The 44,426-nt window shown below is 64.3% G+C and carries 46 protein-coding genes and 1 pseudogene (1 of these 47 running past the window's edge); 19 read left to right on the forward strand and 28 right to left on the reverse strand.

Going from position 1 to position 44,426, the window contains the following annotated elements:
• A protein-coding gene (gene ppk1 / locus N5J71_RS10160) for a polyphosphate kinase 1 (RefSeq protein ID WP_247722961.1) crosses the window boundary here: on the reverse strand, window positions 1–2,143 show its 5' portion. It extends 41 nt beyond the left edge of the window; only the first 2,143 of its 2,184 coding nucleotides appear in the window; the start codon lies at window positions 2,141–2,143; its stop codon lies off the left edge, out of view.
• Between the two features lie 19 nt (window positions 2,144–2,162).
• Window positions 2,163–3,176 carry a porphobilinogen synthase gene (gene hemB / locus N5J71_RS10165; protein ID WP_055984533.1) on the reverse strand — a complete coding sequence of 338 codons (1,014 nt, stop codon included), beginning with the start codon at window positions 3,174–3,176 and terminating at the stop codon, window positions 2,163–2,165.
• Window positions 3,177–3,370: 194 nt separating this feature from the next.
• Between hemB and N5J71_RS10170 the strand changes: the two genes are divergently transcribed.
• Complete coding sequence (locus N5J71_RS10170) at window positions 3,371–3,925, forward strand: DedA family protein (protein WP_003458614.1); 555 nt, start codon at window positions 3,371–3,373, stop codon at window positions 3,923–3,925.
• A gap of 107 nt (window positions 3,926–4,032) precedes the next feature.
• Here the strand turns inward: N5J71_RS10170 and N5J71_RS10175 are convergent, their stop codons facing one another.
• Window positions 4,033–5,307: a sterol desaturase family protein gene (locus tag N5J71_RS10175; protein WP_055984535.1), complete on the reverse strand. Its 1,275-nt coding sequence runs from the start codon at window positions 5,305–5,307 to the stop codon at window positions 4,033–4,035.
• Window positions 5,308–5,482: 175 nt separating this feature from the next.
• On the opposite strand from N5J71_RS10175, the gene elbB reads away from it, so the two are divergent.
• Window positions 5,483–6,142 carry an isoprenoid biosynthesis glyoxalase ElbB gene (gene elbB / locus N5J71_RS10180; RefSeq protein ID WP_003458610.1) on the forward strand — a complete coding sequence of 220 codons (660 nt, stop codon included), beginning with the start codon at window positions 5,483–5,485 and terminating at the stop codon, window positions 6,140–6,142.
• A gap of 310 nt (window positions 6,143–6,452) precedes the next feature.
• Window positions 6,453–6,920 (forward strand): thioesterase family protein, encoded by a 468-nt coding sequence (locus N5J71_RS10185; protein ID WP_003458608.1) that lies wholly within the window; start codon window positions 6,453–6,455, stop codon window positions 6,918–6,920.
• Window positions 6,921–7,057: 137 nt separating this feature from the next.
• Here the strand turns inward: N5J71_RS10185 and N5J71_RS10190 are convergent, their stop codons facing one another.
• From N5J71_RS10190 to N5J71_RS10215, 6 genes are all read right to left on the reverse strand, one after another.
• On the reverse strand, window positions 7,058–7,507 hold the full coding sequence (locus N5J71_RS10190) for a YaiI/YqxD family protein (RefSeq protein ID WP_004373364.1): 450 nt from the start codon (window positions 7,505–7,507) through the stop codon (window positions 7,058–7,060).
• A gap of 52 nt (window positions 7,508–7,559) precedes the next feature.
• Window positions 7,560–7,895, reverse strand: a complete 336-nt coding sequence (locus tag N5J71_RS10195; RefSeq protein WP_055984536.1) for an enhanced serine sensitivity protein SseB C-terminal domain-containing protein — start codon at window positions 7,893–7,895, stop codon at window positions 7,560–7,562.
• A gap of 127 nt (window positions 7,896–8,022) precedes the next feature.
• Window positions 8,023–9,912: a cytochrome c/FTR1 family iron permease gene (locus tag N5J71_RS10200; RefSeq protein ID WP_125874218.1), complete on the reverse strand. Its 1,890-nt coding sequence runs from the start codon at window positions 9,910–9,912 to the stop codon at window positions 8,023–8,025.
• A gap of 250 nt (window positions 9,913–10,162) precedes the next feature.
• Window positions 10,163–10,795 carry a LysE family transporter gene (locus tag N5J71_RS10205; RefSeq protein WP_074857546.1) on the reverse strand — a complete coding sequence of 211 codons (633 nt, stop codon included), beginning with the start codon at window positions 10,793–10,795 and terminating at the stop codon, window positions 10,163–10,165.
• A gap of 63 nt (window positions 10,796–10,858) precedes the next feature.
• Complete coding sequence (locus N5J71_RS10210; protein ID WP_279916809.1) at window positions 10,859–11,398, reverse strand: mechanosensitive ion channel family protein; 540 nt, start codon at window positions 11,396–11,398, stop codon at window positions 10,859–10,861.
• Window positions 11,398–13,311: an ATP-binding cassette domain-containing protein gene (locus N5J71_RS10215; protein ID WP_279916810.1), complete on the reverse strand. Its 1,914-nt coding sequence runs from the start codon at window positions 13,309–13,311 to the stop codon at window positions 11,398–11,400. Before N5J71_RS10215 ends, N5J71_RS10210 begins: the two co-directional genes overlap by 1 nt.
• Before the next feature lie 38 nt (window positions 13,312–13,349).
• On the opposite strand from N5J71_RS10215, the gene N5J71_RS10220 reads away from it, so the two are divergent.
• Window positions 13,350–13,793, forward strand: a complete 444-nt coding sequence (locus tag N5J71_RS10220) for a TIGR02444 family protein (RefSeq protein WP_074857555.1) — start codon at window positions 13,350–13,352, stop codon at window positions 13,791–13,793.
• Here the strand turns inward: N5J71_RS10220 and N5J71_RS10225 are convergent.
• Complete coding sequence (locus N5J71_RS10225) at window positions 13,790–14,662, reverse strand: AlgP family protein (protein ID WP_003458590.1); 873 nt, start codon at window positions 14,660–14,662, stop codon at window positions 13,790–13,792. The two genes, N5J71_RS10220 and N5J71_RS10225, sit on opposite strands and share 4 nt — an antisense overlap.
• Window positions 14,663–14,855: 193 nt before the next feature.
• On the opposite strand from N5J71_RS10225, the gene N5J71_RS10230 reads away from it, so the two are divergent.
• Window positions 14,856–15,503: an FKBP-type peptidyl-prolyl cis-trans isomerase gene (locus N5J71_RS10230; RefSeq protein ID WP_003458589.1), complete on the forward strand. Its 648-nt coding sequence runs from the start codon at window positions 14,856–14,858 to the stop codon at window positions 15,501–15,503.
• A 215-nt stretch (window positions 15,504–15,718) separates the two neighbouring features.
• On the opposite strand, the gene N5J71_RS10235 is transcribed toward N5J71_RS10230, so the two are convergent.
• The 8 genes from N5J71_RS10235 to N5J71_RS10270 all read right to left on the reverse strand — a co-directional run bounded on the left by N5J71_RS10235 (window position 15,719) and on the right by N5J71_RS10270 (window position 23,088).
• Window positions 15,719–16,192, reverse strand: coding sequence for an Rsd/AlgQ family anti-sigma factor (locus N5J71_RS10235; RefSeq protein WP_055984557.1), 474 nt, complete (start codon window positions 16,190–16,192; stop codon window positions 15,719–15,721).
• Between the two features lie 236 nt (window positions 16,193–16,428).
• On the reverse strand, window positions 16,429–16,920 hold the full coding sequence (locus N5J71_RS10240; protein ID WP_084341071.1) for a disulfide bond formation protein B: 492 nt from the start codon (window positions 16,918–16,920) through the stop codon (window positions 16,429–16,431).
• Window positions 16,921–17,071: 151 nt separating this feature from the next.
• Window positions 17,072–18,319: a heme biosynthesis HemY N-terminal domain-containing protein gene (locus tag N5J71_RS10245; protein ID WP_279916811.1), complete on the reverse strand. Its 1,248-nt coding sequence runs from the start codon at window positions 18,317–18,319 to the stop codon at window positions 17,072–17,074.
• Complete coding sequence (locus N5J71_RS10250; protein ID WP_279916812.1) at window positions 18,316–19,449, reverse strand: uroporphyrinogen-III C-methyltransferase; 1,134 nt, start codon at window positions 19,447–19,449, stop codon at window positions 18,316–18,318. The genes N5J71_RS10245 and N5J71_RS10250 overlap by 4 nt, the downstream gene beginning before the upstream one ends.
• A 12-nt stretch (window positions 19,450–19,461) precedes the next feature.
• Window positions 19,462–20,232, reverse strand: coding sequence for a uroporphyrinogen-III synthase (locus tag N5J71_RS10255; protein WP_279916813.1), 771 nt, complete (start codon window positions 20,230–20,232; stop codon window positions 19,462–19,464).
• Window positions 20,229–21,167, reverse strand: coding sequence for a hydroxymethylbilane synthase (gene hemC / locus N5J71_RS10260; protein ID WP_279916814.1), 939 nt, complete (start codon window positions 21,165–21,167; stop codon window positions 20,229–20,231). Before hemC ends, N5J71_RS10255 begins: the two co-directional genes overlap by 4 nt.
• Window positions 21,168–21,262: 95 nt before the next feature.
• Window positions 21,263–22,009, reverse strand: a complete 747-nt coding sequence (locus N5J71_RS10265; RefSeq protein WP_147810169.1) for a LytR/AlgR family response regulator transcription factor — start codon at window positions 22,007–22,009, stop codon at window positions 21,263–21,265.
• Complete coding sequence (locus tag N5J71_RS10270) at window positions 22,006–23,088, reverse strand: sensor histidine kinase (RefSeq protein WP_257597900.1); 1,083 nt, start codon at window positions 23,086–23,088, stop codon at window positions 22,006–22,008. Before N5J71_RS10270 ends, N5J71_RS10265 begins: the two co-directional genes overlap by 4 nt.
• Window positions 23,089–23,320: 232 nt before the next feature.
• Here N5J71_RS10270 and argH point away from each other — a divergent pair, with 232 nt between their 5' ends.
• From argH to N5J71_RS10295, 5 genes are all read left to right on the forward strand, one after another.
• Window positions 23,321–24,715, forward strand: a complete 1,395-nt coding sequence (gene argH / locus N5J71_RS10275) for an argininosuccinate lyase (RefSeq protein WP_257597901.1) — start codon at window positions 23,321–23,323, stop codon at window positions 24,713–24,715.
• Between the two features lie 74 nt (window positions 24,716–24,789).
• Window positions 24,790–25,275, forward strand: coding sequence for a GNAT family N-acetyltransferase (locus N5J71_RS10280; protein ID WP_257597902.1), 486 nt, complete (start codon window positions 24,790–24,792; stop codon window positions 25,273–25,275).
• Between the two features lie 10 nt (window positions 25,276–25,285).
• Window positions 25,286–25,561, forward strand: coding sequence for a hypothetical protein (locus tag N5J71_RS10285; protein WP_230926284.1), 276 nt, complete (start codon window positions 25,286–25,288; stop codon window positions 25,559–25,561).
• An 88-nt stretch (window positions 25,562–25,649) separates the two neighbouring features.
• Window positions 25,650–25,904, forward strand: coding sequence for a TIGR02647 family protein (locus N5J71_RS10290; RefSeq protein WP_257597904.1), 255 nt, complete (start codon window positions 25,650–25,652; stop codon window positions 25,902–25,904).
• A gap of 242 nt (window positions 25,905–26,146) precedes the next feature.
• Entirely contained in the window at window positions 26,147–29,005 is a 2,859-nt protein-coding gene (locus tag N5J71_RS10295; RefSeq protein WP_257597905.1) for a class I adenylate cyclase, read from the forward strand.
• Window positions 29,006–29,089: 84 nt separating this feature from the next.
• Here N5J71_RS10295 and rnk read toward each other — a convergent pair whose 3' ends face one another.
• From rnk to N5J71_RS10315, 4 genes are all read right to left on the reverse strand, one after another.
• Window positions 29,090–29,497 (reverse strand): nucleoside diphosphate kinase regulator, encoded by a 408-nt coding sequence (rnk, locus tag N5J71_RS10300; RefSeq protein ID WP_090335950.1) that lies wholly within the window; start codon window positions 29,495–29,497, stop codon window positions 29,090–29,092.
• 119 nt (window positions 29,498–29,616) lie between these two features.
• On the reverse strand, window positions 29,617–29,814 hold the full coding sequence (locus N5J71_RS10305) for a DUF1289 domain-containing protein (RefSeq protein WP_090335949.1): 198 nt from the start codon (window positions 29,812–29,814) through the stop codon (window positions 29,617–29,619).
• Window positions 29,804–30,136, reverse strand: a complete 333-nt coding sequence (cyaY, locus tag N5J71_RS10310) for an iron donor protein CyaY (protein ID WP_003458550.1) — start codon at window positions 30,134–30,136, stop codon at window positions 29,804–29,806. The genes N5J71_RS10305 and cyaY overlap by 11 nt, the downstream gene beginning before the upstream one ends.
• Before the next feature lie 68 nt (window positions 30,137–30,204).
• Window positions 30,205–31,242 carry an AraC family transcriptional regulator gene (locus N5J71_RS10315; RefSeq protein ID WP_257597907.1) on the reverse strand — a complete coding sequence of 346 codons (1,038 nt, stop codon included), beginning with the start codon at window positions 31,240–31,242 and terminating at the stop codon, window positions 30,205–30,207.
• Window positions 31,243–31,423: 181 nt separating this feature from the next.
• On the opposite strand from N5J71_RS10315, the gene lptM reads away from it, so the two are divergent.
• The 6 genes from lptM to N5J71_RS10345 are packed head-to-tail and all read left to right on the forward strand — an operon-like array spanning window position 31,424 to window position 36,001.
• Window positions 31,424–31,549 carry an LPS translocon maturation chaperone LptM gene (gene lptM, locus N5J71_RS10320; protein ID WP_017361215.1) on the forward strand — a complete coding sequence of 42 codons (126 nt, stop codon included), beginning with the start codon at window positions 31,424–31,426 and terminating at the stop codon, window positions 31,547–31,549.
• A 13-nt stretch (window positions 31,550–31,562) separates the two neighbouring features.
• Window positions 31,563–32,810, forward strand: coding sequence for a diaminopimelate decarboxylase (lysA, locus tag N5J71_RS10325; RefSeq protein ID WP_055984575.1), 1,248 nt, complete (start codon window positions 31,563–31,565; stop codon window positions 32,808–32,810).
• A 10-nt stretch (window positions 32,811–32,820) separates the two neighbouring features.
• Window positions 32,821–33,651: a diaminopimelate epimerase gene (gene dapF, locus N5J71_RS10330; RefSeq protein ID WP_090336080.1), complete on the forward strand. Its 831-nt coding sequence runs from the start codon at window positions 32,821–32,823 to the stop codon at window positions 33,649–33,651.
• Window positions 33,648–34,346: a DUF484 family protein gene (locus tag N5J71_RS10335; protein WP_090335944.1), complete on the forward strand. Its 699-nt coding sequence runs from the start codon at window positions 33,648–33,650 to the stop codon at window positions 34,344–34,346. The genes dapF and N5J71_RS10335 overlap by 4 nt, the downstream gene beginning before the upstream one ends.
• 57 nt (window positions 34,347–34,403) lie before the next feature.
• On the forward strand, window positions 34,404–35,306 hold the full coding sequence (xerC, locus tag N5J71_RS10340) for a tyrosine recombinase XerC (RefSeq protein ID WP_279916816.1): 903 nt from the start codon (window positions 34,404–34,406) through the stop codon (window positions 35,304–35,306).
• Window positions 35,303–36,001, forward strand: a complete 699-nt coding sequence (locus N5J71_RS10345) for an HAD family hydrolase (RefSeq protein ID WP_279916817.1) — start codon at window positions 35,303–35,305, stop codon at window positions 35,999–36,001. The genes xerC and N5J71_RS10345 overlap by 4 nt, the downstream gene beginning before the upstream one ends.
• Before the next feature lie 218 nt (window positions 36,002–36,219).
• Here the strand turns inward: N5J71_RS10345 and sutA are convergent, their stop codons facing one another.
• The 4 genes from sutA to glnK form a co-directional block, all read right to left on the reverse strand.
• The gene (gene sutA / locus N5J71_RS10350) at window positions 36,220–36,543 is read right to left on the reverse strand and encodes a dormancy-specific transcriptional regulator SutA (protein WP_279531548.1); all 324 of its coding nucleotides are present in this window, start codon (window positions 36,541–36,543) and stop codon (window positions 36,220–36,222) included.
• Window positions 36,544–36,619: 76 nt separating this feature from the next.
• On the reverse strand, window positions 36,620–37,045 hold the full coding sequence (locus N5J71_RS10355) for a secondary thiamine-phosphate synthase enzyme YjbQ (protein ID WP_230926275.1): 426 nt from the start codon (window positions 37,043–37,045) through the stop codon (window positions 36,620–36,622).
• Between the two features lie 98 nt (window positions 37,046–37,143).
• The gene (locus N5J71_RS10360) at window positions 37,144–38,397 is read right to left on the reverse strand and encodes an ammonium transporter (protein WP_279531549.1); all 1,254 of its coding nucleotides are present in this window, start codon (window positions 38,395–38,397) and stop codon (window positions 37,144–37,146) included.
• Between the two features lie 334 nt (window positions 38,398–38,731).
• Window positions 38,732–39,070: a P-II family nitrogen regulator gene (gene glnK, locus N5J71_RS10365; protein ID WP_003096476.1), complete on the reverse strand. Its 339-nt coding sequence runs from the start codon at window positions 39,068–39,070 to the stop codon at window positions 38,732–38,734.
• A 409-nt stretch (window positions 39,071–39,479) separates the two neighbouring features.
• Between glnK and N5J71_RS10370 the strand changes: the two genes are divergently transcribed.
• Both N5J71_RS10370 and N5J71_RS10375 read left to right on the forward strand, forming a co-directional pair.
• On the forward strand, window positions 39,480–39,740 hold the full coding sequence (locus N5J71_RS10370) for an accessory factor UbiK family protein (RefSeq protein WP_230926273.1): 261 nt from the start codon (window positions 39,480–39,482) through the stop codon (window positions 39,738–39,740).
• Window positions 39,741–39,774: 34 nt separating this feature from the next.
• Window positions 39,775–41,268: a YifB family Mg chelatase-like AAA ATPase gene (locus tag N5J71_RS10375; protein ID WP_279916819.1), complete on the forward strand. Its 1,494-nt coding sequence runs from the start codon at window positions 39,775–39,777 to the stop codon at window positions 41,266–41,268.
• A gap of 1 nt (window position 41,269) precedes the next feature.
• Here the strand turns inward: N5J71_RS10375 and N5J71_RS10380 are convergent.
• Together N5J71_RS10380 and N5J71_RS10385 are read right to left on the reverse strand one after the other, a co-directional pair.
• A pseudogene (locus tag N5J71_RS10380) lies at window positions 41,270–41,989 on the reverse strand (methyl-accepting chemotaxis protein); the annotation flags it as partial.
• Window positions 41,986–42,906 (reverse strand): LysR substrate-binding domain-containing protein, encoded by a 921-nt coding sequence (locus N5J71_RS10385; protein WP_279916820.1) that lies wholly within the window; start codon window positions 42,904–42,906, stop codon window positions 41,986–41,988. The gene N5J71_RS10385 and the pseudogene N5J71_RS10380, both read right to left, overlap by 4 nt.
• Window positions 42,907–43,045: 139 nt before the next feature.
• Between N5J71_RS10385 and N5J71_RS10390 the strand changes: the two genes are divergently transcribed.
• Window positions 43,046–44,426 (forward strand): NorM family multidrug efflux MATE transporter (locus N5J71_RS10390; RefSeq protein WP_279916821.1); only part of this gene is annotated, 1,381 nt, incomplete at its 3' end.

The following is a 44,426-nucleotide window of genomic DNA, read 5'->3' on the forward strand; positions in this document are numbered from 1 at the left end:
AGCCTGACTGCGCGCTACGCGGGTTCTGGTTACCGGTTGGCTGCAGCCGTACATAGCGGCCGTCGGGTTGCAACACCCAGGCCTGGGTGTTGTCGGTCAGGTAGCTTTCCAACTCCTTCTTTACGCGCATGATGAGCTTCTTGCCCTCCACCGGGAAGCAGGTCTCGACACGCTTGTCGAGGTTGCGCTCCATCCAGTCGGCGCTGGACAGGTAGATCTTCTCGTCACCGCCATTGAGGAAGTAGAACACCCGCGTATGCTCGAGGAAGCGACCGATGATCGAGCGCACCTGGATGTTGTGCGACACCCCGGCGATACCCGGGCGCAGGCAGCACATGCCACGCACCACCAGGTCAATCTTCACCCCGGTCTGGCTGGCCTTGTACAGCGCGCGGATCACCTTGGGGTCGGTCAGCGAGTTGAACTTGGCGATGATGTGCGCCGGCTTGCCTTCGGCTGCAGCTGCGGTTTCCTTGGCGATCAGGTCGAGCAGGGTCTTCTTCAGGGTGAAGGGCGCGTGCAGCAGTTTCTTCATGCGCAGGGTCTTGCCCATGCCAATCAGCTGGCTGAACAGCTTCGACACGTCCTCGCCCAGAGCCACGTCGGCGGTGAGCAGGCTGTAGTCGGTGTACAGCTTGGCGTTGCCGGCGTGGTAGTTGCCGGTGCCCAAGTGTGCATAGCGGACGATCTCGCCGTTCTCGCGGCGCAGGATGAGCATCATCTTGGCGTGAGTCTTGAAGCCGACCACGCCATAAATCACCACCGCACCGGCAGCCTGCAGACGGCTGGCCAGGGCCAGGTTGGACTCTTCGTCGAAGCGCGCACGCAGCTCGATCACCGCGGTGACTTCCTTGCCGTTACGCGCGGCTTCCACCAGCGCGTCGACGATCTCCGAGTTGGCACCGGAGCGATACAGGGTCTGCTTGATCGCCAGCACGTGCGGGTCTTTCGCCGCCTGGCGCAACAGGTCGACCACCGGGGTGAAGGACTCGAAGGGGTGCAGCAGGAGGATGTCCTGCTTACTGACCACGCTGAAGATGTTCTCGGCGTTCTGCAGCAGCTTGGGGATCACCGGAGTGAACGGCGCGTACTGCAGCTCCGGGTGGTTATCCAGGCCGGTGATGCTGAACAGCCGGGTCAGGTTGACCGGGCCGTTGACCTGGTACAACTCGCTCTCGGTCAGGCCGAATTGCTTGAGCAGGTGATCGCGTAGGTGTTTCGGGCAGGTGTCGACTACCTCCAGACGCACCGCATCACCATAGCGACGGCTGAACAGCTCGCCGCGCAGGGCACGCGCCAGGTCTTCGACGTCCTCGGTATCCACCGACAGGTCGGCGTTACGGGTCAGGCGGAACTGGTAGCAGCCCTTGACCTTCATGCCCTGGAACAGGTCATCGGCATGAGCGTGGATCATTGACGAAAGGAATACGTAGTTGTCGCCGGGCCCGCCGACGTCTTCCGGGACCTTGATGATACGCGGCAGCAGACGCGGCGCCGGGATGATGGCCAGACCGGAGTCGCGACCGAAGGCATCGACACCCTCCAGCTCGACGATGAAGTTCAGGCTCTTGTTCACCAGCAGCGGGAAGGGGTGCGTCGGATCAAGGCCGATAGGCGTGATGATCGGCGCGATCTCGTCGCGGAAGTAGCGGCGCACCCAGGCCTTGAGCTTGGTCGTCCAGTAACGGCGGCGGATGAAGTTAATGTTGTGCTTGGCCAGCGCCGGGAACAGCGTGTCGTTGAGAATGGCGTACTGGCGCTCGACCTGCTCGTGCACCAGCTCGCTGATCCGCGCCAGCGCCTGGTGCGGCTGCAGGCCATCGGCGCCGGCCTGTTCACGGGCGAAGTTGATCTGCTTCTTCAGGCCGGCGACGCGAATCTCGAAGAACTCGTCGAGGTTGCTGGAGAAGATCAGCAGGAACTTCAGGCGTTCGAGCAACGGATAGGACTCGTCCAGCGCCTGTTCCAGCACGCGGATGTTGAACTGCAACTGCGACAGTTCACGGTGGATGTACAGGCTGCTGTCATCCAGGCTGGGGATCGGGGCCGGCGGCGGAGTTTCCACCACTGGCGTCTCGGCGACCACCTCGGCCTGAGGCGGGTTGTTGTCGAGCACTTCGCTGTTGAGTCCTTCGCTGTTCATCGCTGGGTTCCTGAGAGCGTCATCGCCCTTGTTTTAGCAGTTCTGCCGCCCGTACGGCGAAATAGGTGAGGATGCCATCGGCACCGGCACGTTTGAAGGCGGTGAGTGACTCCAGTATGACCGCCTCACTCAGCCAGCCGTTCTGGATCGCCGCCATGTGCATGGCGTACTCGCCACTGACCTGATAGACGAAGGTCGGCACCTTGTAGGCATCCTTGACCCGCCAGAGGATGTCCAGATAGGGCATGCCGGGCTTGACCATGACCATGTCGGCGCCTTCGGCCAGGTCGGCCGCCACTTCATGCAGCGCCTCGTTGCCGTTGGCCGGGTCCATCTGGTAGCCGAGCTTGTTGCCCTTGCCGAGGTTGGCCGCCGAACCCACCGCGTCGCGGAACGGGCCGTAGTAGGCGCTGGCGTACTTGGCCGAGTAGGCCATGATGCGCACATTGACGTGATCGGCCAGCTCCAGCGCCTCGCGGATCGCCTGCACACGGCCATCCATCATGTCCGACGGCGCCACCACCTGGGCACCAGCCTCGGCATGCGACAGCGCCTGCTTGACCAGCGCATCGACGGTGATGTCGTTCTGCACATAACCGGAGTCGTCGAGAATGCCGTCCTGGCCGTGGGTGGTGAACGGGTCGAGAGCGACGTCACTGATCACACCGAGCTCGGGGAATTTTTCACGCAGGGCGCGGATCGCGCGCTGGGCGATACCGTCCGGGTTCCAGGCTTCCGCCCCATCCAGGGACTTCTTCTCCAGCGGGGTAACCGGGAACAGCGCCAGCGCCGGAATGCCCAGCGCCACCCAATGTTCGGCTTCCTTCAGCAGCAGGTCGATGGACAGGCGTTCGACGCCCGGCATCGATGGCACGGCTTCACGGCGGTTTTCGCCGTCGAGGACGAACACCGGCAGAATCAGATCATCGACGCTCAGGCGATTCTCGCGCACCAGGCGACGGGAGAAATCGTCGCGGCGATTGCGACGCAGGCGGGTGGCGGGGAACAGACGATTGGCGGGGGTAACGCTCACGGCAGACTCCAGAGCCCGCACGAGCGGGCCAGTGTGACGGTTATAAGCGACCATTATGACCAAATGATGACGGCCAAATGACCGCGTGCGACGGCGAGTCGCACAGCCAGTCGCGCATTGTGGCATGACGCGCCACCTTCCGGCCTCCTCGTGGTCAGAGTAGTCTTCAGCACCTGCATCGATGAGCTCACGGCATGCTCCAAGACCTGATCCGCCAGTTTGGCTACCCGGCACTGGTACTCGGCACCTTCCTCGAAGGTGAGGTATCCCTGCTGCTGGCCGCCTACATGGCCGTGCGCAACGTACTGGAGATCGAATGGGTGGCGCTGTGCGCCTTCCTCGGCACCTTCGCCAGCGATCAGCTGTGGTACTACCTTGGCCGCCGTCACGGCCGCGCGCTGCTAGAACGCAAACCGCGCTGGCAACCGCTGGGCGAACGTGCCAGCGCGCTTATCAAGCGTTACCCGGATCTGTGGGTGCTGTGCTTTCGCTTTCTCTACGGCCTGCGCACGGTGATGCCGCTCACCATCGGCCTGTCCGGCTATTCCTGGCGCCGCTACCTGCTGCTCGACGCCATCGGCGCCGGTGTCTGGGCCGGCGGCATCAGCCTGCTGGCCTACAGCCTGGGCAATGCCATGGGCGGCCTGCTTGAAGAACTGCGCAACTACCAGGTCATCCTGCTCGCGGCCGTGGTGCTGCTGCTTTCCCTCGCCTGGCTATACCGGTGGCGTCAGCGCCGGCGCGGCTGAGCCGCGCGCCAGCCAGATACCCATCAGCGCGTAGGGCGTACCGGGCGGCGATCCGCTCGCCGCAGGCAGTACGCCGCTGCAGCTTCACGACTCATGTGGATATCAGGTCATGCGCCAATGTGCGGACTGTTCGCTTCGCTACGAGCGGCCGGCGTTCCGGTCCGCCCTACGCGCGGCACCAGCCACAATCCAAGCATGCTGACTAGGCTGTAGCCGATCAGCCAGGCCCAGGCGGTGGCATCCAACGTCAGCATGCCGAGTTCGCCGGCCAGCCAGAATGCCGGCAGGTTGATCGCCAGACGCAGGCACTCCAGACGCCAGGCATGGCTGCGGTTCTCCAGCCACATGCCGATGCTGTACAGGCCCAGGGCCATCCACAGACAGGCCAGCAGCACGGCGCCGGTGGCCAGCGCATCGCCCTGCGCCAGCAGCCACACGACGGCCAGCAGGTAGCAGACGAACTGCAGCAGCGCGTAGACCTGCGCGCCGCGCCCCAGCGGTACCTCGAACTTGCGGAAATGGCTCAGGTCCGCCTTGGCCTGCGGGTAACGCGCCGCGACGTCGGCCGGGCGCCAACCGGTAGGCATGAACCAGATGCGCAGCTTGTCCCACCAGGAACTGGCGCGCCTGGCATCACTCCATAGCCCGGCGTAGACCTGCAGGTTGGCCCACAGCGGGTTCCAGCTGGCCAGCGGCACGGTCACGCCGAAGACCACCGGTTCTTCGTCGAGCTCCTCCTGGAAGGTGCCAAAAATTCGATCCCAGACAATGAACACACCGCCGTAATTGCGATCCATGTAGATAGGATTCTGTGCATGATGCACGCGGTGGTTGGACGGGGTGATGAACAGCCACTCGAACCAGCCCAGTTTGGGGATATGCCGGGTATGCACCCAGAACTGATACAGCAGGTTCAGGGCGGCAACGCTGAGGAAGACCAGCGGCGGTACACCGACCACGGCCATCGGCAGATAGAAGATCCAGCCGAAGATGAAACCGGTGCTGGTTTGCCGTAACGCGGTGGAGAGGTTGTAGTCCTCGCTCTGGTGGTGCACCGCATGGGCGGCCCAGAGCACATTGCGCTCATGGCCCAGGCGGTGGTTCCAGTAGTAGCAGAAATCGTAGAAGACGAAGGCGAAGAGCCATACCCAGAGACTGCTTTCGGACAACTCGAACAGCGCCAGCTGCTCCCAGGCGAAGGCGTAGGTCAGCAGGACGACCACCTTGGTGAGAATCCCGATGGCCTGGGACAGTACGCCGGCACTGATGCTGCTAAGGGCATCGGCCAGGCGATAGGTGCGCATGCCGCGCCAGCGGTCAGCGAGCAATTCCAGGCCGATCAGCAGGAAGAAGAAGGGCATTGCGTAAAGAACGTAATTCATGACTGCACCATATCGTTGTACTTGTGTCGGGAATGAGCTGTTATTCATCCTATGCGCAGCTTCGTCAGGCTTCGCGGCGGCAAATGACAGTCCGAGTGGCATTTGGCGACAACCCCAGCATTGGTAATACCCGCGCCCGTTTCAAGGTCGCGTCTTTCCTCACCAGGAGTCGAGCATGAGCAAGAAAGTGGCAGTGATTCTGTCCGGCTGTGGCGTCTACGATGGCGCCGAGATCCATGAAAGCGTGATCACCCTGCTGCGCCTCGACCAGCGTGGTGCCGAAGTCCAGTGTTTCGCCCCTAACGTGCCGCAGCTGCACGTGGTCGATCACTACAGCGGCGACGAGATGAACGAAACACGCAACGTGCTGGTGGAATCGGCGCGCATCGCCCGCGGCCAGATCAAGGACGTCAAGCTGCTGCACATGGCAGAGTTCGACGCGCTGATCCTGCCCGGCGGCTTCGGCGTAGCGAAGAACCTCTCCGACTTCGCCACCAGCGGCGCCGGCTGCACCGTGCAGCCTGACGTGCTGGCGGCTTGCAAGGCGTTCGTCGATGCCGGCAAGCCGGTCGGCCTGATGTGCATCGCCCCGGTACTGGCGGCGAAGATCTTCGGTGCCGGCGTGGTCTGCACCATCGGCAGCGATCATGACACCGCCGCCGCCCTGACCCAGATGGGCGCCGAGCACCATGAGTGCGAGGTCAGCGACATCATCGAAGACAGCCAGCGCAAGCTGGTGACCACGCCGGCCTACATGCTCGCCCAGTCCATCGCCGAGGCAGCGTCGGGCATCAACAAACTGGTCGACCGTGTGCTGGAGCTGGCGCACCACTGACTTACGCTATGTAGGGGCTTTGTAGGGTGGGCGGGAAGCGTTCCGCTTAAGCTTCAGTATCGATCCGCGCGGGCTGAAGCGGAGCGCCGCCCGGCCCACCCTACAAAGTTCAGGGTTCCTGTCTGTAGGGTGGGCTTTAGCCCACCAATGGCGATCAATGTGGGATAAAGCGCAACGCCGCCCGCCCCACCCTACCAACCAGCACCACTACAGGGCGCTTCGGTCATTGGCCAGGGCAGTCTGGCCGCGCCGCTGGTCAAACCGCTTGGGCTGCGGCAGCGTGGCGACAGGATTTCCCGGAGCCCCTGCCATGTCCCAGCCCTTCGTCCTCAGCCCCGACCTGCAACAGGCGGTGGCCAGTTTCTTCCAGCGCATTCCCTTCAATCAGGTGCTCGGCATCGAGCTCGATGAGCTGAGCTCCGAGCGGGTGACCATGCACCTGCCGATGAAGCCCGAACTGATCGGCAACTTCGTCCACGGCATCCTGCACGGCGGGGTGATTTCCTCGCTGCTCGACGTCTGCGGCGGCGCCATGGCGCTGATCGGCGCCTTCGCCAACCACCAGCACCTGCCGCCAGCCGAACGCATGAGCAAACTGTCCAAGCTCGGCACCATCGATCTGCGCATCGACTACCTGCGCCCCGGTCGCGGTCAGCGTTTCACTGCCACGGCCACGCCACTGCGCGCCGGCAACAAGGTGGCGGTGATTCGTATGGAGCTGCATAACGACGAGGGCGTGCTGGTGGCGGTTGGCACCGGCACCTATCTGTGTGGCTGACGGAGTCCGCCCAGGCTACAACTGTGCGTCTGAACGGATGCCTTTGTAGGAGCGAGCTCTGCTCGCGAAGCGCCCTGCCCCAGGAAATTCGCGAGCAGAGCTCGCTCCTACGGTCATTGCCTCGGTAGCCGAGGCAGCTAGCGACTCAGCCGTGTGAGAATTCGATCCAGCGCATTGGCGAAGGCCTGCCGGTCCTTTTCCGAATACGGCGCCTGGCCACCACCCACCTGCCCCTGCTCGCGCAGGTCGGTGAACAGATTACGTACCGCCAGACGCTCGCCCATGTTGCGCTCGTCGAACTCGCGACCACGCGGGTCGAGTGCGGCGACGCCCTTCTTCACCAGGCGGTCGGCCAGCGGCACATCGCTGCAGATCACCAGCTCGCCAGGCACCGCGTGCTCCACCAGATGATCATCGGCCGCATCCGGCCCGCTGGGCACCACAATCAGTTTCACGCAGGCGAAGTTGGGCCGCGCCACGGCCTGCCCGGCCACCAGCACCACTTCGAAACCCCGCTTGAGGGCAAACTTGACCACTTGATCCCGCGCCGCCCGAGGGCAGGCGTCGGCGTCGATCCATACACGCATGCAGCTACTTCCGCAGAGAAACCAGCGCCCAGTATGCCAGCAGGCGCGAGGCTCAGGCCTGGTAGAACGGTTCGCAGCGCTCACGCACGGCGCGCGACAGGTTGTCCTCGGCCAGTTCGATCAGATCCAGCTCCACCTCGTCCGGCAGCAGCTCCGCTACCAGCGCAGCCAGGCGACGCTGGCCACTCATGTCGGCGCCGGAAATTGCCAACAGCAGCCGCGGCTGCAGACCGATGGCTGGATCACGCAACGCAGCGAGAAAGGCCTCACGTATGGCAAGTTGGGTACAGGCCGCTGAGAGTGCCTGCTCCAGGGTGGGGTGACGCAATACAGCCAACGCCAGATCGGGGCTGTCGGCGTAGTGAGTGGAATGGATCGAGGAAGACATGCGCGCACTCGGCAGAGGAATTGGAAGCAGCCTAGGTGCACTGAGACCAGGTGTCGTAGCGGCGGTTCACGCTATGACACAACGAGGGCGGGCAAAGCTCGCCCTCGTTCCAACCTGAGTAGACTGTCTAGGCCTGCTCGACCATGCGTCGACGCTCCCCTAGCAGGCTGCGCCCGTACAGCAGCGCGATATCGGCCAGCGCCAGGCCCTGCGCCGACAGGCTCCAGGCATCGGCATGAATGCCCAACCAGTCGAACTCGAAGAAGGCTACCGGACGAGTGCCGAGCACACCGGCCTCCTGCAACGCGGCCACACCATGGCCGGCGAAGACCACGGACAGCACGCACAGCAGCACCGCGTTGACGCCGAAGAAGGTCGCCAGCGGCAGTTTGCGCGAACCACGCAGGATCACCCAGGCCAGGCCGATCAGCAGCACCAACGCCGCACCGGCGCCGGCCAGCACCGCACCGTGCCCGGCAGGGCCGGCCTGCAGCCAGAGGGTTTCGTAGAACAGAATCACTTCGAACAGCTCGCGATACACCGAGAAGAACGCCAGCATGGCGAAGCCGAAACGGCCACCGCCACCGACCAGGCTGCTCTTGATGTAGTCCTGCCAGGCCGCAGCATGGCGACGATCATGCATCCACACGCCAACCCACAGCAGCACCACGCTGGCGAACAGCGCCGTGGCGCCTTCCAGCAGCTCACGCTGAGCGCCGCTTATGTCGATCAGGTAGGCCGCCACCGCCCAGGTCGCGACACCGGCCAGTAATGCCAGACCCCAGCCGATGTGCACGCTGCGTACCGCCTGCTGCTGCCCGGTATTGCGCAGAAAAGCGAGGATCGCCGCCAGCACCAGAATCGCCTCGAGCCCCTCGCGCAGCAGAATCAACAGGCTGGCGAAGAAGCTCAGGCTGTCATCCATTGCGCCATCGGCCAGCAGCGCCGCAGACTTGTCCAGCTCGACCTTGGCCTGTTCCAGCGCCTGTGCCGCCTGCGCGACGCCAGCGCCATCCTGCAGCGCTTGTCGATAGGCCATCAAGGCGCGCTCAGTGGTCTTGCGCTGCACTGCATCGAGGTTGTCGAGAGCACCTTCGACCAGTTCGAAGCCTTCCAGGTAGGCGCCGACGGAGAGGTCATAGGCCTGCTCACGATCACCCTCGCGGTAGGCCTGCAGACTGCGCTCCAAGGTCGAGCGGGTGTAGCCGATCAATTGTTGCGGGCCGCGCTGCTCCAGCACCGGATGCGCGCGCTGGGCGCGAAACGCGGCGACATCGCCGCCAGCTGCGGCGATCTCGGCAGGGGTGCGCCCTGCCAGCTCACTCATGGCGAAGCGCGTCTGCCCCAGTGCCGTCGCGGAGGTGAAGCCGGCGATGTAGGCGGCCAGGTCCCAACGTTGGCGTTCGTCGAGCTGATCGGCGAAGGCCGGCATATCGGTGCCTTCGATGCCCAGACCGAGGGTGTTGTAGAGATCGTAAAGGCTCAGCCGATCCAGACGCGCGGCATCACGCAGATTGGCCGGTGCTGGCTCCAGACCGATACCGGCAGGTCCATCGCCCAGGCCGGTGTCGCCGTGGCACACCGAGCAGTGCTGAGCGTAGAGCGGCGCGCCGCGCTCCGGGTCCGGCGTCAGCACTGGGCTCTGCACCACCTGATAGACCTCGGCCAGACGTGCGCCCAGTTTGCGGGCGGCGCCAGCAACCTCCTCGCCCGGCAGGCGCTGAGCAATTGCCTGACGCAGATTGCTGACGCCCTGCTCCAGCTCGGCGCGGCCGGCCTGAGCGGGCAAGGCGACGATCAGGCCCTGCAGTACATCGAGAAACTCCAGTTGCTCCTGATATTCACCGGCATCGATAACCTGACCGCCCGCAACGGTGGCCGGGTAATCAGCGCCGATGTAACCGATCAGGTGCAACGCCTGTGCGGCACCGTCGAGGGGCTCGCCAATGGCGAGAAAGCTCAGGCTGGCCAGCAAAGGCAGCATCAGCCAGGAAAGAGAGAAGCGAAAGCGGGTCATTAATGCATCCCAAACGAGAATGGATGGCATTAAATTGTTGCTGGCTTAACGATTGAGCACAAGAAGGATATGAAATATTCAGTAACAAACTGCCAAGCGGAACCTGAAGAACCGCCTGGCCCGCACAGGCGGGCATGCAGAACTTGCGAATCACCTGGGCTCCAGCCTTCGCGGGAGTGACGATGAATGGCTTTTTCAGAACATCCCTGGCAAACGCCATCGGCCAGCGTTGAACGATAGCGACCGAAACTCAGACTGCCGCGCGCTTGACCGTCGCCAACAGGCCGGCCGCAGCTGCGAACAAGGCGGCGAAACTGCGATTCATCACCCGCTGCTGGCGCGGCGTGCGCAGCAGGCGCAGTACACGCGAGGCAAGACCGGTATAGCCGGCCATGACGATCAGATCGACGCTGATCATGGTCACGCCCATGACCAGATACTGCGCCACCAGCGGCGCGTGCGGATCGATGAACTGCGGCAGTACCGCAAGCATGAAGACGATGGCCTTGGGATTGCTGAAGTTGACCAGAAACCCACGCAGCACCAGGCTCAGTGGCCGGCCGATAGGACGCTCAGCCGCGCCGGCATCCAGATCGCTGGGCAGCGCGACCCACTGTTTGTAGGCGAGAAACATCAGATAGGCCACGCCGAACCACTTGATCAGGCTGAAGGCCAGTGCCGAAGTCGCGAGGATGGCGCCCACACCGGCGGCGACGATGGCGATCTGCAGCGCCAGACCGAGCTGCAAACCGAGCGCGTTCCAGTAACCGCGCCAGAAGCCGTACTGCATACCGGCAGACATCGAGGCCACGGCACCGGCGCCCGGCGACAGGCTGATCACCCAGCAGGCGACGAAGAAAGCGAGCCAGGTTTCCAATGCCATGATGCGTACCTCGGGTAGCTGAAATCAGGAAAATAGCGCTACAGCCTACTCCTGGCGCCATGCTCAGCGCCAGCGGCGCACCGACTTCTGGAAGAACAGACTGTTGGGCACCTGCAGCACGGCGCCAACGGCCTCTTCACTGAGATCCTGCAGGGTGGTGTAGAACAGGTTGATGGCGATGACCCGGCCTTTGACGCCTGGCTTGTCGGCACTGTCGATCACCTCGACCGTATCGCCGATACGAAACGGCCCCATGGTGAAGATCAGCAGCGCGCAGAACATGTTCGACAGCACGCTCCAGATGGCGAAGAACGCCACCGCCGCCACAGCGGTGAAGCCGGTCAGCGCTGTCCACAGCACGGTCGCGGAAACACCCAGGCGCTCAAGCACCATGAGCAGCGCGCTGCCCATGATCAGCCAGCGCACCAGGCCGCGCAGCGGCTGCAACACTTCAGGTGGCAGCAGGCTGTAGCGGTCGCCAAGGCGGCTGATGGCACGGGTGAGGATGCGCTGGGCAAACCATGCCAAAAAGATGATCAACAACACCTGGCCGGTGCGAATCAGCGGATCGCGCCAGGCCGTCAACAGTTCAAGCTGCTCCATCACTCGGCATCCTCCAGTTGCTGCTGCAACGCCTCCAGGGTTTCCAGTGCCAGCAGCCAGGTTTCTTCCAGTTCGGCCTCACGCGCCTTGAGCTGCGCCTGTTCGGCCAGACGCTGGCGCAGTTCGTCCTTGCGCGCGGCCTCGTACAGACCGCTGTCGCCCAGCTGGGTTTCAACCACGGCGAGCTTTTCCTGCACCTTGCCCAGCTCCTGTTCGAGCTTCTCGGCCTGTTTCTTGTGCGGCGCCAGTTGCTGGCGCAGCGCCGCCGCAGCCTGGCGCTGGGCACGCTTGTCGGTTTTCTCCGCCGCGCTGTCAGGCACTGCGCCGGGCGGTGCCTGGCGCTGGCGGTAGTCGATCAACCAACGCGCGTAGTCGTCCAGATCACCGTCGAACGGCACCACGCGGCCATCGGCGACCAGCAAAAACTCGTCGGTGGTGCTCTTGAGCAGGTGACGGTCGTGGGAGACCACCACCACGGCACCGGCGAACTCCTGCAAAGCCATGGTCAGTGCCAGGCGCATTTCCAGGTCGAGGTGGTTGGTCGGCTCATCGAGCAGCAGCAGATTGGGCTTGCCCCAGGCGATCAGCGCCAAGGCCAGACGTGCCTTCTCGCCACCGGAGAAGTTCACCACCGGCTCGTCGCAACGCGCGCCACGGAAGTCGAAGCCGCCGAGAAAATCGCGCAAGGTCTGCTCGCGCTCGCTGGGCGCCAGACGCTGCAGGTGCAGCAGCGGGCTGGCCTTGTCGTCCAGTGAATCGAGCTGATGCTGAGCGAAGTAGCCGATCACCAGGTTTTCGCCGCGGGTCAGGCTGCCACCGAGCGGCTGCAGTTCGGCCGACAGGTTCTTGATCAGCGTCGACTTGCCCGCACCATTGGGGCCGAGCAGGCCAATGCGCGCGCCGGGCACCAGGCTCAGCTTGACCTGCTGCAGCACGGTCTTGTCGCCATAACCGAGGCGACCTTCGCTGAGGCTGAGCAGTGGTGTGGAAATCTTGTCGGCCTCGCGGAAGACGAAGTCGAAGGGCGAGTCGACATGCGCCGCGCTCAGCTCTTCCATGCGCTCCAGGGCCTTGATCCGGCTCTGCGCCTGACGGGCCTTGGTGGCCTGGGCCTTGAAGCGGGCGATGTACTTTTCCATGTGCGCGCGCTGCGCCTGCTGCTTCTCGTAGGCCTGTTGCTGCTGGGCCAGACGCTCGGCACGGGTGCGCTCGAAGGCCGTGTAGCCGCCACGATAGAGGTTCAGCTTGCGCTGTTCGACATGGGCGACGTGGTCGACCACTGCATCGAGAAAATCGCGGTCATGGGAAATCAGCAGCAAGGTGCCGGGGTAGTTTTGCAGCCAGCCTTCCAGCCAGAGAATCGCGTCCAGATCCAGGTGGTTGGTCGGCTCGTCGAGCAGCAGCAGGTCGGACGGGCACATCAGCGCCTGGGCCAGGTTCAGGCGCATGCGCCAGCCACCGGAGAAGTCGCCGACGCGACGATCCATCTGCGCGTTCTCGAACCCCAGGCCGGCCAGCAGCTTGCGCGCACGGGCATCAGCGGTATAGCCGTCGGCGCTGTCCAGCTCGCTGTGCAGGCGAGCGATGGCCGCACCATCATGCGCCTGCTCGGCGGCAGCCAGTTCGGCCTGCACGCGGCGCAAGTTGTGATCGCCGTCGAGCACGTAATCCACCGCCAGCCGATCGAGGTTGTCGACCTCCTGACGCATATGGGCGATGCGCCAATCACCGGGCAGCAGGCAATCGCCGGCATCAGGCGTCAGCTCGCCACGCAACAGGGCGAACAGGCTGGATTTACCGGCGCCATTGGCACCGATCAGGCCGGCCTTGTGACCGGCGTGCAGGGTCAGCTCGGCGCCTTCGAGAAGACGCTGCGGGCCACGCTGTAGAGTGAGGTTCTGGAGTCGGATCATAATGGCGGCGGAGTCTACCAAATCGCCCCGGAGGCCGCGTGCAGGATCTGTGGAATTTCGCCCTCGAACTCTACGCCAGAGCAGGCGTGGAACAGGCCTGTCTGGAGTTGCAGGAAACAGGCAGTGACGTTTGCCTGCTGCTGACCGGTGCCTGGTTGCAGCGGCGCGGTGTGCGCTGCCTAGATGAGCGCCTGCAGGCACTGCAGCAAGCGGCTGCCCCTTGGCAACGCGAGGTGATCGCACCCTTGCGTCAGGTACGCCAAGACTGGCGCGCGAATGCAAGCCAGGATGCGGAACTGGCAGCCTTACGTGAGCAGGTCAAGAAACTGGAACTGCAGGCCGAGCGGGTATTGCTCGATCGTTTGCAGGCACTGGCCGAGAACTGGCCAAACGAGGCAGGCGGAGACGATTGGCTGATTCGCCTGGCCGGAGGGAACAGCGCCGCGCTGCAGGTGCTACGCGGCGCCGTTGATCGCCCTTAGGACGCGCTCGGAGTATCCGGGGCGGTGGCCCCATTGGTGGTCGCAGGAGCAGCAGGGGCGGCCGGAGCAACCGCTGCGGCGACTGGCTTGGCAACTGCTGGCTTGGCCGGAGCCTTCTTCGCCGGAGACTTGGCAGCGGCTGGTTTCTTCACCGCAGCCGGCTTGCTGACCGGTTTGCTCGCGGGTTTTGCAGGCGTGGCCTTGGCAGCCGGCTTAGCAGCAGCTTTGGCGACCGGTTTACTGGCTGCTGCGGGCTTGGCCGGTGCTTTTGCGGCAGCGGGTTTTGCCGCAACGGCCTTGCTGGCCGCAGGCTTGCTGGCTGCTGCCGGTTTCGCTACTGGCTTGGCGACGGGTTTACTCGCCGGTGTGGCAGCAACCGGTTTGGCCGGGGCCTTCTTCACGGGTGCTTTCGCCGCAGCAGGCTTTTTCGCCGCGCTCGGCTTGGCGGCCGGAGCAGCGGCCTTGGCCTCACGCACATCCAACGCCTTGCCGGCAGCTTCCTTCACCTTGCCTACGCCCTGGGCCAGCTTCAGGCTTTCCTGAGCATCACGCTTGAGCTGGGCGATGTAGGTGCGGGTTTCGCTCTGGCTGGCCTTGAGCGAGTCGAGCAGTTCCTCCAACTCGGCGACTGCGTCCTTGGCTTTGGCTTGCGCCTTGGCCTTGCCGGCAACAGCAGCCTCCTGCAGCTTGCTGCGAGCCTTGTGCAGTTTTTCCTGCGCCTTGCCGCGCTGCTTCTCCAGCTTGGCGAGCAGTTTCTCGGCGTCAATCAGCGCTTGCGAGCAGGCATTTTCCAGGTGTTCGAGCAGGCTGGCAGACAGTTGGTGCAGCAGGTGCAACGGGGTAGTGATGGACTTCTTCTTGGCCGACATGGCGCGCCTCCTGGCGGATGTGAACGCGCCCATACTAGACGCAGCCGCGAGGGCTCGCCATAGGCCTTTTGGCGAGCCGAGCAGATGCCGAACCGCGCTGGCATAATCGCCGAGACCTTTTGCCGTTTCAGCGCACGCTGCGGCGCCGCGTAACCTCAACAGCCCCTAAGCATCTCGATCGGGAGACACCGTAATGAGCCGCGCCGTAATCGCCGCCCTCGCTATCTGCTGCAGCCTGGGCGTGCAGGCCGACCAGCACCAGCAGGATCTGGCCTACAGCTTGGGCGTACGCCTTGGCGAGCGCCTGCACGAAGAGGTGCCTGACCTGCCACTGAGCGAGCTGCTCGAAGGCTTGCGCCAGGCCTACGAGGGCAAGCCCTTGCGACTCGACGCAGGTCGAATCGAGCAGCTGCTGGATGAACACGAAGCGCGTATCGAAGCCTCGCCACAGCGCCAGAGCAAAGCTATCGAGGCCGAGCAGCGTTTTCTCGCCGAGCAACGTCGCCGCCCTGACGTACGGGCGCTGGCCAACGGCGTACTGGTGACCGAACTCAGCCCTGGCAGCGGTCCCATGCCCACCGCTCGCAGCCGAGTACAGGTGAGCTACCGCGGCGAACTGGCGGACGGCAGCGTCTTCGACGAGAGCAGCACACCGCAGTGGTTTCGCCTGGATAGCCTGATCGGCGGCTGGCGCAGCGCACTGCTGCAAATGCCGAAAGGCGCTCACTGGCGCCTGGTGATTCCATCGGATCAGGCTTACGGGGAAGAAGGTGCGGGCGACCTGATACCGCCCTATGCGCCACTGGTGTTCGATCTACGCCTGCTCGACGTGGCCGACTGAAGGCCAGCCTGCCGGCCTGATGCCGATCCGATCAGGTTGCTGACGCGGCCTTGCGTAGGAGCCCCGCCCCGGGGCGAAGCTTTTCAAGTGCGCTCAAGTGCGCACCGTCCGGATTCGCGGCGAGGCGCCGCTCCTACAAATTTGATGCGGCGACGCTTGACTGACTGGCGTCAGCCTGACGGCCCGGAGTGCTCCGGACCATTGCCAGCACGGGCTCAGAGCGCTTCGGCGGCCTGTTCCTGATGAGCGTTGTGCAGCACTTCAATCAGGCAGTCTTCCAACTCGAAGCGCTCGTGCAGTAACTGCCCCAGATGATTGAGCTCCGCCACCAGTGATGTACTGTCGCGGCAGTCGCCATTGTCGCAGTGGTCGTTGAACGCCAGCGCGACCGCCGTAATGGCTTCGATACGCGGGTAGATCTGCTTGGCCAACTCCAGACCACGTTGGTCGTTGAAGGCCTTGGCCTCGTTGGTCAGCTGCTCGTAGACCTCGAAGTGACCGGCAGACACGTAATCCACCAGCAACTCGCAGAAGCCCTGCAGAGACTCACAGTTGATTGCTGGCGCCTGCGGCGCCTTGGTAAGGGCGGTGTAAGCCAGCACAAGTTCGCGGCGCTCACCCAACCAGCGATCGATCAACTGGTGAACCCCACCCCAACGTTCCTGTGCGTTCCGGCAACTCTCAAGCATGATGAACCTCGCTTCCCTTATCGATAATGCCTGTTATACGTCCGCTCCCGAGACGTTTTTCTGTCAATCGGTGCTTGACCTTGGGAAGGCAACCGCAAATTGGCATTTTTCCGGCGGTGCGTGCGAGCCAGATTATGCTCGTGGACACCCACCATCAAGGCATCGCCGTGAGAAAGTTTCATACGACCGTTTAATCCCGAAGCCACGACCCGCGTGGCTTCGTACAATTCGCATTCTCAATCGCGACGCAGCAGCTGGAACAGGCAGAAACCGAGCATGCCGATGAAACCCAGCAGGCTCCACTCGGGGATGCTCATGCCAAACAGCGTCCACTTCACCTCGGCACAGTCAGCGCTCCCCTGGAACACCAGGCGCACGATGTCCTGCATCGGCAGGGCTTCCATCATGAACTCGAAGCTGGGCAGGCAGGCTTCGAGCTGATCGGCCGGCACGCTCTGCAGCCAGATCTGCCGGCCAGCGGTAGCGGCGCCAGCGCCGGCGAACAGCAGTGCCAGCACCGCATAGATGCGACGACCGAGACTCCCCGGCCCATGGAGCGCAGCGATCAGGCAGACCACGCCGAACAGAATCACGCAGATTCGCTGCAGCACGCACATCGGGCAGGGTTCCAGGCCGACGACATGTTCCAGGTACAACGCAGCCGCCATCAGCAGTACGCAGCCGATGAATGCCAGGAAAAACAGGGGACGCGGGCTGGCCAAGTGCATGGTGGCTCCGGGAGGGAAATCGAGGGCAGTACGGTAGAGGAAAGCGAGGGCGCCTTTCAAGGCGCCCCATGACTCAGAGCAGGCTGCTCATCATGCCCGAACGCCCCTCCGTCCGTACGGCGAGTGCGCTGCGGCAATCAGCCGCATCCATTCAGGCCGTCACGCCCTGCGGTTGTGGCAGCGGTGGCAAGCCCTGATGCAACAGGCCGAGGCTCTCCAGCAACAGCTGATTGCTGCGTTCCAACTCGCCCAATTGCGCCAGCAGACGCGCCAGCTCGGCGCAGGTTTCCGGGTGGCGCTCGAGCTTCAGACTGGTCTCGAAATAGTCTCGCGCCTTGCCCCACAACTGGTTCTGCAGGCTCAGACGGCCCAGGGTCAACAGCAGGGCAGGATCCTGCGGATGCTGCTTGAGCCAGAGTTCGGCCGTTTGCAGCTGACGCGCCGGGTCGGCACCACGCAGCACACCGTAGAAGCGCGCCAGACGGCTGTCGTAACCACGCTTGAGCGCACTGCGCAGCACTTCCTCGGCTTCTTCCTGCGCGCCCAGTCGACGCAGTTGCTCGACATAGGTGGCGATCAGCTCAGGCTCCTGACGCAGTGACGCGGACAGCTGCTGCCAGGCTTGCGTCAGCGGCTGAAGTGCAGTTTCGCCATGGCCCTGGCCAGCCAGGCCGGCATCGGCCAGGCGACCACGCCAGGTTTCGCGCTCCAGTTCGTCGAGTTCTGCGGCGGGCAGCGCCTTTTCCTTGCGCAACTCGGGCAGCAAGCCAAGTAGTGCCGACCAGTCCTGGCGCTGCAGATACAGACGCTGCAATTGTCGCAGCACCAGGTGATGGCCTGGGTGGCGCTCACGCATGGCCTGCAGGGTTTCCAGTGCCGCATCGCTGTCGCCGCGGTTACGCTGCAGTTCGGCGTGGGTTAGGGCAATCGCCAGCTCGGCCTGGGGTTGCTTGTTCAGTGCGCGTTCGAGCAATGCGTCGCTCTGCTCGTGATCGCCAAGCTTGCTGGCGGCACGAGCAGCGCCGAGGTAATACATCAATGGTTGACTGTCGGCTTCGGCGGCACGGGTCAGTTGACGCTGGGCACGCGCCCAGCGACCTTCGGCCAGGTCGAGCATGCCCTGCTCGGAAGCCAGGCGCACACGGCGGTTACGATGCAGACGCGACCAGGGGTTGGCCAGCCGTGTCGAGCTGAGCAACAAACGCAGTGTCCACTTGATCAGGTAGTACAGCACCACCACGACCACCAGCAGGCCAAGGAATGCCCACAGGCCGGACTGGTATCGGAAGCCCTGGTAGGCGAACAGCACATAACCGCGGTCGGCCTCGATGGCCAGACTGAGCAGATACAGCCCGGCGGCGATGGCCAGCAGTAACAGGAGCCAGAGCAGGCGTCTCATTGCGCCTCCTCGGCCGCGGCGGCCCCCTGCCGGCGTTGCGCCTGTTTGCGTTGCAGGTAGGCCTGCAGCGCATCGAGCGAGTCGCTCAGGTCCGGCACCTTGACCTCGATGCTGGCGTCAGCCAGCTCGCCGAAGCGCTGACGCAGGGCGCGGCTGTCCGGGTTGTCCAGATTGAAGTGGGCATCGAGGATTTCCTCGGCCTGTTTCAGCGACTGCTGGTAAACACCGGTCTGACCATGCAGTGCGGCCCACTGCGCCTGTTCCAGCGCCAGCGACAGGCTCAGGCGAACCTGCGACAGGCTCTGTCCGGACAGCAGTGGACGTACGTTGCGATCGGCGTCGAACTCGATACGGAAGTAGTCGGAAAGCTTTTTCGCCCATTCGCTCCACCAGGCACTGCCATCGCCTTCGGCGGCCAGTTCCGAGAGCACATCGCCCTGCCCTTCGAAGGTCGGCGCCAATGGATTGAGGGTAGCGGCCTGCTCACGCAAGGCGCCCAGCTGCAGGAACAGGCCGACGCGGTCCGGGCGTTCGGTGGTGCGCAGGGCTTCGAGACTACGGCTGAGCTGCTCACGGGCGGCGAATGCGGCAGGGTCGTCCTGCTCGCGGAGGATTTCATCGGCGGCCAGTACCAGCGCTTCGGCGCTGGCCACATCCTGCAATGCCGACAACCGCAGGGTTGCCAGACGCAGCAAGTGCTCGGCTTCATCAAGACGCCAATCCTGGCGGCTACCATCGAGCACGCTTTCCAGGCGCTGGCTCATGCGCTGCTGATCGTTCTGCAGGTTGGCCAGCAGGCGACGGCGCTCGTCCAGCTCGGCCGCACTGGGCAGGGCGGACAGACGCGAATCGAGGCGTTGGGCCAGCTCATCCACTTTCTTCGCACTGTCATCACGGGTGCGCTGCAGGTCTTCGGCCTGCTGCAGGTCCCTGCTCTGCATTGCATGCAGTTGCCACAGGCTCCAGCCGCCAGCACCGGCGCCAGCCAAGCCAATCAGCAGGGCGAATGCGGCAAGGCCGCTGCCACCGCCACTGCGTGGTATGCTCGCTGGCGCAGCAGCAGGCGTGGGTTTCACGGCGTCGCTGGCCGGTTGTTCTTCTGGCGTGTTCGGGGTGGATGCTTCGCTCACGTATCCGTCCTTTTAGAGGGCGGCAGCCGGAAACTGCTCCAGCGCTGCCTGCAAGGCCGCGGCACTGGCGCCGCGACAGTCCACAACGATCTGCGCACCCGCCGCGCGGGCCTGTTCGGCAACGCGCGGGCTGGGTACGAACAAGGGTAGCCGAGCCAAGGCCGACCAGTCATCGCCAGCGAGCTGCAACAGATGCTGGAAACCCTGTCCACTGCTGACAACCAGGCCGTTCAGGCGTTCCGCTCGCACCTGTCGGCTCAGTTCGCCCGGCGCATACTGCGGCAGCACACGGCGATACAGTGGCAGATAGTCGACGGTCACGCCCCGGCTGCGCAAACGCTCGGCGAGCAACTCCCGGCCACCTTCGCCGCGCAGGATCAGCACGCGCGGCAGAGTTGCACCAGCAATCGCCCGGTGCAGCGCAGGTAGCGCGAGCAGCGCCTCGCTGTCATCGCCCGCGTCGGGAAAATACACGCGCAGCCCCTGCTCGGCGAGCACCGCAGCAGTGGCGGCACCGACACTGAACCAGGGCAGATCGGGCTGTGGCGCAGCATGCCGAGCCAAGAGCTGCAGGCCGATGCGGGCGGCGGGCTTGCTCACCACGATCACCGCGCAGTAGCGCTGCAGATCGGCGAAGACGCCGAGCTGCTCGGGCGTTTCATCCAGCGCCTCGATGGCCAGCAGCGGCATGCAGTGACTGGCGATACCCTGCGCGGCCAGGGTCTGCGCCAGCGCCGCACAGTCCTCGGCAGGACGGGTCAGCAACAGGCGCCAGGCGCTCAAGGGTGGCCGGCCTCGCCGTAAACGGCCTGGAGAATGGCATCGGCCCCTTGCGCCAGCAGCGCCTCGGCGACACGCACGCCCAGAGCCTCGGCGTCGCTGCTGGCGGCACGGGCTTCAGCACGCAGCAGCAGGCCGCCATCCGGTTGACCAACCAGACCACGCAGCCAAAGCTGGTCGTCTTCGAGCAGGGCGTAGCAGGCGATGGGCACCTGGCAACCTCCATTGAGATGTTTGTTCAGCGCACGCTCGGCAGTGACGCGCAGCGCGGTTTCACGGTGATGCAGCGGCGCCAGCAAGGCATGCACGTCAACGTCGGCACTGCGGCATTCGATACCCACCGCCCCCTGGCCGCCGGCCGGCAAGCTGTCTTCGGCGCTGATCGAACTGCGGATGCGGTCCTCGAAACCCAGACGAATCAGGCCTGCTGCAGCGAGGATGATCGCGTCGTACTCGCCGGCATCAAGCTTGGCCAGGCGGGTATTGACGTTGCCGCGCAGGAACTGGATTTTCAGATCAGGCCGGCGCGCCAGCAATTGCGCCTGACGGCGCAGGCTGGAGGTGCCGACCACGCTGCCGGCCGGCAGTGCATCGAGGCTCTCGTAGGTAGTGGAAACGAAGGCGTCACGCGGATCTTCGCGCTCACAGATGCAGAAAAGACCCAGGCCTTCAGGGAAGTCCATCGGCACATCCTTCATCGAGTGCACGGCGATGTCGGCCTCATTTTCCAGCAGGGCGGTCTCCAGCTCCTTGACGAACAGACCCTTGCCGCCGATTTTCGCCAGTGGCGCGTCGAGCAACTTGTCGCCACGACTGACCATCGGCACCAGGCTGACCTTCAGGCCGGGATGCGCCTGCTCCAGACGGGCTTTGACATACTCGGCCTGCCACAGGGCCAGGGCGCTCTTACGGGTGGCAATGCGAATTTCGCGGGACATGGGGCAATTCCAGAAAACCGATTGCCGCGAATCATAACAGGCTCGCTCCGCGCCGGCAGACGGTGGCGGCCATAGGCCGCAGCCGACGCCCCCCTTTAGAGAGACTGCATCAGCTTGCGTACACCGGCGACATGACGGCGGCTGACCACCAGCGAGTCGCCATCCAACCCCTTGAGGAACAGCTGGAAATGCCCAAGCGGCGTGCGCTGCAGGCGCTCGATACGCTCGCGCGCCACCAGCGCATTACGGTGAATCCGTACGAAGCGATCACCGAATTCGTCTTCCAGCGCCTTGAGCGGTTCGTCCAGCAGGACTTCGCCGCCCTCATGACGCAGGGTCACGTATTTGTGATCAGCGATGAAATAGACCACGTGCTCCAGCGGAATCAGCTCGATGCCCTTGCGGGTACGGGCGCTGATGTGGGTTCGCGGGCCACCGCCCGTCTCGGCCGCAGGACGGGTCAGCGCCGCCAGTTGCACGCGATTGGGCCGCTCGGCCTTTTTCAGGGCATCGCTGAGGCTTTCAGGGCGTACCGGTTTGACCAGATAGCCAACGGCACTGACCTGGAAGGCTTCCAGGGCAAATTCATCGTGAGCCGTGCAAAAGATCACCGCCGGCGGCGCCTCGCGCTCGCACAGCTTGGCCGCGACCTGCAGGCCGTCGAGGCCGGGCATGCGGATATCCAGCAGGACCACATCCGGCTTGAGGCTATCGATCAGGGTCAGGGCCTGCTCGCCATTGCTGGCGGCGGGCTCCAGGACCCGGTAACCCTCGAGCTCACCGACCATGCGGCTGAGGCGCTCGCGGGCAAGGGGTTCGTCATCGACGATCAGGACATTCATATTGCTCTGGCTTCCTGCGTGAGTCTCGCACAAGGATAGCGTAGACAGCTGTAATGACGGCCGTCACGACGCTCCACGCTGAGACTCGCGCGCGGCCCAAAAAGTGCCGCCAGACGCGCGTCGATATTACCCAGCGCTTGTTGCGTTCCCCGTGACGGGTGCTGTTCGCCCCGGTCTTCATACGGATTGCTGACACACAAGCTGAACACACCATCCTGGTAATCCGCTTCGACCCGCACCAGGCCACCTTCGATACGTGGCGCGATGCCATAGATCAGCGCATTTTCCAAAAGAGGCTGCAGGGTCAACTGGGGAATCGGCAGATCCTCCGGCACACCTTCGACCTCCCACTGCAACTGTAGTCGCTCGCCGAGCCGATAGTGCTCGATCGACAGATATCGTTTCGCCAGTTCCAGTTCCTCTTTCCACGACACCAGCGTGCCAGGCTTGGCCAGGCTGGCACGAAACAGATCGGACAGATCCAGCACCGCCTGCTCGGCCTTGGCCGGGTCGACCACCACCAGGCTGGCGATACTGTTGAGGCTGTTGAACAGGAAGTGCGGGCGAATCCGCGCCTGCAACGACTCGATGCGCGCACGCAACTCGGCCTGCTCCTGCCGACGCCATTGGCTCTGCAGATAGAAATAGCGTAGCAGCAGTGCAGACATGATCAGGCTGATCAGCGCGTGGCGCAGATAAAGATTTACCTCACCACTACGCGGCAGCGGTCCACCCAGCTCGTAATAGTCGGCCACCGCGGTGCAGCTCAAGGTCAGCACCACCACCAGCGCGCAGCACAGCACCCCAGCCAACGCCGGGCGCAGGCGCGCCAGCAGCGGGCGCAGACGGCATAGCACAGCGGCCGAAAGCAGCACGATCCACTGCACGAACAAGGACGTTAGGGCCAGGCGTACCCAGTCGAAACCCGGCGTCATCGGTTCGGCGAGCACCAGTACCAGCACCAGCAATTCGGCCAGCAGCACCATGCTCAGCAGCGCTTCGGGCTGGCACAGTTCGGGGACGAAGAAGTCGTCGATAGCGGCGTTGTATTTGTTCTTGGTAGAAGATTGTCTGTGCATCGACGCAGTTTCCTTGTCGCCCTGCGAGCCGGCAAGCCAGACGGCCCCAGCCGGACAAAATAAAGCACCGAAATGCCGCCTTCAGGGCAATATTGTGAAGCAGCCGACAACGCCATCGAACGCCCAACGGCGAACGCGCCCCGGCGAAACGCCTGCCGACCCTGTTATTATCGACCCACTTTGTCCGCCATGCTGGCCGCCAACGTGGCCTGCCCGATCCAGAGCACTAATCATGAGCAGCGAAAAAACCAACCAATCCTGGGGCGGCCGCTTCAGTGAACCTGTCGACGCCTTCGTCGCCCGCTTCACCGCCTCGGTGGAATTCGACAAGCGCCTGTACCGCCACGACATCATGGGCTCCATCGCCCACGCGACCATGCTGGCCAAGGTCGGCGTGCTCAGCGACGCCGAGCGTGACGCCATCATCGATGGCCTCAAGCAGATCCAGAGCGAGATCGAGGCCGGCCAGTTCGACTGGCGCGTCGACCTGGAAGACGTGCACATGAACATCGAGGCGCGTCTGACCGAGCGCATCGGCGTGACCGGCAAGAAGCTGCATACCGGCCGTTCGCGTAACGACCAGGTGGCCACCGACATTCGCCTGTGGCTGCGTGACGAGATCGACCTGATCCTGGCCGAGATCACCCGCCTGCAGCAGGGCCTGCTGGGCCTGGCCGAAGCCGAGGCAGACACCATCATGCCCGGCTTCACCCACCTGCAGACCGCCCAGCCGGTGACCTTCGGTCATCATCTGCTGGCCTGGTTCGAGATGCTCTCGCGCGACTACGAACGCCTGGTCGACTGCCGCAAGCGCACCAATCGCATGCCGCTGGGCTCGGCGGCACTGGCCGGCACCACCTATCCAATCCAGCGTGAAATCACCGCCGAACTGCTGGGCTTCGATGCCGTGGGCGGCAACTCCCTGGACGGCGTGTCGGATCGTGACTTCGCCATCGAATTCTGCGCCGCTGCCTCCCTGGCGATGATGCACCTGTCGCGCTTCTCCGAAGAGCTGGTGCTGTGGACCAGCGCCCAGTTCCAGTTCATCGACCTGCCGGATCGTTTCTGCACCGGCTCCTCGATCATGCCGCAGAAAAAGAACCCGGACGTGCCCGAGCTGGTGCGCGGCAAGACCGGCCGCGTGTTCGGCGCCCTGACCGGCCTGTTGACCCTGATGAAAGGCCAGCCGCTGGCCTACAACAAGGACAACCAGGAAGACAAGGAACCGCTGTTCGACGCCGCCGACACCCTGCGCGACAGCCTGCGCGCCTTTGCCGACATGGTGCCGGCGATCAAACCCAAGCGCGAGATCATGCGCGAGGCGGCGCTGCGCGGCTTCTCCACCGCCACCGACCTGGCCGATTACCTGGTACGCAAGGGCCTGCCGTTTCGCGACTGCCACGAGATCGTCGGCCATGCGGTGAAGTACGGCGTGCAGACCGGCAAGGATCTGGCCGAGATGAGCCTGGACGAACTGCGCCAGTTCAGCGACCAGATCGAAGACGACGTGTTCGCCGTACTGACCCTGGAAGGCTCGGTCGGCGCCCGCGACCATATCGGCGGCACCGCCCCGAGGCAGGTGCGCGCCGCCGTGGTGCGTGGCCGCGAACTGCTGGCGAGCCGCTAAGCAGCGTTCGTGGGAGGCGCTTCAGCGGCGACAGTCGCGGCTGAAGCCCCTCCCACCACGCCAAGGAGAAACCCATGCCCCTCACCATCCGCCCCGCCACCCCTGACGACGCCGAGCTGATCCTGCGTTTCATCACCGAACTGGCCATCTATGAAAAAGCCGAGCATGAGGTCAAGACCGATGCTGCCGGCATCCGTGACAGCCTGTTCGCCGAAGGCAGCACCGCCCACGGTCTGATCTGCGAAAACGACGGCCAGCCCATCGGCTACGCGGTATATTTCTTCAACTACTCCACCTGGCTGGGCAAACACGGTCTTTATCTGGAAGACCTCTACGTCAGCCCAGACGCTCGGGGCCTGGGCGCTGGCAAAGCGCTGCTGCGCCACCTGGCACAACTGGCAGTCGCACGCGGCTGCGGCCGCTTCGAATGGTCAGTGCTGGACTGGAATACCCCCGCCATCGACTTCTACGAATCCTTCGGCGCCCGCCCGCAGAGCGAATGGACCACCTATCGCCTGACCGGCCAGGCCTTGCTGGATTTCGCTGCCGACACTCCATGAGGAATAACAGATGAGCGAACACGACGACCACGCAGACGAAGACTTCGCCGAAGCCACCTTGATCCAGGCCATCGAGAATCAGCTGGAAAGTGGTGAGCCGGCCGCCGCCACGGCGGTGTACAACAAGCTGACACTGGTCGGTTATGCGCGTGAGGAAATCCTCGAACTGATGGCCCTGGTGCTGGCCCACGAAGTCGACGCCATGCTGCGCGAGGATCGCCCCTTTGATGGTACCTGGTACGAGCAGGCGCTACGCGCCCTGCCGGAACTGCCGGCGGAAAGCTGATTCTCACCCACCCGCAACGCGGCGATGGTCAGAGCCCGGCACATGGATCTACACTGCAGGAGCGCCACAACAACAAGACGGAGTCACCATGAAGGTATTCACCGCTGACCTGATCGACGAGCTGGAAATCCTCGCCCTGTATAACCTGGACAACCACCAGGAGGGGCTCAAGGTGCATAACAACGCTTCATTCAAAGCGCAGGGCGCCATCACCCGTCTTTATGAAAAAGGCCTGGTGAGCCAGGCCGATGGCGGCTACCTGACCAGCCTGGGCATCGATGCTGCCGAACACGCACAATGCCTGCTGACCATCCTGTCGAACCGCCAGGCCACCTCCGCCTGATCCAAACCGCCGCCACTCTACCCGCGAATGGGATAGGCATAACGCCCCACCGCGAATCAGAGCGTCGCACAGCAGATGTGCCGCGCTCTGGGCGGTGCATCTGCGCAAGACTGCTCAGCCATGACTGTTCGGCATCGCCGGTCGCTCTTCAGCGAGCGACATAACGGGCGATATAACAATCAGGCACTGCACTGACGGGCACGCCGCTGATAGGCTTGCCACACCCGCAGCAGAGTTCGAGCATGACGCGCACGCAGGAAATACGCCCCGATATCGATGACGGCATCGACCGCAAGGTGCTGGCACAGCTGCGTGCGCGCTTTCTGCGGATCAACCAGGGTCGCCTGCAGCGCGCCATGGAGGCGTTGTCGACGCGCCAGCAACTGGTGCTCAAGCTCTTGCCGCTGCTGCTGCACGTCAATCATCCGCTGCTACCCGGCTACGTCTCGGCCAGCACACCAGCGGGCCTCAGCGGTTTCGAGCCGGATGACGACAGCCTGGCCGAAGTGCAGCGCCTGACCCGCTCCTTCGTCTACAAACCGCGCCGCGGCCAGGGCGCCGCGCCGCTGCATGGGCTGTTCCTGATGGGCAGCCTGGGCACCGTGGCACAGGCCGAACAAAGCGACATGGACCTGTGGCTGTGCCACTCGCCCAGCCTCAGCGCGCAGGAACTGCACGAGCTGCGCAAAAAGTGCGATCAGCTGGAAAGCTGGGCCGCCACGCAGGGCGCCGAGGTGCATGCCTTTCTGGTTGACCCGCAACGCTTCACCCAGGGCGCGCGTGAAGCACAACTGACCTCCGACGACTGCGGCACCACCCAGCACTATCTACTCCTCGACGAGTTCTACCGCACCGCCATCTGGCTCGGCGGACGCACACCGCTCTGGTGGCTGGTGCCGGTGTATGAAGAAGGGCGCTATGAGGACTACTGCCGCACCCTGCTGAGCAAACGCTTCGTGCGCGACGAAGATGTGCTCGACCTCGGTCATCTGGCGCGCATTCCACCGGAAGAGTTCATCGGCGCCGGCATGTGGCAGTTGTACAAGGGCATCGAATCGCCCTACAAATCCGCCCTCAAGCTGCTGCTCACCGAGGTCTACGCCAGCGAGCACCCACAGGTCGAGTGCCTGGCCCTGCGCTTCAAGCAGGCCGTGTTCGAAGGTCGTCTGGACCTCGACGAACTCGACCCCTACATCGTCATCTACCGCCGCCTGGAAGAATACCTCAGCGCCCGTGGTGACCAGGAACGACTCGAACTGATCCGTCGCTGCCTGTACCTGAAGGTCAACAAGAAGATCAGCCGGCCGCCGCCCCGGGGCCGCACCAAGAGCTGGCAGCGCCTGCTGCTCGAACGTCTGACCCGGGAATGGGGCTGGCAGGCCCGCCAGCTCAACGTGCTCGACAGCCGCAGCCAGTGGAAGGTGCGCCAGGTTGCCGCCGAGCGCCGCGTACTGGTCAACGAGCTGACCTACAGCTACCGCTTCCTCTCACAGTTTGTCCGCAGCACCGAGGCCGGCAGCTCGCTCAACAACCGCGACCTCAACGTGCTGGGCAGGCGCCTGTATGCAGCCTTCGAGCGCAAGGCCGGCAAGGTCGAATTCATCAACCCCGGCATCGCCCCGGATCTGGCCGAAGACACCCTGACCCTGGTTCAGTACAGCAGCCCCGAAGCGCCGAACGAACCCCTCTGGGCGCTGTTCAACGGCAGCCTGGGCGCGCAGGAATGGGCCGACTTCGCGCCGCTGAAGCGCTCGCGTGAACTGATCGAACTGCTCGCCTGGTGCCATCGCAACGGCGTGATCGACAGCAGCACCCGCCTGTCGCTGCACCCCGGCGCCAGCGACCTCACCGAATACGAGCTGTCCAACCTGATCGGCAGCCTGCAACAGAGCTTCCCGCTACCCCAGCAGCCCGTGGAAGAAGCCGCCCTGCTGCGCGCCAGCGCTCCCAGCCAGGTGTTGTTGCTGGTCAATGTCGGCGTCGACCCGCTCAAGCAGCACAGCCAGATGAACGTGCACATGACCACCGACCGCACCGACGCGCTGGGCTATTCCGGGGTACGCGAGAACCTGGTGCTGACCCTCGACCAGGTGGTGCTCAACAGCTGGAACGAACTGCAGGTCAGCCGTTACGACGGTGCCGACGCCCTGCTCGACTGCCTGCGCGACCTGCTCAACAGCCTGCCGCCCGGCAGCGCGCTCCCCAGGGTGCAGGTACGCTGCTACTGCCGCAACCGTGCACAACCCATCGCCGAACGGGTCGAAGAACTGCTGCGCGACCTGCTCGACAGCTACGCCGAAGGGTACCCGTCACGCTACCTGGTGCAGGTGCGCCAGCATTATCACGTTCTGCAACTGGCCCCCGGCCAGGTCAGCCACACCGCTCTGGGTGACGTGCCGGCCCTGCTCGACCACCTGGGCGCCGAACAGGAGCACTACAGCCCGCTGCGCCTGGATCGCCATGCACTCGAGGGCGACGACCTGGCGCTGATCCTGCCCATGGGCCGCCCACAGTGCCTGCAGGTGTTCTACCGCGTCCACGAGAGCAGCGGTGAGGCCGAGCTGACCCTGCTCGACGAGCACAACGCCCTGTGGCGCAGACGCCTGCCATTTCGCGACGAGCAAAGCCTGCTGACGCCGCTGCAGCGCTTTCTGCAGTCGCTGCTGTATCGGCGCAACGCCATGTGGCCGCTCGATGGCAGCGACAACCAGCCCGCGCTGGAAATTCTCTACTATCAGCTGCTACCGGCTGCACCGCTGCGCGCCCAACGCCTCGAACGCAGGCCGGCCCCCGAGTCGCAGGTCAGCCATCCGTTCTATGACGTGCAGGCCATCGTCGAACCGGGCGACGGCCGCCAGCGCCACGTCACGCTGTACTGCAACCACCGCGAGTTTTCCGAACTGGAGTACGGCCGCGAACTGTATCGCGCCGTGGCACAGCACATCATCGTTCAGCGTGCCGGTGGCGAACGCTACCCCTGCTACATCACCGACCTCGACCTGTCTGCCGTACTGGCCGGACAGCGGGCGCAGACCGTGCACTTCCTGCGCTACAAAAGCGAGCTGGAGAATGCTCTGAATGCGGCACTGCAGCAGGCCTGACACAGCGCTATCGGCAATCCGCCGCCAGCAGTGAAGCCCTGAGGGTTGCACTCGCCCGGGACGAGGTTCCTGCGTAAAAACCGGTCAGCGGTCGTATTCGCCCGCTGCTTCCGGCTGGTATTCGACTTCCAGCAGGGTCAATTTGAGCTGCTTGCCGCCCGGCGCCGGCCAGTCGATGTGCTGGCCGACGGACAGACCGAGCAAGGCGCTGCCGACTGGCGCAAGGATGCTGACCTTGCCTTCGCCACCGGCATCCTGCGGGTAGACCAGGGTCAGGTGATAGTCCTTGCCGCTGCTCTCCTCGCGGCAGTGCACGCGCGAGTTCATGGTCACCACACCGGCCGGCACCTCGTCGTGCCCCACCACTTCGGCACGATCCAGCTCGGCCTGTAGCGCTTCTGCGCCAGGGCCGAACTCGTCCAGGCTGTCGAGCAGGCGCTCCAGACGCTGCAGATCGAGGCGAGTAATGGTGATGGTCGGTGAGCTGTTCATGATGCCGGGCGGACTCCTTGCGTAAACCGTAAAAAAGCAAAACCCCGCCCGAAGGCGGGGTTAAGCTGAATGTTCTGTCGAACCCTAACACAGCCGGACAAATAAACAAGACTGCTGGGTCAACGGCCCTGCTGGCGCTGTTGCAAACGCTGCTGCGCCGCCTGGCAGATCAAGCGGCGGCGGGCATTATCGGCCGCGCTCCAGTCAAGAATCTCCTGCAAGGTGCGGCCACAGCCCAGGCACTCATCGCGCTCGTCGAGGCAGCACTGGCGCCGACAGGGTGATGCCAGCGGCGCTTCGCTCGGCTCAGAGCTCATCGAACTCCAGCTCGGTGCCGCATTGCTCAAGGGTGATGCGCACCAGCATCTCGCCCAGTTGCTCGTCACTGGTATCGCAGATCCAGCGCCCTTCGGCCTCGTCATAGTCGAAATGGAAACCACCGGAGCGCGCGGCCAGCCACAGCTGACGAATCGGCTCCTGACGGCTGAAGATCAGCTGGCTGCCGTTATCGAAGCGCACCGTCAGCACACCGGCGCTGTTTTCCAGATCGACGTCCAGGCCGCTGTCGTCGAAGATGTCCTCCACCGCCTGCTGGGTGGCATCGACCAGGTCGTGAAAGCGGGCTTCGCTCAGGCTCATTGGGGTGTCCTCACTAGATGCAGCGACTGCAGAAAAATTAGGCGAAAACGCAAGACCAGGCTAGCGGCCTAGGCGCAAAGGTGGCGACGGTACTCGCCCGGACTCGTTCCCGTCCAGCGACGAAATGCGCGCGCCAGCGAACCCGGCTCGCTGAAACCGACCAGAAAGGCGATTTCCGCCAGTTCCAGTGTGGGGTCGCGCAGGTAGTGCAGCACCAGTTGCTGGCGGGTTTCGTCGACCAATTGGCTGAACGACAGCCCGCCCTCACGCAAGCGCCGCTGCAAGGTCCTTGGGCTTAGCGCCAGAGCAGCGGCGATGGTCTCCAGATCAGGCCCTTGCTCCGGCAACTGGCGCGCCAGCTCCAGACGCGCGCGATCGAGCACGCTGTAGCCCTGATTGAGTCCAGCCAGCAGGCGATCGGCGTAGGCATCGAGCATGCCACGCACCTGAGCATCGGCCTGGTTCAGCGGCGCCGCGAGCAAACGTTTGGGAAAGATCAGGGCATTGTCGGGTTGATCGAACAGCACCGGGCAGCGAAAGATGCGCGCGTGCTCAGAGGTATCCGCCGGCGCCGGATGCTGGAAGCGCACCTCGGTCGGCGCAATATCCAGGCCGCTGATCCAGCGTCCAAAACTGACCCAGCCGGCCAGGGTTCCTTCACTCAGCTGGCGCTGCTGCTGCGCCAGCAACGGCTGCCAGCTGTGGGCGACCAGCGGCTCGCTGTCGGGCCGAGCGGGCTCGTCGTCGAGCACGACCAGCCCCAGGTTGCCAACCAGCGAGGCATAGCGCGCCTGGCGATGCAGCGCGTCAGCCAGGGTTGCGCAGCTCATGATCAGGTAACCGAGCACGCCGTAATAACCCGGCCGTACCGATTCCCCCAGATGCAGGCCCAGATCCGGGTCGCCAGTCAGGCGCACGCCTTCGCCCAGCAGCGTCAGGTAAGCACTGGCCGCGATGCGCTGATCGCGCTGGCTCAGGGCTTCAGGACTGAGCTGGGCATGGGCGAGCAGCGCGTCGGCCGCCACCCCCTGGCGCTGCAGGTGTTCGATAAGGCCTTGCAGGTAGGCTACCGAGACCGAGCCGGCCAGAATCGCGGGATTGTCCATCAAGGCTCCTCGTTACTCGCCGCATGCTAACCCAAGCCGGCACGAATGCCTTCGGCACACACGCCAGATGCAGACGCAAATCGAGCCAGCGCCCCGCCAGGCGGGCGCCGGGCGCATAGGCAAGGTGGCAGGGGGTCGGTATACTCCGGCGCAATTCACGCTTATTTTCAAGGACTGTCCCATGAAGCGACTGACCCTCGCGCTCCTCGCCGCCGTTTGCCTGCTGGCTGGCTGCGGTCAGAAAGGCCCGCTGTACCTGCCGGGCGACGACAACGCCGGCAACAGCCGAGACCGTTTCGAACTCTGACAGGAGCTGCCCCATGGAAGCCTTCAACTACCGCGACGGTGAGCTGTTCGCGGAAGGCGTTGCCTTGTCCGCGCTGGCCCAGCGCTTCGGCACGCCCACCTACGTCTATTCCCGCGCACATATCGAAGTGCAGTACCGCGCCTATGCCGATGCCCTGGCCGGCATGCCGCACCTGGTCTGCTTCGCGGTCAAGGCCAACTCCAACATCGGCGTGCTGAACGTGCTGGCACGCCTCGGCGCCGGCTTCGACATCGTTTCCAGCGGTGAGCTGGAGCGCGTCCTGGCCGCCGGTGGCGAGCCGAGCCGCATCGTCTTCTCCGGCGTTGGCAAGAGCCGCGACGACATGCGCCGCGCGCTGGAAGTCGGTGTGCACTGCTTCAACGTCGAGTCCAGCGTCGAGCTGGAGCGCCTGCAGAAGGTAGCTGCCGAGCTGGGCGTCAAGGCGCCCGTCTCGCTACGGGTCAACCCGGACGTGGACGCCGGCACCCACCCGTACATTTCCACCGGCCTCAAGGAAAACAAGTTCGGCATCGACATCGAGCAGGCCGAGGCGGTCTACGCCCGCGCTGCCGAGCTGCCGAACCTGGAAGTGATCGGCGTCGACTGCCACATCGGTTCGCAGTTGACCACCCTTGAACCCTTCCTCGATGCCCTGGATCGCCTGTTGCTGCTGGTCGACAAGCTGGCCGCGCGCGGTATCACCATCAAGCATCTGGATCTCGGTGGTGGCCTTGGCGTGCAGTACCGCGACGAGCAGCCGCCGCTGGCCGGCGACTACATCACCGCCGTGCGCAAACGCCTGCAAGGTCGCGACCTGGGCCTGGTGTTCGAACCGGGCCGCTTCATCGTCGCCAACGCCGGCGTGCTGCTGACTCAGGTGGAATACCTCAAGCACACCGAGCACAAGGACTTCGCCATCGTCGATGCGGCGATGAACGATCTGATCCGCCCCGCCCTGTATCAGGCGTGGATGGACGTGTCGCCGGTGCAGCCGCGTGAAGGCGAGTCGCGTAACTACGACCTGGTCGGACCGATCTGCGAGACCGGCGACTTCCTGGCCAAGGATCGTCAGTTGGTGCTGGCCGAGGGTGACCTGCTGGCCGTGCGCTCGGCAGGCGCCTATGGCTTCGTCATGAGCTCCAACTACAACACCCGCGGCCGCGCCGCCGAGGTGCTGGTGGATGGCGAACAGGCTTATGAAGTGCGTCGTCGCGAGACAGTCCAAGAGCTCTATGCCGGCGAAAGCCTGCTGCCGGCCTGAGGGCGACGTCATGCTATTGCGCTTTACCAAGATGCACGGCCTGGGTAATGACTTCATGGTCCTCGACCTGATCAGTCAGCACGCCCACGTGCAACCCAAGCATGCCAAACAATGGGGCGACCGCCACGTCGGCGTCGGTTTCGACCAACTGCTGATCGTCGAGCCGCCGAGTCACCCGGATGTCGACTTCCGTTACCGCATCTTCAACTCCGACGGCTCGGAAGTTGAGCAGTGCGGCAACGGCGCGCGCTGCTTCGCCCGCTTCGTGCTGGACAAGCGCCTGACCACCAAGAAGGTCATTCGCGTCGAGACCAAGAGCGGCATCATCGAGCTGCGCGTGCAGAACGATGGCCAGGTCTGCGTCAACATGGGCGCACCGCGCCTGCAGCCGGAACAGGTGCCGTTCCAGGCCGACCAGGCCGCGCTGACCTATCGCGTCGACGTCGAGGGCCAGAGCGTCGAGCTGGCCGTGCTGTCGATGGGCAATCCGCATGCGGTGCTGCGCGTCGACAACGTTGATGACGCACCGGTGCATACGCTCGGGCCGAAGCTGGAACACCACCCGCGCTTCCCGCAGCGGGTCAATGTCGGCTTCCTCCAGGTGCTTGACCGCAAGCATGCGCGCCTGCGCGTGTGGGAGCGTGGTGCCGGCGAAACCCTGGCCTGCGGCACCGGCGCCTGCGCGGCGGCCGTTGCGGCCATTCGCCAGGGCTGGATGGATTCGCCCGTGCAACTGGAACTGCCAGGCGGCAAACTGTCCATCGAATGGGCAGGCGAGGGTCAGCCGGTTATGATGACCGGGCCCGCTGCCCGCGTATACGAAGGACAGGTTCGCCTATGACCGACCAGCAGGATTCGCCCAAACCGCTCGATTCGGAAACGGTCGCGGCCTATCTGCGCCTGCACCCGGAGTTCTTCATCGACCATGAAGAACTGATCCCCGAGCTGCGTATTCCGCACCAGTCCGGCAACGCCGTGTCGCTGGTAGAACGCCAGGTCAAGCTGCTGCGCGAGCGCAACATCGAGATGCGCCACCGCCTTGGCCAGTTGATGGACGTGGCGCGCGACAACGACCGCCTGTTCGACAAGACCCGCCGCCTGGTGCTGGACCTGCTCGATGCCGGCAGCCTCGAGGAAGTGGTCGGCGTGGTCGAAGACAGCCTGCGCCATGAATTCCAGGTGCCCTTCGTTGGCCTGATCCTGTTCAGCGACAACAAGCTGCCGGTCGGTCGCTCGGTCAGCTCGGCCGAGGCACATCAACAGGTCGGCGGCCTGCTCAGCGGCGGCAAGACCATCTGCGGCGTATTGCGCCCGCATGAGCTGGAGTTTCTCTTCGGCAAGGAAGACGCGCCGCAAGTCGGCTCCGCCGCCGTGGTCAGCCTCAACCATCAGGGCCTGCATGGCATTCTCGCCATCGGCAGCGCCGACCCGCAGCACTACAAGAGTTCGCTCGGCACCTTGTTCCTCAGTTATATCGCCGAAGTACTGGCCCGCGTACTGCCGAGTTTCGCCACGCCGCTGCGCTCGGTACGCTAGGTCGTGTAGGGTGGATGACGAGGCTCATCCACCTTCGGCCCGCTCGGAGCCCGGCACGTGACACTTGAAACCCATCTCGACGCCTACCTCGAACACCTGCGCCGCGAGCGCCAGGTGTCGGTGCATACCCTCGACGGTTATCGCCGTGATCTGGCCAAGCTGCAGGCCTTTTGCGAAGCCGAAGGCCTGAACGACTGGAGCGAGCTGGACACCCGTAATCTGCGCCGTCTGGTCGCCCGCCTGCATCAGCAGGGCCTGGCAAGCCGCAGCCTGGCGCGCCTGCTCTCGGCCACCCGCGGCCTCTATCAATATCTGTTGCGTGAAGGCCTGTGCCGTCACGATCCGGCGACCGGCCTGAGCCCGCCAAAACGCGAGCGCCGCCTTCCCCGCACCTTGGACGCCGACCGCAGCGCGCAACTGCTCGACGGCGCGGTGGAGGACGACTTCATCGCCCGCCGCGATCAGGCCATGCTCGAGCTGTTCTATTCCTCGGGCCTGCGCCTGTCCGAACTGGTCGGACTCGATCTAGACGGCCTGGACCTGCCCGCCGGTCTGGTACGCGTGCGCGGCAAGGGCAACAAGGTGCGCGAACTGCCAGTCGGCAGCATGGCGCGACAGGCACTGGAACACTGGCTGCCACTGCGCAAGCTGGCCAACCCCAACGATGGTGCCGTGTTCATCAGCCAGCAGGGCCGACGCCTGGGACCACGCGCTGTGCAACTGCGCGTGCGCCAGGCCGGCGTGCGCGAGCTGGGCCAGCACCTGCATCCACACATGCTGCGCCACAGCTTCGCCAGTCATATGCTGGAATCCTCACAGGATCTACGCGCGGTACAGGAGCTGCTCGGTCATGCCGATATCGCCACCACGCAGATCTACACCCACCTGGACTTCCAACACCTGGCCAGTGTCTACGACCAGACCCATCCACGTGCCAAGCGCAAAGGCGGCTCCGAATGAGCATTAAACTGATCACCTTCGACCTCGACGACACCCTGTGGGACGTCACTCCGGTGATGCAGGATGCCGAAGCCGCCCTGCGCAATTGGCTGGCCCTGCATGCGCCGCGCCTGGGCGCGGTGCCGGTCGAGCATCTGTGGGCGGTCCGCAGCCGTCTGCTCGACGCCGAGCCGATGCTCAAGCATCGTTTGAGCGAGCTGCGTCGACGCATTCTGTTTCACGCCCTGGAAGATGCCGGCTACCCAAACGGCGAGGCGCAGACGCTGGCCGAAGCCGGGTTTCAGGTGTTTCTCAGCGCGCGCCATCAGGTCGAGCTGTTCACCGAGGTGCACCCGACGCTGGAAGCCCTGGCCGAGCGTTTCATGCTCGGCGTGATCACCAACGGCAATGCCGATGTACGCCGCCTGGGCCTATCGGAATACTTCCGCTTTGCCCTGTGCGCCGAGGAGTTGGGCATCGGCAAACCCGACCCGAAACCCTTCCGTGAAGCACTCAGCCGCGCCGGCGGCGTAGCCGCCGAGCGTGCCGTGCATATCGGCGACCATCCCAGCGACGACATTGCCGGCGCCCAGGCGGCCGGCATGCGGGCGGTCTGGTTCAACCCGCAAGGACGCAGCTGGGAAGGCGAGACGGCCCCGGATGCGCAGATCGCCAGCCTGGCCGAGCTGCCAGTGCTGCTCGACAGCTGGTCGTAGAAGCCTCGGGGCACAAACAGCATTTCTCTGTCGCCCGGAATCTTCCACCATTCAGCGCAGCAGATGCCCCGGATTTCATCTGATGGGCTACGGCCTGGATAGCAGGCTCCACAAAATTGCCGACGTGCCGGTTGAGCTGCTCCGCTCAGGATTGCCGCCAGGGATGGGCGCACCAAAAAACCCGCCACGAAGGGCGGGTTCCTTGCAGCGAGCTGTCCTCAGATGGGGCGGCTGCCGTATTTGCTGTCGGGCTTCTTGGGCGGGTCGGCGACCACGTTGGGCTCCACCTCCTGCACCTTGCCGCCACGGGCGAGGAACTCTTCCATGGCGCGGGCCAGGGCGTCGCGCTCCTTCTGCTTGGCTTCGATGCTCGGCAGCTCGTCGACCTCGACAGACTTGGCCTTGCTCTTCTTGCTGCTGGCTACGACCTCGCCGTCGCCTTCATCGTCGCCACTGTCGCCGTCATCGGCTGCAGCCAGTTCCTCACCGTCGTCCTCATCGGCCGCTTCCAGATCGTCTTGTTCCAGGTCTTCGTCGCTCATGTTCAACCTCATGACTTGCGAAAAGCAGGTTAGTTATAGCCCAGTCGCGCAGTGAACACCGCACCACCGGAAAAATTCAAATAGCCTCGCCCTGCAGGGTCGCCACCACTCGCCGAGCACCGCCATGATCGCGATGCTCGCCCAGGTAAATACCCTGCCAGGTGCCCAGCGCCAGCCGTCCCTGCTGTATCGGCAGCTGCAGCTGAACGCCCAGCAGACTGCCCTTGAAGTGCGCCGGCAAATCGTCCGGCCCTTCGTCATCGTGCTCGTAGCCTGCCTCACCCTGCGGCACCAGACGGTTGAAGAAGCGCTCGAAATCCCGGCGCACTGCAGGGTCGGCGTTCTCGTTGACCGTCAGCGATGCCGAGGTGTGCTGCAGCCACAGGTGCAGCAGACCGACACGCACCTGCGCCAGTTCCGGCAATGCGCCCAGCACCTCTTCGGTCACCAGATGAAAACCGCGCTCACGCGGACGCAGACTGATGATGCGTTGCTGCCACATGCCGCTCTCACTCTCGATGGCTCCAGCGCGCGCATTCTAGCGTGCTGCCAGAAAAAACAAAGGGCGCCTAAAGGCGCCCTTGTCATTCCCGGCGAAACTCACTTCTTGCCGGTGAACTCCGGGTAGGCTTCCATGCCGCATTCGGCGATGTCCACACCCTCGTATTCCTCTTCTTCGCTGACGCGCAGGCCGATCACCGCCTTGATGATGCTCCACACGATCAGGCTGGCGATGAACACCCAGGCGAAGATGCTGACGATACCCAGCAGCTGGGCCCCCAGGCTGGCGTCCGGGTTGGTCAGGCAGACAGCCAGCAGACCCCAGATACCTACGACGCCGTGCACCGAGATGGCACCGACCGGATCGTCGATCTTGATCTTGTCCAGGCCCAGGATAGAGAACACGACCAGTACGCCACCGACGCCACCGATCAGAGTCGCTTGCAGCGCACTCGGGGTCAGCGGCTCAGCGGTAATGGCAACCAGGCCAGCCAGAGCACCGTTCAGCGCCATGGTCAGGTCGGCCTTGCCGAACAGGATGCGCGCCACGACCAGTGCAGCCAGCAAGCCACCGGCTGCGGCCATGTTGGTGTTGACGAACACCTGGGCCACGGCGTTGGCGTCTTCGATGGTGCTCATCTTCAGCTGCGAGCCACCGTTGAAGCCGAACCAGCCCATCCACAGGATGAAGGTACCCAGGGTCGCCATCGGCAGGTTGGCACCCGGAATGGCGTTGACCTGACCATTGGCACCGTACTTGCCTTTACGCGCACCGAGCAGGATCACGCCAGCCAGCGCTGCGGTGGCACCTGCCATGTGGACGATGCCGGAACCGGCGAAATCGAGGAAGCCTGCTTCGTTGAGGAAGCCCGAACCCCATTTCCAGAAGCCCTGTACCGGGTAGATGAAACCGGTCATGACCACGGCGAAGGCCAGGAAGGCCCACAGCTTCATGCGCTCGGCAACGGCACCGGAGACCACCGACATGCAGGTGGCAGCGAACACGATCTGGAAGAAGAAATCGGAGCGAGCCGCGTAGTATGGCGCATCGTCGCCACCAGCCAGCACGGCATCGACGGCGTTCTCGTCACCAATCAGGAAGCCCAGACTGGGGAAGATGCCGCCTTCCGGGCTGGAGTACATGATGTGATAACCAATCACCAGATACATCACGCTCGCCAAGGCGTACAGAGCGATGTTCTTGGTCAGGATCTCGGTGGTGTTCTTGGCGCGCACCAGGCCGGATTCGAGCATGGCAAAACCCGCTGCCATCCACATCACCAGGGCACCACAGATCAGAAAGTAGAAGGTATCGAAGCCGTACTGCAATGCAGTCAATGCTGTGTTATCCATTTTTCACCTCTTGCCGGCGCTTTCGTTGCGCGCTGTTCGGTTGAAACGTCCAGGTTGGCGCCGGACGCGTTCCGCATGCTTTACAGGTCGTTGCCACGCTCGTTCTGGATCACCGGAACCCCTGCGCCGTATGGCGACCAGGCATTCCCATCACTAGGCGAGCGCGAGACCCGAAGAGGATCTGGCACAGCAGAGCGGCGAGGGCATCGCCAGCTCCGGCATTCGCCTTCGAGTACGGCGCACGGGCAGAACTCGAGGGCAAAAGGGCTCCTAGCCCTGCGAAAGATCGCAGAGTCATGGGTTTACTCCTGGGGCGTGGGGTTCGGAGGCTTGCTTAGATCGCGTCGGTATCGGTTTCGCCGGTACGAATACGGATCGCCTGTTCCAGGTTGACTACGAAAATCTTGCCGTCACCGATCTTGCCGGTGTTGGCAGCCTTGGTGATGGCCTCAATCACACGATCGAGCTGATCGTCAGCGATGGCCACGTCGATCTTCACCTTGGGCAGAAAATCGACCACATACTCGGCACCGCGATACAGCTCGGTATGGCCTTTCTGACGGCCGAAGCCCTTGACCTCGGTGACGGTAATGCCCTGCACGCCGATCTCCGACAGTGACTCGCGCACGTCGTCCAGCTTGAACGGCTTGATGATGGCAGTGACTAGTTTCATGAAACGTTCTCCCGTGAAAGGTGGACATGCCCCAGGAATTGCGAACCCGGGCCAAGTCTAAGCGCAGTGTCTGGCTTTTGTAATGCACCGACCGCTCCAACCTGGCGTGATCGATACCCACCAACCGCTCCCGACGAAACACTCCCCGCTTCGCCTGCCGCACCGGAACTGCATCGGTGCATGCGTCGCAGGGGTCTAAGCAGAAAGCTTGCCAGCTCACGCAAAAGCGCCATCTATCAAGCCTTTACCTGTTTCGGGCGGCATTGTCCGGCCCTTCACACCGGACGCGCCGCACACATTTGGTGCATCGACATATCACGCAATGCTCAAAAATCGTGCAGACCACGCCTGAACATCCCGCTGACAGCTGCGTGCTACACTGCCGACCGTTTGTTTACGGAACCTGATCATGCTGCCGCCAAAAGCCCTGCTCGACACCCTCAGCACTCACGCCTCGCGCCTGTTCAGTGGCGACAGCCCGCTGCCGCGTGCCGAACTGGAGGCACAGTTCAAAGCCCTGCTACAGAGCGGTTTCAGCAAGCTCGATCTGGTCAGCCGTGACGAATTCGACAGCCAGATGGTGGTCCTGGCCCGCACCCGTGCCCGCCTCGAGGCACTGGAGGCCAAGGTCGTCGAGCTGGAAAACAAGCTGAACCCGCCCGCCGATTGAGTCCGGCGGGACAGTTGCAGATCAAGGAGCGATCATGTCCCTGGCCATCGTCCACAGCCGCGCCCAGGTCGGCGTCGAAGCCCCGGCCGTCACCGTCGAAGCGCACCTGGCCAACGGCCTGCCATCCCTGACCCTGGTGGGCCTGCCGGAAACGGCGGTCAAGGAGAGCAAGGATCGTGTACGCAGTGCGATCCTCAATGCCGCGTTCGAATTTCCGAGCAAGCGCATCACCCTGAATCTGGCACCTGCCGATCTGCCGAAAGACGGCGGACGCTTCGATCTGGCCATCGCCCTGGGTATTCTCGCCGCCAGCGGCCAGGTGCCGGCGCAGTCACTGGATGAATACGAATGCCTGGGCGAATTGGCGCTGTCCGGCGCGGTACGCCCGGTACAGGGCGTATTACCGGCCGCCTTGGCAGCGCGCGAAGCCGGACGCACCCTGATGGTGCCGCACGCCAATGCCGAAGAAGCCAGCCTCGCTTCGGGGCTGAAGGTCATCGCCGTCGAGCATCTGTTGCAGATCGCCGCGCACCTCAACGGCAGCGCACCGCTCGACGCTTATCTCGCACAGGGGCTGCTCAGGCAGAGCCGCCCCTACCCGGATCTGGCCGAAGTCCAGGGCCAGTTGGCCGCCAAACACGCCTTGCTGGTGGCGGCTGCCGGCTCGCATAACCTGCTGCTCAGCGGCCCGCCCGGTACCGGCAAGACGCTGCTGGCCAGCCGCCTGCCAGGGCTGCTGCCGCCGTTGGACGAAAGCGAGGCGCTGCAGGTTGCGGCGATTCATTCGGTGGCCAGCCACGCGCCCCTGCAGCACTGGCCGCAACGCCCCTTTCGCACCCCGCACCATAGCGCCTCGGGGCCGGCACTGGTCGGCGGCGGCAGCCGCCCGCAACCGGGTGAAATTACCCTGGCCCATATGGGCGTGCTGTTTCTCGACGAGTTGCCGGAATTCGACCGCAAGGTGCTGGAAGTGCTGCGCGAACCGCTGGAAAGCGGTCATATCGTGATTGCCCGGGCACGCGACAAGGTGCGTTTCCCGGCGCGTTTTCAGTTGGTGGCGGCGATGAATCCCTGCCCGTGTGGCTACCTGGGTGACCCAAGCAACCGCTGTCGCTGCACGCCGGAGCAGATTCAGCGCTACCGCGCCAAGCTGTCGGGGCCACTGCTCGACCGCATCGATCTGCACCTGACGGTAGCCCGCGAAACAACGGCCCTCAATGCTGCACCGCAGGATGGCGAAAGCACCGCTGAGGCCGCCGCCAAGGTCGCGCAGGCCCGCGCCCGGCAACTGCAGCGCCAGGGCGTGGCCAACGCCTTTCTCGACTTGCCCGGTCTGCGCCAGCATTGCGCCCTGGGCGATGCCGACCGGCAGTGGCTGGAGGGCGCTTGCGAACGCCTGGGTCTGTCCCTGCGCGCGGCCCATCGCGTGCTCAAGGTCGCGCGAACCCTGGCCGACCTGGCAGAGGAACAGCACATCAGCCGTGCCCACCTGGCCGAAGCGCTGCAGTATCGCCCCGCAGCAGGGTGACTCAACGGAAGCGCTCGACCTCCTGACGCAGTTGCGAAGCCAGATGATCCAGCTCGCGCGCAGTGTCGGCCAGGTTGGCCACCACTTGCCGCTGCTCACCATTGGCCTGGGCAATGCTCTGCAGGTTGGCGCTGAGCACGGTCGCGGTACTGTTCTGCTCGCTGGTGGCGGTGGTGATGGCGGCGAACTGCTCACCGGCGGCATCGCTCTGCTCGCTGATCTGCGCCAGCGCTGACGCCACCTTGGCGTTGCGCTCCAGACCGTCCTGCATGAGCTGCCGGCCCTGCTCCATGGTGGCGATGGCGCTGCCGGTTTCACTCTGGATGCTGCCGATCATCGCCGAGATCTCGTTGGTTGCCTCACGGGTGCGTCCGGCCAGGTTGCGCACCTCGTCGGCGACCACCTCGATCACCGCCAGCAACAGGGTAATCGCGCTGCCCATGGCCAACTGAGTACCGACACGCCAGGTCACCGCCTGGATTTCCTCGCGCGGCATGCTTGCCAGCACCGTCCAGGGGCCACCGGCGAACGGCATGGCGACGCTGTAGAAAGTCTGCCCGGCATCCGTCCAGAAGCCGCCCTCAGCGGGACGGACAATCCGCTCACTCAGGGCTGCCGGCAGTGTCTCCAGAGCGCCCGTGCCCGCGGGCTTGACCAGCCACTTGCCGTGCTCGTCGAGCACCGCCAGTGAACCTGTGTTGCCAATGCGGAATGCGCTCAGCACAAGCGCTCAACCTCGGGCAGCGCCAGCGCGGCGACCTCTGCCAGCAGGTAGTCACGCAAACGCCGCAGGCGTCCCTGCGCCCGATGCGCACGCGGCCATACCAGGTAATAGCGCTCGCCACTCAGTACGGCTGTTGGCCAGGGCAGCCCGAGCCGTCCGAGCGCCACATCCTCGGCCACCATCAACAGGTCGCCGATGGACACACCATAACCACGCGCCGCTGCGACGATGCCCAGTTCGAGCATGTCGAACATCTGTCCGCTTTTCAGTGGCACCTGATCGCTGAGCCCGATGGCCTGCAGCCAGCGCCGCCAGTCGCGGCGATCCGGCGTCGGGTGCAGCTGTTGCGCCGCACGCAGGCGCTCGAGCGTCCAAGGTGCATCCGCAGCATCGGCGGCGCTGCACACCGGGATCAACCACTCGGCAAACAGCTCGGTGCTTTCCCATTCATCGGGGAAATGGCCATCAGACAGCAGCACCGCACAATCGAAGGGCTCCTGCCGGAAATCCACCTTGTCCACATCCATCCAGGTACTGGTCAGCTGCACCTCGGCATCGGCATGCACCTGGCGATAGTGCGACAAACGCGCCAATAGCCAGCGCACGGTCAGCGTGGTCGGCGCCTTCAGGCGCAACACGCCGTCATCGGCCTGCAGCACCGAACAGGCCCGCGCCAGGCTGTCGAAGCCGTCACTCACGCCCGGTAACAGGGCACGCCCCTGCTCGCTCAACTGCAGGCTGCGCCCGCAACGCTCGAACAGGCGACAGTCGAAGTGCTCCTCCAGCGTGCGGATATGCCGGCTGACCGCACTCTGGGTAATGGCCAGTTCCTCGGCGGCACGGGTGAACGAGGCATGTCGCGCGGCGGCCTCGAAGGCGCGCAGCGCATAGAGCGGCGGCAGACGGCGGTTCATGCCTTGCTTCCATGAGTTTTAATCATGCAATGCATGGCTATTTTCCTTTTGTGAGCACTCGAAAAGAGCCACAGAATAGCGGCGATTACCTATCCCCCGACAGCCTGGGGATGCTTACCCTGCCGAAGTTTTACTCATCATGAAAAATCCTCTTGGCCATGAGCTGGCGGCATTGCTGCGCCTGGCCGGCCCGCTGATCTCCGCACAGTTGGCCCATGCGCTGATGATCTTCACCGACACGCTGATGATGGCCATGCTCGGCCCGCAGCAACTGGCCGGTGGCGCACTGGGCGCCACCTGCTATTTCATCTTCTCGATCTTCTGCACCGGGGTGATCGCCGCCGTTGGCAGCCTGGTCGCCATTCGTCATGGTGCGGGTGACCCCGGCGGCGTCACCCGCCTGCTGCAGAGCGGCCTGTGGCTGGCACTGCTGCTGGGCATCGGCAGCGCACTGTGCCTCAATTTCCTGGGGCCATTACTGCCTTATCTGGGTCAGCATCCCGATGCGGCGAGTCAGGCCATGGCATTCCTCCATCCACTGTCGCTGGCGCTGCCTGGCTACCTGTGCTTCATGGCCTTGCGCGGCTTTACCAGTGCCATCGGCCATCCGGGGCCGGTCATGGCCATCAGCATCGTCGGCACCCTCGCCAACTTCATCATCAACTATGCGCTGATCAAGGGCTGGTTCGGCCTGCCCGATCTGGGTCTGAGCGGCATCGGCATGACCACCGCGCTGGTCAGCACGGCCATGGCTCTGGCCCTGGCGCTGTACATCCTGATCGCCGCGCCTTACCGCCAGTACGGGCTGCGCCTTGGCCTGGGCCGCCCACAGCGCACGGAGATGCGTGCCCTGCTGCGCCTCGGCCTGCCCATCGGCGGCACCTACGCCGCCGAGCAGGGGCTGTTCACCTTCGCCACCCTGTGCATGGGCGCATTGGGCAACGTGCAACTGGCGGCGCACCAGATCGCCATGCAGACGGTGGCGCTGGCGTTCATCGTGCCGCAGGGGCTGTCCTATGCCGTGACCTTCCGCGTCGGCCTGCACTACGGCGCCGAGCGCCTGCACCTGTCGCGCCAGGCCGGGCACCTGGGCATGGCAATGGGCGCTGCCCTGATGCTGCTGTTCGCCCTGCTGTTCTGGCTGCTGCCGGAGTGGATCATCGGCCTGTTCCTCGACCGCCACGATCCGGCCTTCGCCGATATCGTCACCCTGGCGGTCAGCCTGCTGGCAATCGCCGCCTGGTTCGAGCTGTTCGACGGCCTGCAGAGCATCGCCATGGGTGCGATTCGCGGACTCAATGACGGGCGTACCACCCTGCTGATCGGCCTGACCGGTTACTGGTGCGCCGGCGCGCCACTGGCCTGGCTGCTGGCCTTCCCGCTGGGCTGGGGGGCACAGGGTGTGTGGTGGGGGCTGGCGGCTGGGCTGGCGGTCACGGCCACCGGCCTGGTACTCGGCTTCCAGTGGAAGATCGCGCGCCTGCAGCGGTCGAACAGGATAGAGGGCGAGGTCTGCCTGT

The sequence above is a fragment of the Ectopseudomonas oleovorans genome, assembly GCF_029845265.1.
GTDB lineage: Bacteria > Pseudomonadota > Gammaproteobacteria > Pseudomonadales > Pseudomonadaceae > Aquipseudomonas > Aquipseudomonas oleovorans.

What these genes read in the sequence shown, in the direction of transcription:
- N5J71_RS10170 (WP_003458614.1), top strand. Translation starts at nt 3,371, where the DNA reads ATGCTCCAAGACCTGATCCGCCAGTTTGGCTACCCGGCACTGGTACTC.
- N5J71_RS10175 (WP_055984535.1), bottom strand. Translation starts at nt 5,307, where the DNA reads ATGAATTACGTTCTTTACGCAATGCCCTTCTTCTTCCTGCTGATCGGC.
- elbB (WP_003458610.1), top strand. Translation starts at nt 5,483, where the DNA reads ATGAGCAAGAAAGTGGCAGTGATTCTGTCCGGCTGTGGCGTCTACGAT.
- N5J71_RS10185 (WP_003458608.1), top strand. Translation starts at nt 6,453, where the DNA reads ATGTCCCAGCCCTTCGTCCTCAGCCCCGACCTGCAACAGGCGGTGGCC.
- N5J71_RS10190 (WP_004373364.1), bottom strand. Translation starts at nt 7,507, where the DNA reads ATGCGTGTATGGATCGACGCCGACGCCTGCCCTCGGGCGGCGCGGGAT.
- N5J71_RS10195 (WP_055984536.1), bottom strand. Translation starts at nt 7,895, where the DNA reads ATGTCTTCCTCGATCCATTCCACTCACTACGCCGACAGCCCCGATCTG.
- N5J71_RS10200 (WP_125874218.1), bottom strand. Translation starts at nt 9,912, where the DNA reads ATGACCCGCTTTCGCTTCTCTCTTTCCTGGCTGATGCTGCCTTTGCTG.
- N5J71_RS10205 (WP_074857546.1), bottom strand. Translation starts at nt 10,795, where the DNA reads ATGGCATTGGAAACCTGGCTCGCTTTCTTCGTCGCCTGCTGGGTGATC.
- N5J71_RS10210 (WP_279916809.1), bottom strand. Translation starts at nt 11,398, where the DNA reads ATGGAGCAGCTTGAACTGTTGACGGCCTGGCGCGATCCGCTGATTCGC.
- N5J71_RS10215 (WP_279916810.1), bottom strand. Translation starts at nt 13,311, where the DNA reads ATGATCCGACTCCAGAACCTCACTCTACAGCGTGGCCCGCAGCGTCTT.
- N5J71_RS10225 (WP_003458590.1), bottom strand. Translation starts at nt 14,662, where the DNA reads ATGTCGGCCAAGAAGAAGTCCATCACTACCCCGTTGCACCTGCTGCAC.
- N5J71_RS10230 (WP_003458589.1), top strand. Translation starts at nt 14,856, where the DNA reads ATGAGCCGCGCCGTAATCGCCGCCCTCGCTATCTGCTGCAGCCTGGGC.
- N5J71_RS10235 (WP_055984557.1), bottom strand. Translation starts at nt 16,192, where the DNA reads ATGCTTGAGAGTTGCCGGAACGCACAGGAACGTTGGGGTGGGGTTCAC.
- N5J71_RS10240 (WP_084341071.1), bottom strand. Translation starts at nt 16,920, where the DNA reads ATGCACTTGGCCAGCCCGCGTCCCCTGTTTTTCCTGGCATTCATCGGC.
- N5J71_RS10245 (WP_279916811.1), bottom strand. Translation starts at nt 18,319, where the DNA reads ATGAGACGCCTGCTCTGGCTCCTGTTACTGCTGGCCATCGCCGCCGGG.
- hemC (WP_279916814.1), bottom strand. Translation starts at nt 21,167, where the DNA reads ATGTCCCGCGAAATTCGCATTGCCACCCGTAAGAGCGCCCTGGCCCTG.
- N5J71_RS10265 (WP_147810169.1), bottom strand. Translation starts at nt 22,009, where the DNA reads ATGAATGTCCTGATCGTCGATGACGAACCCCTTGCCCGCGAGCGCCTC.
- N5J71_RS10270 (WP_257597900.1), bottom strand. Translation starts at nt 23,088, where the DNA reads ATGCACAGACAATCTTCTACCAAGAACAAATACAACGCCGCTATCGAC.
- argH (WP_257597901.1), top strand. Translation starts at nt 23,321, where the DNA reads ATGAGCAGCGAAAAAACCAACCAATCCTGGGGCGGCCGCTTCAGTGAA.
- N5J71_RS10280 (WP_257597902.1), top strand. Translation starts at nt 24,790, where the DNA reads ATGCCCCTCACCATCCGCCCCGCCACCCCTGACGACGCCGAGCTGATC.
- N5J71_RS10285 (WP_230926284.1), top strand. Translation starts at nt 25,286, where the DNA reads ATGAGCGAACACGACGACCACGCAGACGAAGACTTCGCCGAAGCCACC.
- N5J71_RS10290 (WP_257597904.1), top strand. Translation starts at nt 25,650, where the DNA reads ATGAAGGTATTCACCGCTGACCTGATCGACGAGCTGGAAATCCTCGCC.
- N5J71_RS10295 (WP_257597905.1), top strand. Translation starts at nt 26,147, where the DNA reads ATGACGCGCACGCAGGAAATACGCCCCGATATCGATGACGGCATCGAC.
- rnk (WP_090335950.1), bottom strand. Translation starts at nt 29,497, where the DNA reads ATGAACAGCTCACCGACCATCACCATTACTCGCCTCGATCTGCAGCGT.
- N5J71_RS10305 (WP_090335949.1), bottom strand. Translation starts at nt 29,814, where the DNA reads ATGAGCTCTGAGCCGAGCGAAGCGCCGCTGGCATCACCCTGTCGGCGC.
- cyaY (WP_003458550.1), bottom strand. Translation starts at nt 30,136, where the DNA reads ATGAGCCTGAGCGAAGCCCGCTTTCACGACCTGGTCGATGCCACCCAG.
- N5J71_RS10315 (WP_257597907.1), bottom strand. Translation starts at nt 31,242, where the DNA reads ATGGACAATCCCGCGATTCTGGCCGGCTCGGTCTCGGTAGCCTACCTG.
- lptM (WP_017361215.1), top strand. Translation starts at nt 31,424, where the DNA reads ATGAAGCGACTGACCCTCGCGCTCCTCGCCGCCGTTTGCCTGCTGGCT.
- lysA (WP_055984575.1), top strand. Translation starts at nt 31,563, where the DNA reads ATGGAAGCCTTCAACTACCGCGACGGTGAGCTGTTCGCGGAAGGCGTT.
- dapF (WP_090336080.1), top strand. Translation starts at nt 32,821, where the DNA reads ATGCTATTGCGCTTTACCAAGATGCACGGCCTGGGTAATGACTTCATG.
- N5J71_RS10335 (WP_090335944.1), top strand. Translation starts at nt 33,648, where the DNA reads ATGACCGACCAGCAGGATTCGCCCAAACCGCTCGATTCGGAAACGGTC.
- N5J71_RS10345 (WP_279916817.1), top strand. Translation starts at nt 35,303, where the DNA reads ATGAGCATTAAACTGATCACCTTCGACCTCGACGACACCCTGTGGGAC.
- sutA (WP_279531548.1), bottom strand. Translation starts at nt 36,543, where the DNA reads ATGAGCGACGAAGACCTGGAACAAGACGATCTGGAAGCGGCCGATGAG.
- N5J71_RS10355 (WP_230926275.1), bottom strand. Translation starts at nt 37,045, where the DNA reads ATGTGGCAGCAACGCATCATCAGTCTGCGTCCGCGTGAGCGCGGTTTT.
- N5J71_RS10360 (WP_279531549.1), bottom strand. Translation starts at nt 38,397, where the DNA reads ATGGATAACACAGCATTGACTGCATTGCAGTACGGCTTCGATACCTTC.
- glnK (WP_003096476.1), bottom strand. Translation starts at nt 39,070, where the DNA reads ATGAAACTAGTCACTGCCATCATCAAGCCGTTCAAGCTGGACGACGTG.
- N5J71_RS10370 (WP_230926273.1), top strand. Translation starts at nt 39,480, where the DNA reads ATGCTGCCGCCAAAAGCCCTGCTCGACACCCTCAGCACTCACGCCTCG.
- N5J71_RS10375 (WP_279916819.1), top strand. Translation starts at nt 39,775, where the DNA reads ATGTCCCTGGCCATCGTCCACAGCCGCGCCCAGGTCGGCGTCGAAGCC.
- N5J71_RS10385 (WP_279916820.1), bottom strand. Translation starts at nt 42,906, where the DNA reads ATGAACCGCCGTCTGCCGCCGCTCTATGCGCTGCGCGCCTTCGAGGCC.